Below are 44458 nucleotides of genomic sequence, written 5' to 3' on the forward strand. Positions count from 1 at the left end.
ATTCGAGCTCGGTCCCGGGGATCCTCTAGAGTCCCGAGCGAAGGGTGGGGGCGGTCATGCCGTACAGGATACGCGCCGCTTCTGTTCCCACGATCCGAGTTCACCACCCGTTCGCCCGCGGGGTCGTTGCCCGAGCACCGTCGGTCGCCGAGCGCGCGCCGCGCGTCGACACGTCCCCCTCCCGCGGCCCGCGTCGTCCGCCCCCCGTAGGCTCGACGCATGCCCGCGTCGACCCTCAACCGCGAGATCCTCCGGCTGGCGGTGCCGGCCCTGGGTGCGCTGGTCGCAGAGCCGTTGTTCCTGATCGTGGACGCCGCACTGGTCGGACACCTCGGCGTCGTGCCGCTGGCCGGCCTCGGCATCGCATCGGCCGTGCTCCAGACGATCGTCGGGCTCATGGTCTTCCTCGCCTACTCGACCACACCCGCGGTGGCTCGTCGCTTCGGCGCCGGCGATCATGCCGATGCCGTACGCGCCGGTGTCGACGGACTCTGGCTCGCTCTCGGTCTGGGCGTCGTGCTGGCGATCGCGGGATCATTGGCGACCCCGGCGCTCGTGGCGCTGTTCGGCGCGGCGCCCGACGTCTCCCACCAGGCGCTGATCTACCTGCAGCTGTCGATGTGGGGCCTTCCCGCGATGCTCATCGTGTTCGCGGCGACGGGACTGCTGCGCGGCATGCAGGACACCGTCACGCCGCTGTGGATCGCGGGCATCGGCTTCGCCCTGAACGCGGCACTGAACGCACTGTTCATCTACGGGTTCGGCTGGGGCATCGCCGGGTCGGCCGCCGGAACCGTCGCGGCACAGTGGGGCATGGTCGGCGCCTACGCGGTCGTGATCGGCCGACTGGCGCAGCGGCACTCGGCATCCCTGCGTCCGCAGCGCGACGGTCTGCGCGGATCGGCCGCGTCGGGTGGCTGGCTGTTCCTGCGCACCGTGTCGTTGCGCGCGGCGTTTCTCGCGACCGTGTTCGCCGCGACCGCGCTGGGTACCGATGAGCTGGCCGGGTGGCAGGTCGCGTTCACGATCTTCTCGACCGCCTCCTTCGCGCTCGATGCGTTGGCGATCGCCGCACAAGCGCTCATCGGTCGGGGCCTCGGGGCCGGCGATGAGTCGTTCGTCCGTCGTGTACTCGGCCGCACCGTCGCGTGGGGGGTGTGGTTCGGCGTGATCGTGGGCGCCGCGATCGCGGCGCTGTCGGGCGGGATCGGACTCGTGTTCACCGGGTCACCCGAGGTCGCCGCGCTCGTGCAGCCCGCGCTTCTCGTGCTCGCGGCCGCGCAGCCGGTGTGCGGCGTGGTCTTCGTGCTCGACGGCGTGCTGATGGGAGCCGGCGACGTGCGCTACCTCGCGGCGGCGGGCGGCCTCAACCTCGTCCCGTACCTGCCGGCCCTCGCGGTGCTGTGGCTGGTGCATCCCACCGGGGCCGTCGGCCTGATGTGGCTCGCCGTCTGCTTCTTCGGCGTGTACATGCTGGCGCGGCTCGCGACGCTCGCCTGGCGCGTGCGGCGGCCGCAGTGGGTCACCGCCGGGGCATGAGCGGCCTGCGTGCTGTCACGCCCAGCGACGGCACCACTCGTACATCACGACGGCGGCCGCCGCGCTCGCATTGATCGAGCGCGTCGACCCGTACTGGGTGATCTCGACGACGGCGGATGCCGCCGCGACCGCCTCGGCCGACAATCCCGGCCCCTCTTGACCGAACAGCAGCACACAGCGTTCGGGCAGTTGGGCGCGATCGACCGGCAGCGAGCCGTCGACGTTGTCGACTGCGATCACGGGGATCGCGGCATCCTCGGCCCATGCGGTGAATGCGGCGACGTCCTCGTGGTGCCGCACGTGCTGATAACGGTCGGTGACCATCGCGCCACGACGGTTCCACCGCCGCTTGCCGATGATGTGCACCTCGGCGGCGCCGAACGCATTGGCGCTGCGCACGATCGAGCCGATGTTCATGTCGTGCTGCCAATTCTCGATGGCGACGTGGAACGGATGCCGGTGCTCATCGAGATCGGCCACGATCGCCGCCATCGTCCAGTAGCGGTAGCGATCCACGACGTTGCGTCGATCGCCGGTCGCGAGCAGCTCCCGGTCGTAGCGCGGATCATCGGGCCACGCCGGCGGGCCGCCCGGCCACGGCCCGACCCCGACGGGGAGCTGCGGCTCGGCCGCCGCATCCTCGAGCTCGGGGTCGGTGCGCTCGGTCATCGCTCCAGGCTACCGACCCTGATCGTCCGGCCTGCCGGCCGCCCTGCGTAACTCCGCCTGAGGGTGCCGGAAAGCGCGTCGCGCAGGCACTTCCCGCTACTCAGGCGGAGTTACGCGCACGCCGCCCCACCCCCCTGCAATATTTCGGCATGCCGAAATCTCTGGTAATTTTTCGGCATGCCGAAAAATCTCTCGCCCATGCTGGAGACGCCCGGTCGCACGGTCCGAGCCGCGCACAACGATGCCGCGCCGTCGCGAGCACGCCGTGCGGCATGGCTGCTGGGACCGGCGCTGGTCGCCGGCGTCGCCTACCTCGATCCCGGCAATGTCGCGAGCAACATGACCGCGGGGGCGCGCTTCGGATACCTGCTCGTCTGGGTCGTCGTGCTCGGCAACGCGATGGCGTGGCTCATCCAGTACCTGTCCGCCAAGCTCGGCATCGTGACGGGACGGAGCCTCGCCGAGACCCTCGGCGACCGCCTGCGCCATCCCTGGGCGCGCCGCGCATACTGGCTGCAGGCCGAACTCGTCGCCGTCGCCACCGACGTCGCCGAGGTGATCGGCGGTGCCGTCGCGCTCTGGCTGCTCTTCGGCGTGCCCCTGCCCGTCGGCGGCCTCATCACCGGGGCCGTCTCGATCGCGCTGCTGCTCATCCAGCAGCGCCGCGGAGCCCGCAGCTTCGAGTTCGTCGTGATCGGTCTGCTCGTGGTGATCTCGATCGGCTTCACCTACGGAGTCTTCATCGCCCCGCCGGATGCCGCGGGCGTCGCCGCCGGCATGATCCCTCGATTCGAGGGATCGGAGTCGGTGCTGCTCGCGGCATCCATTCTGGGCGCGACGATCATGCCGCACGCGATCTATGCCCACAGCGCCCTCGCCCGAGACCGTTTCTCCGCGGTCGGCGCGCGCGCCGCCGACCGCGCCGTCGCGACACCACGCCTGCTGCGCGCGACCCGCTGGGACGTGACGATCGCCCTGATCGTCGCGGGCACGGTGAACCTCGCGATCCTGCTGCTCGCCGCCGCCAACCTCGCCGGCGTCGAAGGCACCGACAGCCTCGAGGGCGCGTACACCGCGCTGTCGGCGGGCCTCGGTGGCGCCGTCGCGACGATGTTCGCGATCGGCCTGCTCGCGAGCGGTCTGGCGAGCACCGCCGTCGGCGCCTATGCCGGCGCGGAGATCATGCACGGCCTGCTGCGCGTGCGCGTGCCGCTGATCGCGCGGCGCCTCGTCACGCTGGTGCCGGCCATCGTGATCCTCGCGCTCGGGGCCGACCCGACCTGGGCGCTGATCCTCAGCCAGGTGGTGCTGAGCTTCGGCATCCCGTTCGCGCTCGTGCCGCTCGTCGCCCTCACTGCCCGCCTCGACGTGCTGGGGGTGCACCGCAACCGCTGGTGGACGACCCTTGCGGGTGTCGTCGCCTCGGTGTTCCTCATCGCTCTGAACGCACTGCTGCTGTGGCTCGTGCTGACGGGCCGATAGTCACGGCCGGTAGCCTGAGAGCGTGGCTGCGAACTCCGTCGCGATCGACGACTACCTGAAGACGATCTACCACCACACCGAGTGGCAGCCCGCGCCCATCACCTCGTCGCAGCTGGCGGCCGAGCTGAAGCTCGCCCCGTCGACGGTCACGGAGATGGTGCAGAAGCTCGTCGCACAGGGTCTCGTCGACCACCGTCCGTACGGGCCGGTCGCGCTCACCGAGCAGGGCCGGCTGCGCGCGGCATCCATCATCCGTCGCCATCGCCTGATCGAGACGTGGCTGGTGCAGGAGTTCGGCTACGCGTGGGACGAGGTGCACGACGAGGCCGAGGTGCTCGAGCATACGATCAGCGACCGCCTGCTCGCCGGCATCGCGGAGCGGCTCGGGCATCCTCGCTTCGACCCGCACGGCGACGCGATCCCGGATGCCGAGGGCAACGTCCACCGCCTGCCGTTCGTGCTGCTGTCGGCCGCCGAGCTCGGGCACGCGGGTGAGGTGCTGCGGGTCAGCGACCGTGACCCCGAGCTCCTGCGCGCGCTGGAGGGAGCGGGCATCGATGTGGGGCACCGCCTCGTGGTCGCGGGAGCCGACGTGGTCCGCGTCGACGACGGCGCGACCGTGACGCTGCCCGCCGGCGCGGCCGGTGCAGTCTGGCTGACCGCCTGACCCGGGTTGCCCCCCGCCGCCCCGGCGAGGCTGCCCCCTGCGCGAGGATGCCCCCCGCCGCGGGGATGTCCCAAAAGCCGTCCCCTCCGGGGCCTCCACACCGCACAATCTGGGACACGCCCCGCTATAAGTGGGACACGGTCGGGGGCGATGGGGGGCATCGCGACCGTGGCGCGGAGGGGCTGGCCGACAGCTTCAGCGCCGCCAGAGGCGCCGCGGACGGCTGGCCTTGAGGTAGGGCCAGGTGATGCCGGTCGCGTGCTCGCAGTAGTCCCAGAGTCGGGTCGCGATGTCTTCGCGCCGGGCCAGCTTGCTGGCTTGACCGAGCGCGGGCGGGCCGGCGACCAGTCGCGACGGCCCCCAGAACTGGCCACCGATCGCCTCCAGATCGACGAGCGCCCGGACGAGCGGCCACGCCCCGCGCTCCTTGGACTGCGTGATCGGAGCCTGCAGGTTGTCGACGAAGCGCGTCATCCGCGTGGGCTCGTTGATGCCCAGGATGCCGCGGGTGCGTCCGCTGATCGCGTACCCGGGATGGGCGACGAGGCTGGCGATCGGCACGTTCGCGGCCCGCAGGCGCCGATCGGCCTCGAAGCCGAGAGCGGTCGTCGCGACCTTCGACTGCACGTAGGCCCGCCACGGCGAGTAGTTCGTCGCCAGTTCCGGGTCGACGGGGTCGTAGTTGCCCATCGCGGTCGACATCGACCCGACCCACACCATGCGACCTCGACCGGCGGCGAGCGGTAGCAGCAGCTCGCCGGCGAGCGCGTAGTGGCCGAGGGCGTTCGTCGCGAAGACCACCTCGTGCCCGTCGGCGGTGGTCTCGCGGTGGCGCGGCGGGTGCACGACGCCGGCGTTCAGCAGAAGCCCGTGCAGCCCCGCGCGACCGCGCACCGTCGCGGCGGCGGCGCGTACGGAGCCCAGGTTGCTCGTGTCGAGCAGGAGGGTCGTGATCTCGGCATCCGGCACCTGACGGCGCACGGCGACGCGTGCGGTGGCCAGCTTGTTCGGGTTGCGCCCGGTCATGATCACGTGGGCGCCCGCCTCGGCGAGCTGCAACGACGCGAAGAAGCCGAGCCCAGCCGTCGACCCGGTGACGAGGTAGCGTCTGCCGGAGAGGTCGGGGAGCGTCGTCGGGTCCCAGTCGTCGCGTGCCACGCGTCGAGACTACGGCCGGATCGCCCCGCTAGGCTGGCCCCATGCGGACACGCGCCGATATCGAATGCTGGCTCACCGACATGGACGGCGTCCTCGTCCACGAGAACAAGCCGATCCCCGGGGCCGCCGAGCTTCTCGAGCAGTGGCGCGACGCGGGCACGCCGTTCCTCGTGCTGACGAACAACCCGTTCTACACACCACGTGATCTGAGCGCGCGGCTGCGCATCTCGGGGCTGGAGGTCCCCGAGGATCGCATCTGGACCTCCGCGCTGGCGACGGCCGAGTTCCTGCGCTCGCAGCACCCCGGCGGCACGGCATTCGTCATCGGCGAAGCGGGCCTGACGACCGCGCTCCACGAGGCGGGGTACGTCCAGACCGAGACGCAGCCCGATTACGTCGTGATCGGCGAGACGCGCAACTACTCGTTCGACCGCATCACCCAGGCGATCCGCTTCATCAACAACGGCGCACGCTTCATCGTCACCAACCCCGACGCCACCGGCCCGACCCCCAGCGGCATCGTGCCGGCGACCGGCTCGTTCGCCGCGCTGATCACCCACGCGACGGGCAAGGCCCCCTATGTGGTCGGCAAGCCGAACCCGATGATGTTCCGCTCCGCGATGAACCGGATCGGGGCCCACTCGGAGAACACCGGCATGATCGGCGACCGCATGGACACCGACGTCGTCGCCGGCATCGAAGCGGGCCTGCACACGATTCTCGTCCGCACCGGCATCTCCGACGACGCCGAGATCGAGCGCTATCCGTTCCGCCCCGACGAGATCGTCGACTCGGTGGCTGATCTGCTGGCCGATGAGCCGGCGGAGTCCGAGATGCCCGAGGGGCTGTGACGGAGCGCAGCTCCGGTCGGCGGGTCACCCTCACCGAGGTCGCAGAGAGGGCGGGTGTGTCGCGCTCGGCGGCCTCGTTCGCGCTGAACGGCCGCCTCGACCAGCGCCTGTCCGTCGAGACGATGGCCCGCGTCCGTCGGGCAGCCGATGAGCTCGGCTACCGCGCGAACGTCACCGCGAAGACCCTGCGCACCGGCCGCTCGGGCACGGTCGCCCTGGTATCGGACTTCGTCAGCTCGACCTCCTTCGCCAACTCGATGGTGCGCGGCGCGCTGGAGCGCCTGCGCGAGGCAGGGCTGCTGCTGTTCACCGTCGACACGCAGGGCGATGCCGAGATGGAGCGCCGCTTCCTCGACGATCTCGTCGCGCGCGACATCGACGGCATCCTGTACGCGTCGATGTTCACGCGGCGCGTGACGCCTCCGGCGTCCGCGCGGCACACCGCGCTGGTGCTCATGAACTGCGAAGCCGACGATGCGGCGATCAGCTCGGTCGTCCCCGACGAGCGCGCCGCGGGCGCGACGGCGGCCCGGCTGCTGCAGGAGGCCGGCCACGATCGCGACATCTGGTTCGTCGGCACGCTCGCGCCCGGCCGCACCGGCGGCAGCGCGTGGCACGAGTGGGGTCCGGTCGCGCTCCCCCGCCGACTGGAGGGCATCCGCGCTCAGCTCGCCGCCGCGGGCACGCAGCTCGCCGGCGAGGTCGCCGTGGACGACGACTGGACGGTGCACGACGGGCGGGATGCCGCGGAGCGTCTGCTCGCGTCAGGAGCGCGCCCGCGCGCGGTGATCTGCGTCAACGACGCGGTCGGGGTGGGCGTGTTCCAGGCCCTTCGACGAGCCGGACTGCGGGTACCGGACGACGTGTCCCTCGTCTCCTTCGACGGCGGTGTTCTCGCCGAGGCGACCGATCCGCAACTGTTCTCTCTGCGCCTTCCGCAGGCCGAGATCGGCCGGCGCGCCGCCGACCTCCTGCTCTCCCCCGATGAGGGCATTCGGCACGAGCTCGTCGAGATGCCGGTGAGCGGCGGCGGCACGATCGCGACGCCGCGCGCCTGACATCATCCGCGTCTGCTGAGTTTCCTCCGGCCGATTGTGCGATATCCACGCTTGCCCCGTTTGCTATATCGGTATAGCTTGAGTCTCGACGGCGGTGAAGCCCGCCGGGACCACCCACTGCCGCCCGCCTTCGTCACCCGCACGTACAAAGGAGTATGACCATGAGCGCACTCTCGGCTCGCCCCGCCCCGAACCCCTGGTGGGTGGGCTTCGTCTGCGGAATGGCGACCTTCGTCGACGCCGCCGCGACCACCGGCATCGGTGTCGCGCTCGTCCTCTTCCAGTCGTTCGTCCCCGGAACTCCGGGCCTCACGCCCGACCAGGTCGGCCTGCTGACGGGCGTGCTGACCGCGGGCGTCGCGATCGGCTCGCTCGTCGGAGGACGCCTGGCCGACCGATTCGGCCGTCGCCGTATCTTCCTGGTGACGATGAGCCTCATCGTGCTCGGATCGCTCACGCCGTTCTTCGGCGTCTCCTTCGGCCTTCTCCTGCCCGGCATCGCGCTGATCGGACTGGGCGTCGGCGCCGACCTCCCCGCGGCTCTCGCATCGATCTCCGAAGCGGCCACCGACCGCAACCGCGGCAAGATCCTCGTGTTCTCGAATCTGCTCGGCGGCTTCGGCATCCTGCTCGCGGTGCTCATCGGCATCAACTTCGGTCAGCTCGGCGAGGTCGGCGGACGCATCATGTTCGCGGCCTTCGGCGGCGTCGGTCTCGTCGTGCTGGCACTGCGCCTCACGATCCCCGAGTCGGCGGACTGGATCGCCGCCCGCGACGAGCGCCGCAACGGCGTGCAGACCGTCCGCGCCGAGCGCGGCCGTCTCCGCGACTTCGGGCGCCCGCAGTACCGCCGGCCGTTCGTGACCCTGCTCGTCTACTACACGCTCGCCTCGATCGCGATCAGCGTCGCCGGCAGCTTCGGCACCTTCGTGGCGGTCAACGTCGCCGGCATCCCGGTGAACGAATACCAGGGATGGACGCTGCTGGCGATGCCCGCCGCCATCCTCGGCGCCGTCTGGTTCATGGCCGTCGCCGACACGCGGTTCCGCATGAGCTACTACGTCATCGGGGCGATCGCCGTGGTCGTCGCGAACCTGGTGCCGGTGGTGTTCGGCTTCACCCTGCCCGCCCTGATCGTCTCGGTCGTCGTGACGACCTTCGCCGGCGCGTTCTGCTTCGAGACGATCATGAAGGTGTGGACGCAGGAGTCCTTCCCCACCATGCTGCGCTCCACGGCGCAGGGAACGGTCTACGCCGTCGCCCGCTTCGCGACCGCGGCGTTCAACGTCGTCACCCCCGCCCTGCTGCTTCTCAACCCGAGCGCCGTCTACGTCGCCGTCTCGGTGGTGGCCGCCGCAGGCTTCCTGATCGGGTGGATCGGGTTCCGGCGCGGTGTGACCAATGCGTTCGACGTCGAGGCGGACGTGGTCTCGGCATCCGAGGCGAACGCGTCTGCCGCGACACTGGCCCGCTGAACCGGCTTCCCCGACGAAAGAACACCCATGCGACTCGTCCCCTTCGAGACCACCGTCCGCTCGCTCACACTGCGGGGCACGCACTACCTTCCGGATGCCGCGACGGGCGCCGAGCCGGCACCGCGGCCGACCGTCGTGCTGCTGCACGGCTTCGGCGGATCGCGAGTGGAGACCACCGGCGTCTTCGTCGGGCTGGCGCGCGCGCTGGTCGCGGCCGGGTTCGGCCTGATCGCGTTCGATCGCGCGGGGCACGGCGAGAGCGACGGCGAGTTCTTCGACACGACGGCGTCGGGCGATATCGCCGACACGCTCGCCGTGCTCGGCGCCGTGCGAGAGAGTCCCGACGTAGATGCCGAGAACCTCCACCTCGTCGGCATGAGCCTCGGCTCCGTGATCGCCGCGGTCGTCGCGGCGGAGGCGGGAGCGGGCGGCATCCGCTCGCTGACGATGTGGTCGACGGCCGCCGTGTTCGTCGACGACATCCGCTCGGGACAGATCCAGGGGCGCTCGCTCGCCGCGCTCGACGGGCCGGACGGGTTCTTCGACTTCCTCGGGATGCGACTGGGCCCGGCGATGCGCGCCGACGCTCTCACGTTCGATCCGTATGCGCGAGCCGCGGCCTACGACGGCCCGGCCCTGCTGCTGCACGGCACGGCCGACTTCGTCCCGGTGCGCTACGCCCAGCGTTACGCCGAGGCGGACGTCTTCGGCGAGCGCGCCGAGGTCGTCGTCGTGGACGGCGCCGACCACGGCTGGGCGCAACTGCCTCAGCGTGACGAACTGATCGCACGCACCGTCTCCTTCATCCAGTCCCACTCCGAGAGGACCGCTTCGTGACCACCCCCCTGACCCCGTCCCGGATCGGCATCGGCGAGGTCGTGCGCCTCGGAGACGCCGAGGTGCTGCTCGAAGGGCACCTCGACGTCGATGACAGTCGCGGCATCCGCCCCCTGCGCCTGCCCCGCCGCACGTGGGCGCACTTCCCGCCGAACGGCGAGATCCTTCGCGCGATCACGGCCAACGCGAGCGGCGTGCGCGTGCGGTTCACGACGGCAGCGACCACGCTGAGCCTGACGATGCGGTGCACCCAGCTGCACTTCGCCGAGCTCGCCGGCCCGGTCAACGACGTGGTCGTGGAGGTCGAGGGCGAGCCGGTGCACGTCGTGCGCGCCCCCGTCACCGACATCCGTCGACTCTCGTGGATCGGGGATGCCGCGACCGACGAGCCCGCGAGCGAACCCGCGACGCTGGAGATCGCGCTCGGCGGCGCGGGCGGCCCAGGCCCGCGCACGGTGACCGTCTGGCTGCCGCAGGGGATGATCGTCGACCTCCTCGATCTTCGCGCCGACGCCCCCGTGGTCGCAGCGGAGCCCTCCCCGGCACCCGTCTGGATCCACCACGGCAGCTCGATCAGCCACTGCGTCGAGACGCCCTCGCCGACCGGGGTGTGGCCGGTGATCGCGGCGCGCACGAGCGATCTGTCGCTCATCAACCTCGGCTTCGGCGGGCAGTGCATGCTCGATCCGTTCGTCGCCGACACGATCGCCGCCACGCCCGCCGACGTCATCACGCTCAAGGTGGGCATCAACATCGTGGGCGCGCGCTCGTTCGATCAGCGCACGTTCACGCCCGCGGTGCACGGCTTCCTCGACCGGGTGCGCGCCGGTCATCCCGACACCCCGATCGTGCTGGCGTCGTCGATCCTGTGGCCGGGCAGTGAGGACACGCCGGGCCCCTCCGACGTGGAGTTCTTCGACGACGGGCATGTCCGTTGCTACGCCGCCGGGGACGCCGACGACGTCGCCCGCGGTGCGCTGACCATGACCGAGTCGCGGCGACAGCTTGCCGAGGTGGTGCGGGTGCGCGCGGCATCCGGTGAGCGGATCGCGTACCTCGACGGGCTGAGCCTGTACGGCGCCGACGACCAGGAGCGGTACACGCTGCCCGACAGCCTGCATCCCGACACGGAGCTGTATGCCGAGATCGCCGCGCGCTTCTCCGCCGCCGTGTTCGGTGCCGACGGGCTCGTGCCGCGCGCCGGGCTAGGCTGAGACTGCCCGACTCCGCGCGGGCGGAGGAGACATCGTGAACGCGACCGAGCAGACGCTGCTGTTCGCCTCGACCGGCGTGGTGCTGGTCGGGACGCTGGTGGTGTTCGTCGTGCAGTTCATCCGCGGTCGCGGGCGCGACGGCGGCGACGGGAGCAACCAGTGATCGCCATCGTCTTCGTCGTGACCGCGATGGCGCTGCTGATCGTCGCACTCGTGCTCTTCGTGCGGGGCCGCCGCGATGCGCCGCAGGGAACCCCGCTGCCCAACGGCCGCGGCATCCTCCTGCTCACCCTCGCCGGCCTCGTGCTCGCGCTGGCGTCGCAGCTGCCCGTCTTCCACTGATCGACTCTCTGAACAGCCTAGGAGTTGCAAGCGATCCGCTTGCACCGGGAGCTCACGAACACGGGGCTACAGCCCGTAAAGGAACCGCTGAAGGTAGCCACACTCGCCCCACAGCAGTTCCATTCTCCCATCCGGCCGAGATCGCTTGCACGGCCGCCGTGCTCGTGAGTTCTAGCACCGGACGCGACAATCCAGTCACAGGAATCCGAAGATCTCCGACCTCTGGCCACGCACGCCCAACTATGGTCGCAACGCTCCATACGAATAGCCAAAAGGGCGGAGATTTGATTGAGCTCGCAAAAATGGCGGGCTAGCGTCAAATCGGTCTCTCTCGAATCGGAAGGAGAAATACCCATGAAGATGCTAAGAGATCAGCGAAGAGCATCGCTCTGGCCGCTCTCGTTCTCTGCCGTCGCGTTGACGATTGCGGGGTTACTGACGCCGGCCTCTGCCACCGCGGCAGATACCGATTTCGATCCCGGCAGAATTGTCGCCGAGGCAGGCTTGCTGGCCTCGAAGCCATCCGAGGCAGGCCAACTGCGACAAGCAACTTCATCTCAGATTGCCGATCCGACAAACCCCACCACCGGGGGTGCCTTCGCATCTGTGCGCGAGGTGGAGGTCAAGGCACTGTCAAGTTCGGCGAGAACATCCCGCGACGGGTTCACCAGCTTGGTCGATGAGTCCGGGGAGTTCGGTTACGTAGAGGGGCGCAACTCTGCGGGTTTGAACGCCGCGTTCGCGGTGATTCGCTCAGCACAAGCGCCCTCAAGCTACCAGTTCTCCGTCGTCGGCGAGGAAGGTCTCTCGCTCGAGCTAAACACTGACGGAACCATCCTCGTAAAGGACTCTGCTGGCAATGTTGTCAACTACCTGCAAAGAGCATGGGCCACAGATTCCACAGGAAAGCAGTTGCCGACAAGTTACACCGTCAGCGGGAATGTCATCACTCAGAACATTGATATCAGCAATGCATCGTTCCCGGTGATCGCAGACCCGTCCTACGGTTGCGGAGTCGGGTGGTGCTCGATTTACTTCAACAGAAGTGAGACCCACGATTGGGCTACGGGCGGCGTGCTCGCGCTGGGCGGCGCGGCAGCAGCATGCGGGTTGGGTGGCCCCGTCGCCATCGCTGCCTGCGGCGTGGCCGCGGGAGCAATCGGCGCGACGGCTGTCATTGCCGACAATCACGGTCAGTGCGTAGGATTCTTGTTCACACCTGCGGGCTACAACCCGTTCGTCCACAGTGACGAACACTGCACGTGATCGATGGGACGACCCACCATGAACAACAATTCGAACCCACCCGTTTTCTGGACAAGCTTCGCGATCATGATGATTGTTGTGGTCGGCGGAGGAATCGTCTTTGCGATGTCGACGCAACAATACGTCATTGCGTTCGTGTTGCAACTCCTCTTCGCTACCGCTTGGGTGTCCTTCTTCTATCGTTACCGTCCACGACGAGCGGGTCGACACAACAACGCTTGACATAATGGGGTTCCGATAGCATTTGCGCTTCGGAACCCCATTCCGATTCGCTTGACGGGCCAAAGGGACCTGTGCCCGCCAACCTTCTGGTGCCGTCGCGCGGCAGTTGCACGCCGGCACGACACACAATCAGTTCGCGCATCTGGCGGCGCTGATCGGATTGCCGGATCTCAGGTGATGGCGCGCGTGTCGTCACTGATCGTTTGCGCGGGTAGCCAGAGGGTCATCCGCAGCTCTTCGTCGGGCAGGTGAAGCACCTCGTAGCGCCAGGCCACGACCTCGCCCGCGGCCGTGCGCACGTGCGTGATCGCGGCACGCCGTTGTTGCACGAGATGCTCGGCCCACCAGCCGGAGAACAGCGGACTCGCCGCACTCAACTCCGCGACCAGCGCCTGCAGCGCAGGATCGTGGAGGTCGTCGGCGTTGGCGGCGCGAAGGTGAGCAACCGCGCCGCGGGCGAGGTCCTCCCACTCGACGAAGGTCTCGCGCGCCCGGGCGTCCGTCATCAGGTAACGGCACGTGTTCCGCTCACCCGGTTGCCGCTCGGCGAACCCTCGGTACAGGGCGAGGCCCTCGGCGTTGGCGGCCACCATGTTGCTCACCGATCGAGCACATACGCCGGGCGCGGAGACACACCGCGTCGACCAGCGCCGTCATCCGCGCGGCCAGCTCCAGATCGCCGGTGTGCTCGTCGCGCGGCGGAGCCGACATCGCGTCGCGCAAGCGGAAGACGTGGCGCCTCTCGTCGTCCGACAGGTGCAACTGGCGCGCCAGCGCGTGGATCACCGCATCGCTCGGGCGCAGCTCCCGCCCCTGTTCCAGTCAGACGTAGTAGTCGACGCTGATGCCGGCCGCAGCGGCCACCTCTTCGCGGCGCAGCCGCGAGATGCGTCGCCGCCCCACATCGGCTTTCGGAGAGGGATCGAGTGCGGCATCCGTGCGTCGTGCGCGGAGGAAATCGCCGAGTTCGCTGGACATGTCGCTTCTTCCTCGGCGTGTGGGCGGCTGGGCGGGTGCACGACTCCTAGGAGAAGTGCGCTCTCTGGCCCGCCGGTCGCGTCCGCGAAAGTGGGTCGTGGCAACTCTCGCGTGAAAGGTCATCTTATGGCGACGTATACCCATGGTCACGATGAGTCGGTGCTGCGCTCGCACCGCTCCCGCACGGCAGAGACCTCGGCCGCCTACCTTCTGCCGCTCCTCACCCCGACCGACCGTCTTCTCGACGTGGGAGCCGGGCCGGGCACCATCACGGTCGACCTCGCCGAGCGAGTCGCCCAGGTCACTGCGACCGAGGTCGGCGAAGCGGAGCTCGACCTCACTCGCGCCACCGCCGTACAGCACGGGGCGCAGAACATCGACTTTCGCACCGCCGACGTGCACGCGCTCCCCTTCGCGGACGACACGTTCGACGTGACCCACGCGCATCAGGTTCTGCAGCATGTGGGCGATCCCGTCCAGGCGTTGCGCGAGATTGCGAGGGTCACCAAGCCCGGCGGCATCGTCGCGGTGCGCGACAGCGACTACGCCGGCTTCTGCTGGTGGTCGCAACTGCCGGCGCTCGACCACTGGCTCAGCGTCTATTACGCGGCCGCCCTCGCCAAGGGAGGAGAACCGGATGCCGGGCGGCGCCTGCTGTCGTGGGCCCACGCGGCGGGCCTCCGCGACGTGCGGGCCACCTCGAGCACCTGGTGCTACGCAACCGCCGCGGACCGCGCCTGGTGGGGCGGGACGTGGGCCGACCGCATCCTGAACTCCGCCATCGCTCCGCAGCTCACCCGGTCGGGCATCGCCACGACGGCAGAACTCCACGAGATCAGCGACGCATGGCGGGAGTGGGCCGCGGACGACGACGGCTGGATCTCGCTGCTGCACGGCGAGATCATCTCCCGCGTGCCGCCTGCCGCGGGCTGAGGAAGGCAGAGAGCCTCTGATCAAGCAATCAGCCTTCTCCCGGCCGCCGCCGCGCCCCTCTCTGCTCGCGTTTGCCCTGCGCGAAGGCGCCAATCACCGCCTGCGACTAGACCGGTACCCCGGACCAATCCCTCACACAGAACGGCATCCCGACAGTCAGGGCCTCGGAGCCTGTGGAGGCTCGTCGTGCCTCGACCGCGTTCCCGTCCCTGGGTGACGGTCCTCCTCCACCGCTATCCCAGCGGCGAAGCGTTGAGAGCTGCGGCGTCGGACGCCCACAGTTCAGAAGCGCGGTCCCCTCACTCTTCGAAATCCGCACCTCCGTCAGCTGCCCAACGTGACCGATCCGCTTCTAGCTGTTGTGCAAGCTTGCCGCGGTGCGCGGTCTTCTCTGCGGCAGAGTGATAGCTGAAAGATCTGCCGATAATGTCAAGGATGAGGTCTCTCAGGGATAGGCGATCAGCTTGACGGACGCGATCACGAACGTAGTCGGCGATCATCAGAGTAAGAAGAAAGTTCCGGATCACCCAAATATTCCCCCGCTTTTCGAGGAGATCGCGAAGTTGATCTATCCAGCCCGGTTCTTTAACCGCAACCAGCATGAACGCACTCGCAACGGTCAGATCCAGTCGCGCTTCTGATTTTGCGGCTTTTACGACCCGCGCCAGAGGAACTAATAGACGCCGCGATGCGAGGGACTCATTGACGCCGCCGTATGCGAGAGCCGCAGGGAAGATCCTCGCGATCTCTGCGATCGAATCCTCAATGCCTATCTGCACCTCAGCCGGGTCACCCTTTTGAGATTCGAGTCTAAGCTGCATGACGCTAGAGGCTACGTCGCGAACGAATCCGACGAACTCCGGATCCTTTTCGAGGGTGCTCATCAGAAGACCCCAGTGTTGAAGTACATTCTGCAGAACCTCGCGCTTCTTTTCGCCATCTTCGATCTGATCGGAGTCCCGTAAAACTACCGAAACGAGCTCGAGGATCCTCATCAACCGCAAGCCAAGCGGGAGCTCCTCATGCTGGGTCGTGGGGAAAGGAGTCTCATCAACATCTTCCGTAATCTCCAGAAGATCCAGAGAGCGCTCGCGCAGCCGCCTCCGGGCTGGATCAGCCAGGCGGTCTTCGGCCGCTGCTGCGACGTCTGGCTGAGGACGCTGCTGAATTTCAGCATAAACACCTCCCACTTCCGTCGACCATTCATCATCAGCGAGGAGAGCATCAAGCCGGGACAGAAGATCGACGTCGTGTCGGTTCAGGGCAGAATAGTCGGCGAGGATCGCCGAGTAATACAAGGGGTCGCTGAGTAAATGCTCAAGAAAGTCCGCATCCTGCACGGCACGCTTGGCCGCGAAGAGGTGGAGGAAGCTTGAGCGAGCGAAAACGATACGGCCATCGGTCCGCCGGAGAATGCGCCGATCTACGAGGCTTTGGAGGATTTCTGCGGCGGACTCTTTCCACGATAGACGGGCCAGAGATTCCTCGAAGACGCGAGTGGCGTCTGACTCGGAAACGCCGCCCGTGTTCTCCAAAACGAAGTGCCTTGCAAAGAGCGACAGGAGCGCCTCGCGCGAACTCTGATCCATGCCCAGGCGTGCATCCTCGTGTGGGTCGCCTCGGCCAAGCAACGCACCCATGTAGTCGTCGAGGACTGTCGTCTGGGAGGCATTCGCTGTGAGTGACGTGCCCCTGACTACTACAGAAATCAGCAACCCGACGGTCAACGGCGTCCGCGAGAGACTTTCATTGGTGAGCACATTGACGACGCGCTCAGCTACCGCCTTGTAGCGCAGCGGAGCCGCCACCTTCGCATACGCTTCGACGTCGCGGCTACTAAGTCGCCCGAGGTACCGAAGCGTTGGCGCCAACCCGACCGCCTTTAGACGTTCAACCACATCATCTTCGGAGCCCAGCGCGCACGTCAGTATTCTCACGACCGCCCCGCTCGAAGCGATGTCACTGATAGCACGGTCGCTAACCTTCGTGACATAGGGGCTGAAATCATGAACGGTCAGCACATGCGACGGCAATTCGTCATTTTCTCCGGTGACCCATCCATGGGCTCGAGCGTTATTCCGGACGAGACGGGTTAGGGGACTCGGCCCGGCGCCGACCTGCCGAAATGACACGCTAATAGGTGCCGCTCCGCCAAGGTGCGTAGCGGCTTGATATGCGACCCAGTTCGCCGCTGTACTCAAGCCCGATCCTTCATCGCCAACCAGGAGCACGACGTCAGAAGTGTGTGCGTCGTTGAACGGATCAGACCGTTCAATTCTGGTCTCGGTCCTATCCCGTCGTGAGCGAATGTACTCGGCGTGCGGAACGGGCAACAGAATGGGCGGCAGTACAACATCGGCCACCGACAGCTGGTCGGCCTGTTCAAGCGGCTCAGCAAGGATGGAGTCCGCAACCATACTGTCGGCAAGCTCCATACAAGCGGCGCCGGCCAAGTCCCGAACGATTCCGGCGGCGGAGACGGGTGCGGCTAGGCTGAGCCCGCCGAGCGACAAGAGAAAACTAGCTAGATCCTCATGCCGCTCCCCATATGAAACTGGAATGATGTGATCACCAGCGTGCCTCTGTCGGAGGTTTTCAAGCTCGCTTTCTCGGCACAATCTGAAATGGTTAACCCCGCTCACACCGAAGGTGCGGCTATGGAGCTCGATCAGTCGGGAGAAGTTCGGGTCGGAGAGCCCAGCTCCGTAACCCACGTAGACCATCGACTTGAGAAAGGAGACCGAGCGCTGGAGCATCTGCGCCGCTTCCGCCGCGAGGAGGCGATCGTAGTCAGCCGCGGAGAGAATCACCGATTCTGGGGCCGTCCAGACACCGTGGAGGTGACCAATATCACGCGAAGCCCCCGACATAATCTCCTGCATATCAGCCGTGTCCTGCCAAGTAGCAGCCCTGCGGTCATCCGTCGCAAGCAACGTGTCGTAGTTGGTCGTGAGTATTGGGAACGGAAGCGACCTCAACGCATCGCCGACTGAGGCGTGCGCCACCGGAAGCTGGCCAATGTCCTCCGACAGCCACTTCATAAAGCCAGCGACGCCCACGCCGTCGAACTCTTGTCGAATCCGATCCGCTGCTTGAAGCACCGTCGCTAGATCGTCGTCGTCGAACCCAAATGCGAGGTTTCGACGGAGATTGTCCACTAGTGCGGGACTCGAAAAGCCATCTAGGCGCTCGACACCGGATTCGAGCAGCCCCCGCCAGGTCGCGGTGCTGGTTCCGCTGATCGCGGCGCTAACCCCAGTGCCAGCGACCAGTACTATGTTTCCGCTGTTGGCCGCGTTGGCAAGTCTCTGATCCACTGATCCCTCGTTTGATTGCGGTTCGCAATCCACGGAGGATCGCAGTGAGCCACATTCTCACGACTCTTTGCTACCGTTTGCAACCCACAACTGCGGCGAGGAGGACCTGGAAGGCGGGGCTCACGTCCGAACCCCCTCCTAGGCCAACTTGTTTACTGGGCCTGCAGTCCCAGGTCGTCGAGGTCGATGATCGAGCGCCACTCATAGCCGGCGGCCTCGACCGCGGCCTGCGCGCCGGTCTTGCGGTCGACGACCGTGACGACCGCCACGATCTCGGCACCGGCAGCCGCGACGACCTCGACGGCCTTCAGGGGCGAGCCGCCCGTCGTGGAGGTGTCCTCGACGATGACGACACGCTTGCCGGTCACCTCGGCGCCCTCGATCTGGCGACCGCGGCCGTGGTCCTTCGGCTCCTTGCGCACGACGAACGCATCCACGGGCGTGCCGGTGGCGACCGACGCGTGCATGACGGCGTTCGCGATCGGGTCCGCGCCCAGGGTGAGGCCGCCCACGGCATCCACGTTCAGGTCCCGCACCGCATCGAGCACGAGGCGCCCGATCGCGGGAGCCGCGCGGTGGTCGAGCGTGAGCTTGCGCATGTCGACGTAGTACGTCGCCTTCTTGCCGCTGGAGAGCGTGAAGTCGCCGTGGAAGACGGCTTCGGCGGCGATGAGGTCGACGAGGGCGCGACGCTCGGACTCGAGCTCGGGCGTGGAGGCGGCGGTCATGCTGAAGAGTCTACGGAAGCGAAGAACCGGGATTATTTCCGCAGCATCTCTGCCCGCGGCATCCACCCCGCACCCTAGAGTCGGGAACGTCACCCGGCGCGGTGCCCGGGCGATCCCGGGCGCTGCGGCCGACCGGATCGAAGGAGCACCATGGCCCGTATCGGCATCGTCCGCGAGCGCCCCGGCGAGACCCGCGTCGCCGCCTCCCCCACCACCGTCGGCAAGATCCGCGCGCTCGGCTACGACGTGAGCGTCGAGGCCGGCGCCGGCGCCGCATCGTCGTTCCCGGATGCCGCGTACACCGCCGCCGGCGCCGCCATCGCCACCCGCGACGAGGCCTGGGGCGCCGATGTCGTCCTGTCGGTCGCGGCCCCCACGGATGCCGAGATCGCGCTGCTGCAGCCGGGGGCGACGCTCGTCGGCATCCTGAGCCCCGCGCTCAGCCCCGACCTGCTCGCCGCCCTCGCCGCCCGCGGTGTCACGGCCCTCGCCATGGACGCCGTGCCCCGCATCTCGCGCGCGCAGTCGATGGACGTGCTCAGCTCGATGGCCAACATCGCCGGCTACCGCGCGGTCGTCGAGGCCGCGAACGAGTTCGGCCGCTTCTTCACCGGACAGGTCACCGCCGCCGGCAAGGTGCCGCCCGCGAAGGTGCTGGTCGCCGGTGCCGGCGTCGCCGGTCTGGCCGCGATCGGCGCCGCCTCAAGCCTCGGCGCGATCGTGCGCGCCACCGATCCCCGCCCCGAGGTCGCCGACCAGGTCGCGTCGATCGGCGGCACCTACCTCGAGGTCGTCGTGCCCGACGAGCAGAAGGAGGTCTCGGCCGACGGCTACGCCAAGGCCACCAGTGCCGCCTACGACGCCGCGGCCGCCAAGCTCTACAGCGACCAGGCCGCCGACGTCGACATCGTGATCACGACGGCGCTCATCCCGGGCCGCGCCGCCCCGCGCCTGCTCACGGCCGCCGACGTCGCCGCGATGAAGCCCGGCAGCGTCATCGTCGACATGGCCGCGGGCCAGGGCGGAAACGTCGAGGGCTCGGGGCGGGCCAGCGCATCGTCACCGACGGTGGCGTCATCATCCTCGGCTACACCGATCTCGCCGGCCGCCTCCCTCAGCAGGCGTCGCAGCTCTACGGAACCAACCTGGTGAACCTCCTCGCTCTCCTCACCCCGGGCAAAGACGGGCAGCTCGCGATCGACGACACCGACGTCGTGCAGCGCGCCGTCACCGTCACGCGTGACGGCGCCGTCACCTGGCCGCCGCCTCCCGTGCAGGTCTCTGCCGCGCTGACGAAGCCCGGGACGGATGCCGCGGCATCCACTCCCGCGCCGGCCGCCAAGAAGGGGCTCTCGGCGGGAGCGAAGACCGGCCTGATCGTCGCCGGCGTCGCCGCACTGTTCCTCGTGTGCGCCGTCGCGCCCGCACCCCTGCCGCAGCACATCCTCGTGCTCACGCTGTCGGTCGTGATCGGGTTCTACGTCATCGGCAAGGTCGCCCACGCCCTGCACACTCCACTGATGAGCGTGACCAACGCGATCAGCGGCATCATCGTCGTCGGCGCCATGAGCCAGATCGTCGTGCCGAACCCCGTCGTGCAGGTGCTCGCGGCGATCGCGGTGCTCCTGGCATCCATCAACATCTTCGGAGGCTTCGCGGTGACCCGTCGCATGCTCGCCATGTTCCAGAAGGGTGACCAGAAGTGACCATCGTCGCCACCTCCGAGACGGCCGGGGCCCTCGCGCTCGCCCAGTCCGTCTCGACGGCCGCCTACATCGTCGCGGCCCTGCTGTTCATCCTCGCCCTCGCCGGCCTCAGCAAACAGGAGACTGCCCGCCGCGGCGTCGTCTACGGCATCGTCGGCATGACGATCGCCCTCCTCGCCACCCTCGTGCTCGTCGTCGCGAACGGCACCCTCGCGTCGGAGGGTGCGACCGCCGCGCTCGGCATCGGCCTCCTCGTCGCCGCGGTCCTGGTCGGCGGCGCCATCGGGCTGTGGCGGGCGCGCGTGGTCGAGATGACCGGCATGCCCGAGCTCATCGCCCTGCTGCACTCCTTCGTCGGCCTCGCGGCCGTGCTCGTCGGCTGGAACGGCAGCCTCTACGCCGAAGGGTTGCCGGAGGAACTGGTCGGCATCCACCACGCCGAGGTGTTCATCGGCGTCTTCATCGGCGCCGTGACCTTCACGGGGTCGATCGTCGCCTTCCTCAAGCTCTCGGGCCGGATGTCGTCGAAGCCGCTCATGCTGCCCGGCAAGAACGCCCTCAACATCGGCGCCCTGGCACTGTTCGTCGTTCTGACCGTCTGGTATGTCGCGACCCCGTCGATCTGGCTGCTCGTCGCCGTGACCGTGCTGGCCCTCGCGCTCGGCTGGCACCTGGTCGCCTCGATCGGCGGCGGCGACATGCCGGTCGTCGTCTCGATGCTCAACAGCTACTCCGGCTGGGCCGCGGCCGCGGCGGGCTTCCTCCTCAACAACGACCTCCTGATCGTCACCGGCGCCCTCGTCGGCTCGTCCGGTGCGTACCTGTCGTACATCATGTGCAAGGCCATGAACCGGTCGTTCCTCTCGGTGATCGCAGGCGGCTTCGGCATCGAGGCGCCCCGAAGTGCCGACGCCGAAGAGGGCGAACACTACGAGACGGATGCCGCGGCTGTCGCCGAGCTCCTCCGTGACGCGCGGTCGGTCATCATCACCCCCGGCTACGGCATGGCCGTCGCCCAGGCGCAATACCCAGTCGCCGACCTCACGAAGCGGCTGCGCGAGCGCGGCGTCGAGGTGCGCTTCGGCATCCATCCCGTCGCCGGACGCCTGCCGGGCCACATGAACGTGCTGCTGGCCGAGGCCAAGGTGCCCTACGACATCGTGCTGGAGCTCGACGAGATCAACGACGACTTCGCCGACACGGATGTGGTGCTCGTCATCGGGGCGAACGACACGGTCAACCCCGCCGCCGCAGAGGACCCGGGCTCGCCCATCGCGGGCATGCCCGTGCTGCACGTGTGGGAGGCCCGCAGCGTCGTGGTGTTCAAGCGGTCGATGGCCTCGGGTTACGCCGGGGTCCAGAACCCCCTGTTCTTCCGCGACAACACGCAGATGCTGTTCGGTGATGCCAAGCAGCGGGTGGAGGACATCCTGCGGGCGCTCTGACCCGCACCCGCGTGCACAACTCCGCCTGAACGGCGCCCATCCCGGCTGCGAAGGCACCGAGGCCACGCTGAGCAGGAGTTGTGCACGCGGGCGCCCCGTGACGGCCACGTCGGCGGGGGCCAATACGCTGGATGCCATGCGCATCGCCACCTGGAACGTCAACTCGATCCGCGCCCGCGTCGTCCGCACCGTCGACTTCGCCGTCCGCGAGGGCATCGATGTGCTCGCGATGCAGGAGATCAAGTGCAAGCCCGAGCAGTTCCCGTACGAAGCGTTCGAAGACGCGGGCTACACCGTCGAGGCGCACGGGCTCAACCAGTGGAACGGGGTCGCGATCGCCAGCCGTGAGCCGATCGAGAACCTGCAGGTCGGGTTCCCGGGCATGCCCGGCTTCGCGAAGGGTCACGACGGCCCCGGCGCTCCACTCGAGGCCCGCGCGCTCGGCGCCACGATCGGCGGCGTCGAGGTGTGGAGCCTCTACGTGCCCAACGGGCGCGGCCTCGAGGACCCGCACTACCGCTACAAGCTCGACTGGCTGGAGGCCCTCCGCGGCTACACCGCCGACACGCTCGCCGCCGACCCCGACCGGGCGCTGGCGCTCACCGGCGACTTCAACATCGCCCCGACGGATGCCGACAACGGCGACCCCACCGTCATCGAAGGCGTGACCACCCACGTCTCCCCGCCCGAGCGCGCCGCCTTCCAGGCGCTCCTGGATGCCGGCTTGGCCGACACCGTCCGCCCCCTCGTTCCCACGGGGTACACCTACTGGGACTACAAGCAGCTGCGCTTCCCCCGCAACGAGGGCCTGCGCATCGACTTCATCCTCGGCTCGCACGCGTTCGCCGACGCGGTGACCGCGGCATCCATCCACCGTGACGAGCGCAAGGGCGAGATCCCCAGCGACCACGTCCCCGTCGTCGTCGACCTCGACCTCGACGGCTCGGACGACGACGACCGCCCCATGATCTGGTGACCGGGCGAACTCAGGTCATGTCGCCCGTGACGACGTCACCGTCGGGGGCGTAGCGCAGCAGAAGCGTGCCGGTCGGTCCCGACACGGCGGGTGCGATCAGCCGCAGCCGTGCCGGTGCCGCGCCGTCCGGAAACACCTTCTTGCCCTGACCGAGCACCACCGGGTGCACCCACAGCTTCAGCTCGTCGTACAGACGGGTGCGAAGCAGCGTATGCGAGAAGTCGACGCTGCCGATCACGTGCACCTCGGCGTGGCGATCGCGCAGCGCATCCACGGCCGCCGCGACCTCGGCGTCCGAGCCGGTCAGCACGCTGGTGCCCGCCCATTCCGGGTCGACACCGGCCCGGGTCGCCACATACTTCGGGATGGCATCGAAGTGCCGACCGATGAACCCCTCCGGCCCGTCGGTGTGATGCGGCCAGTACCCGGCGAAGATGTCGTAGGTGCGTCGGCCGAGCAGCAGCGCGTCCATCCGGCGGATGCCGCTGCCGACGTCCTCGCCGATGACGGCGTCCTCGAACGGCGCCTGCCAGCCGCCGAACGGGAACCCGCCGCTGGTGTCTTCGTCGGGGCCGCCCGGTGCCTGGGCGACGCCGTCGAGCGTCGTGAACAGGTCGATGACGATCCGCCCGCGCATCACGACGCCTCCGCCGGAGGGCCCTGCTCGGCGGCGACGGGGTCCATGTAGAGGAAGCCGAGGCTGTTGCCATCGGGGTCGTCCAGGTCACGGCTGTACATGAAGCCGTAGTCCTGAGCGGGGTGCGGCTCGGTGCCACCGGCAGCCAGGCCCGCCTCCACGATCGCGTCGACGTCGGCGCGTGAATCTCGGGAGAACGAGAGCGAGGCCTGCGCCCACTCCCTGGGCTCTCCGACGGGCTTCTCGGTGAACGTGGCGAAGAACTCCCGCCGCAGCACCATGAAGAAGATGTCGTCCGACCAGACGACGCACGCGGCGTTCTCGTCGGTGAAGTTGGGGTTGATGGCGCAGCCGAGCGCCCGGTAGAAGGCGACGCTGCGCTCGAGGTCGTTCGTCGGAATGTTCACGAAGATGCTCGTCATACCCAGAGCATGCACCCCCGGCACGATGAGGTCGAGACCCTCTCCCTCTCAGGGGGGATGCCGCGGCATCCGGCTGCCCCTAGCGTGGAAGGATGAGCTCCGCCGCCCTCGTCCGCACGACCACGCCCGCGCAGCGTCGCAACGATGTGTGGCTCGCGCTCGCACTGTTGATCAGTGCCGTGATCAGCGCGTGGCTGGGCACGGTGGCAGGCTTCTACGGCGAGAACACCCCCGCCTTCGGCTGGGCGCTCGTGTACGTCGCCGCCCTCACTCTCCCTCTGGCCCTGCGCCGGCGCTTTCCCGAAGCGACGCTCATCGTCGTCGCGCTCGCATTCTTCGTCGGTGTCTCGGTACGCATCCCGGAGATCTACGTCGGCAACGTGGCCCTGTTCATCGCCATGTACACCGTCGGGGCGTGGGTGAGCGACCGCCGGCGCGCAACCGTCGTGCGGCTCGCGGTGATCGCGGGCATGTTCATCTGGCTTCTCGTGGTGACCTTCCAGAGCGCGATCGATCCGGACGGCGACGGGCCCTCCCGGGCGGGCCTGTTCTCCCCGTTCGCCGCGTACATGATCATCCAGTTCCTCGTGAACGCGGCCTACTTCGGCGGCGCGTACTTCTTCGGAGAGCGCGCCTGGGCCGACGCCCGTGCGCGCGCGGTGCTCGAAGAGCGCACCGCCGAACTCGAACGCGAACGCGAGATCACCGCCGCCCAGGCGGTCGCCCTGGATCGCGTCCGTATCGCCCGTGAACTGCACGACGTCGTCGCCCACCATGTCTCCGCCATGGGTGTGCAGGCAGGGGCCGCGCGCACGGTGCTGGACCACGACGCGGCGGCGGCGCGCGAGGCACTGGTCACCGTCGAGTCGTCCGCCCGCGACGCGCTCACCGAGCTGCGCCAGCTGCTCGAGACCCTCCGCACCCCCGACGCCGACACCCCCGCCGCCTCGACGGTGCGCCTGCAGTCGATCCCCGACCTCGTCGCACACGCGAACGACAACGGCATGCCCACGACGTTCGCGGTGGTCGGTGACCCGATCGATCTGCCCGAGCTCGTGCAGGTGAACCTGTACCGCATCGCCCAGGAGGCGCTCACCAACGCGCGGCGTCACGGAGGTCCGGATGCCGCGGCCGATGTCCGGCTGCGATTCGACGACGACCACGTCGAGCTGGAGGTCGCCAACCGCGGCCGCGCCCAGGTGGCCGGGCGCACGGGACTCGGCATCGTCGGCATGCGCGAGCGTGCAGCCGCATCGGGCGGCACCCTCGAGGCGGGTCCGCGCACCCGCGGCGGCTTCGTCGTTCGGGCGCGGGTACCCGCCAGACTCGGCACGACGAGAATCGCGCCCCCGACACCGGTCAGCGCGGGGCCGCGATGAGCGCGCCGGTGCGGGTGCTGCTCGTCGACGACCACGCCGTGATGCGGGCGGGGTTCCGCATGATCCTGGAGGCCCAGAGCGACATCGTGGTCGTCGGGGAAGCCGGGACGGGCGCTGAGGCCGTGGCCGCCGCATCCTCGCTGCACCCTGACGTGATCTGCATGGACGTGCAGATGCCGGACATGGACGGACTCGAGGCGACCCGACGGATCGTGGCCGACCCGTCGATCGACGCGGTCGTGGTCGTGGTGACCACTTTCGACCGTGACGACTATCTCTTCCAAGCCCTGCACGCGGGCGCGAGCGGCTTCCTGCTCAAGAACGCCGGTCCGGAAGAACTCGTCACGGCGGTGCGCGTCGCTGCCGCGGGCGATGCCCTGCTGGCGCCGGCCGTGACCCGCCGCGTCATCGAGCGCTTTGCGGCATCCGCCCGCGACACCGACACCGGGGTCGCCGCCGCGCCGTCATCGGCGCAGCCGCCGGCATCATCGGCGCCGGAGCGGACAGCTCCGCCCGTCGAGCTCACCGAGCGCGAGCGCGAGGTGCTGCGTCTGCTCGCCGAGGCCTACAGCAACGCCGAGATCGCCGCCGCCCTGTTCATCGGCGAGGCGACCGTCAAGACGCACGTGTCGAACGTGCTGCAGAAGCTCGGAGCGCGAGACCGCGTGGCCGCCGTGGTCTACGCACACCGGCACGGCATGGTCTGAGCCGACACGGTCGACGCACACCGCCCGCGAGGCGCGGTCGGTGGTGAGGCCTCGTCAGCGAGCGGCGACCGGGATGGAGCCGGTGGTGGCCGTCGTCGCGGCGCGCGCCAGGCGCTCGCGCAGCGAGACCAGGGTCGCGTCGGGACGCCACAGCACCACGAGGCTCCAGCCGAACATGCCGACCAGCAGCACGTTGCGGGCGAGCAGCACACCGGCCGCGAACGGATGCGCGTCGATGAGCGGGAGGTAGAGCACCGGGAACACGAGCGTCGTCAGGAAGCACGTGACCGCGAGCCAAACGGCGATCGACGTCCAGGCCTTGCGGTCGATCAGCAGACCGGCGGCGACGACGGGCGCGAGCCACAGCATGTACTGGGGCGAGCCGACCTTGTTGAACACGATGAGCGCCGACGTCAGCGCGAACGCGCCGCGAAGGATGAGGTGCTGCTCCCCGATACGGGAGAGGGCACCCTCCTGAAGCGCGCGACGACGCGCACGCCACAGCAGCACGAGGATCACCATGAAGGCGATCGGCATGGCGTAGCCGACCAGCACGCCCGCGGCGGTGGCGCCGGGACCGGCGACCTCACGCGTCGCGAGCACGTAGTTCTGGTGGATCTGAGCACCGGGAAGACCCAGCACCGTCGCCCACACCCACGGCGTCGCGACGGGAGCCTCGAGCTGCAGCGCACGGTCGCCTTGGATGGTCGCGAAGCTGAACAGGTTCGACGCACCGCCGAAGGCGACCACGACACCGGCGATCGCCGCGCTCAGGGCCAGTCCACCGGCGATGATGCGCATACGCAACGACGAGACCGCAACAGCGGCGGCGGCCAGAGCAGCCGGGGCGACCTTGATCCAGGTCGCGGCGGCGATCAGCACGCCGGCGATGAACGGCCGACGAACGAGCCAGACGAGACCGGCGATGGCCAGCGGCGCGGCGAAGCCCTCGAGACGCAGCATCGACACGGGCGCGAGCAAGACCTGGATCGCAAGCCAGTACCAGGCGGCGACGTAGCCCTTGCGGTTGCGCAGATTGTCGGTGAGCGCGAGGACGGCGAAGAAGTTCGCTCCCACCATCATCAGAAGCCAGACGAGCTGGTAGTTCCAGGGGCCGGCGACGATCGCGGCCATGATCGGCGCCAGAGCGCCGGCCGGGTAGACCCACGGCATGTCGATCACGGGCCAGTGCCCGTGGGCCGCCTGCTCCGCCCACAGACGGTACAGCGGCAGGTCGCCCTCGGTTCCGCCGAAGATCATCACCTTCAGCAGGGCGAGGAAGAACAGGGCGTGCACGACGGCGAAGCCGATGAGCAGGCCTCGACGGGTGAACGCGAAGTGCAGGGCGCGGGGCCACCACTCGCGGGCACGGTCGGATACACGGGCGCCGAGGGCGCGGGTCACCTCAGGAGCGCTCGTCACTCGACAGAGTTTAGGAGAAGCCGCCTGAGCAAATGGTGGACGCCGTGTTACCCGTTCCTGGGAGTTCGCCGAGTGCGCCGCGGTTCTGCGCCGTGATTACTCCGCCCGACCGCTCCCCCGCACGGGGGAGATGGTCATCCGGCGGATGCCGCCGCGCACCGGATCACGCTGCGGATTCCCGCCCCAGGGGGGAGGTCTGCGGCATCCGCCCTTCCTAACGTGGAGTCATCGGCACGCAGAGGAGGAGAACATGCTCGAACTGAACGGCATCACCAAGAGCTACGGCGTAAAGCGAGTGCTCGACGACGTGAGCTTCCGGGTTCCGTCGGGACGTCTGACCGGATTCGTGGGCGGCAACGGCGCGGGCAAGACGACGACCATGCGCATCGTGCTCGGCGTGCTCGGCCGCGACAGCGGCGAGGTCACCCTCGACGACGCGCCCGTCACCGCGTCCGACCGACGCCTGTTCGGCTACATGCCCGAGGAGCGCGGGCTGTACCCGAAGATGCGGGTTCTGGAGCACATCGTCTACCTCGCCCGTCTGCACGGGTTCGACAAGGCCGAGGCCACCGCGCGCGCCGAGGCGCTGCTCGTGGAGCTCGGTCTCGGCGAACGCCTCCGCGACAACGTCGAGACCCTCTCGCTCGGCAATCAGCAGCGCGCTCAGATCGCCGCCGCTCTCGTGCACGACCCGCAGGTGCTCATCCTCGACGAGCCCTTCTCGGGTCTGGACCCCCTCGCGGTGGACGTCGTCGCGGGCGTGCTGCAGGCGCGTGCGGCTCAGGGCGCGGCCGTCCTGTTCTCGTCGCACCAGCTCGACGTCGTCGAACGGCTCTGCGACGACCTGGTCATCATCGCGGACGGCACGATCCGCGCGGCGGGCACGCGCGACGCCCTCCGCGCCGAGCACGCCCAGCACCGTTACGAGCTGATCTCCGGGGGCGATCTCGGCTGGCTCCGCGACGAGCCCGGAGTCGATGTGCTCTCCTTCGACGGCGGCTATGCACTCTTCGACGTCGACGGGGATGCCGCCGCGCAGCGCGTGCTGCAGCGCGCGGTCTCCTCCGGCGATGTCGCGAGCTTCTCCCCCCAGCAGCCCTCTCTCGCCCAGATCTTCAAGGAGGTCATCCAGTGAACGTCAGCGCTCCGTCCTTCGCCCAGAGCACGTGGCTCGTCGCCGAACGCGAGGTGGGATCCAAGCTGCGCAGCAAGGCCTATCTCATCTCCACCGGCATCCTCTTCGTGCTCGCGCTCGTCGGTGTGCTGTGGGGAGGCTTCTCGGCACAGTCCGACAGCCGCACCCCCGTCGCCGTCACCGCCGACACCGCGGCTTCGGTCGCCGAGAACCCGCTCGTGAAGTCGACCGAGGTTGCCGACGCCGATGCGGCGCGAGCTCTGGTGCAGGACGGCACGGTCGACGCCGCACTGATCCCGGGCGGCGCCGCGCCGTTCGAGTACACCGTCGTCGCGAAGGACACAGCTCCCTCGTCGCTCCTCCAGGCGCTGAGCCTCACCCCCCAGGTGGAGCTGCTCGACCCGTCGGGTGTGAACCCGGGACTGCGGTACCTGGTCGCGCTCGGATTCGGGCTCATTTTCTTCATGGCGGCGCTGACCTTCGGCTCGACGATCGCGCAGTCGGTCGTGGAGGAGAAGCAGACGCGCGTCGTCGAACTGCTCATCTCGGCCGTACCCGTGCGGGCGCTGCTCGCCGGCAAGGTCATCGGCAACACGATCCTCGCGATGGGCCAGATCATCGGCCTCGCGGCGATCGCGATCATCGGCTTCACGGCGACCGGCCAAAGCAGTCTGCTCGCCGGGCTCGGCGCCCCCATCGCCTGGTTCGCCGTCTTCTTCCTCTTCGGATTCATCCTGCTCGCCGCGCTGTTCGCCGCGGCTGCGGCGATGGTGTCGCGGATGGAGGACATCGGCTCGACGACGACACCGCTGACCATGCTGGTGATGGCGCCGTACTTCCTCGTCATCTTCTTCAACGACAATCCGCTGGTGATGACGATCATGTCCTACGTGCCGTTCTCGGCCCCCGTCGGCATGCCCGTGCGCATCTTCCTCGGGGACGCGCAGTGGTGGGAGCCGCTGCTGTCGCTCGGGGTCATGCTGGTCACCTGCGCGGCGGCCATCTGGGTGGGCGCGAAGATCTATCAGAACTCGCTGCTGCGCATGGGGGCGCGCGTCAAGCTCTCCGAGGCGCTCGCCGGATGACGAGGACGCACCCCGAGACGGGTCAGTGATCGGCGGATGCCGGTGCCTTCGCGGGCGGCGCGAGCACCGGCATCCGTCGATTGACGAACTGAGGAACCGCGATGCCGTGCAGCAGGATGCTGCCGACGACGGTGAACACCATGATCGCGAGGACGTCGTAGGCCTCCGCGTCGGGCAGCTTGTTGAAGGCGAGCAGCCCGAAGACGATCGTCGCGGTGCCGCGTGGGCCGACGACCCCGATGAGGGTGCGCGACCCCCAGGGCACGGGCGATCCCAGCATCGACAGGTACACCGGCACGATACGGAACAACGTCAACGCCAGGACGACGAGCACGAGCAGGCGCCAGTCCACGCCGTTGATGATGACGACGGTGGTCATCGCTCCCAGGACGAACCACACGATGTTGGCGGCGAGGGTGCCGGCTTCTTCGACGAGAAGGATCTCGGGGTGCGGGATCGTGCGCTCGTCGGTGCGCTTGGTCCGTGCGATGCGATAGACGATGCCGGCGACGAACGCCGCGACGAAGCCGTTCGCCGCGACGCTGCTGAGTGTCGCGACGCCGAAGGCGATGAGGGGAACGAGAAGCATGACGTAGCGGATGCCGGGGGCGTCGGCCCAGCCGCGGCGCGAGGCCCATCGCACGCACACGCCGAAGACACCGCCGATGACCGCGCCGACGACAATCGCGATCGCGGTGGCGGGAACGGCCCCGAAGAAGGCCTCGAAGAACTCCCCCAACCGCTCTTCGAGCTGCGATTCGTTCTCGGGTGACAGGGTGTCGGAGTTGACGGCCGCCAGGATCGTCGGCCAGGCGATCGCCGCGGCCAGCGCCATGGCGAACACCGGCGAGACCAACCCGTCGTTGTAGCCGCTTTCGACATTCAAGATCTGGCGCACCCGGGCGGGGATGCGCGGCGAGCGCAGCAGCGTCGCCGCCGGCGCGAAGTCGGTCGGCATGATGACGCACGCGACGACGATGAGGATGAAGACGCTGAGATGGGGCAGCAGGAACAGTCCGCTCACCACGACCGCCAAGATCGACAGCGGCAGGGCGACGAGCACGAGGCGCGCGATCGTTCGCCCTTCGCCGCCGAAGACGCCCCCGCTCACCTCGCACGCATCGACGAACAGCAGCACGGCGAGGATCAGCTCCACGACGTGCTCGGCGGCGTCACTGCCCACCGCATCGGAGAAGCCGGTGACGTCGATGAGCACGAGCACTGCTCCGGCGAGAGCGAGCACGGCCGGACCGGCCACGCCGGTGCGTTCGAAACGATGAGCGACGACCGACCACAGACCGATCACCACGAAGCCCAGCAGGAAGATCAGCGGCACCGTTCACCTCTCCTCGGCTGTCTCGGGCGCACGGCCCCCGGTTTCCGGGATCAGTCTGCCAGTCGATGCCTCCGCCGCGTGTCAGCGCTCCACGAGCACGCCGTCGGCATCCGCCCAGACATGGGCCCCGGGACGGAACACGACGCCGGCGATCTCCACCGGCACGTCGAGCTCGCCGACGCCCGCCTTGGCGCTCTTGCGGGGGTTCGAGCCGAGGGCCTTGACACCGAGATCGAGCGCGGCGATCGCAACCCGGTCGCGGATCGCGCCGTGCACGATGAGGCCGGCCCAACCGTTCGCGACCGCGGATGCCGCGATCAGGTCGCCCACGAGCGCCGATTCCAGCGAGCCGCCGCCGTCGATCACGAGCACGGCGCCCTCGCCCGGGGTCGCGAGCGTCGCCTTGACGAGCGCGTTGTCACGGTGGCACCGGATCGTGCGGACCGGGCCGTCGAACGCCGCCCGTCCGCCGAAGTCGTGCAGCTGCAGGGCGAGCGAGTCCAGTGCGTCCCCGCGCTCGTCGTACAGGTCGGCCGTCGCGATGGTGGTCATGACGCCACGCTAACGAGACGCAGGGGCGCCGGGCGCCGTCATGAGCGCGGAAGTTCCGGCATCCTTCCGCCGCCAGCAAACTCATAGGTCCTGACGGGAACAAGACGTCGGTTCCATACGGTTGCATCGACCGGGCCGATGGCGTCCCACCGACAAACCGTCCTTCATCCTTCTTCAGGAGACGACCATGAGCACCATCGCCGCACACCCCGCCGACACCGACGCGCCGATTCTCGACGTCCTCGCCGAGCGCTGGAGCACCCGCATCTTCGACCCCGCGACGCCGATCGACGAGGATGCGCTCGCCAGCGCGCTCGAGGCGGCCCGCTGGGCACCTTCCGCCAACAACACGCAGCCGTGGCGCTTCGTGGTCGCCCGCCGCGGCTCGGCCGCGCACGCGCAGATCGTGGACGCCCTGATGGGCTTCAACCAGTCGTGGGCTGCAGACGCCGCCGCTCTCGTCGTCTTCGCATCGGCCGCCGCGCTCGACGGCAAGCCGCTGCCGTGGGCCGCGTACGACACCGGCCAGGCGGCCGCCCACTTCACGGTCCAGGCGCACGCCTCGGGCCTGCACACCCACCAGATGGGCGGCTTCGACCGTGACGCTATCGCCGCGGCGTTCGGCTTCGGCGACGACCTCGTGGCCGTGACCGTGATGGCCGTCGGCGCCCTCGGCGACATCGACGCCGCTCCCGAGGCGCTGCGCGAGCGCGAGCTCGCCCCGCGCGCGCGTCGCCCCATCGCGGAGTCGCTCATCGTCAACGACTGACGCGCGGCGCCTCCCCCGACACCCCGCCCCGCCCCGCGAGAAACCACTCCCCGCACGAGAAACCCGTGCAGGAGTGGTTTTTCGCGTGCGGAGTGGTTTTTCGCAGGTCGTCAGTCGTCGAGCAGCTCGGCCTCGATCACGTCGTCATCGTCGGATGCCGCGGCATCCCCGCTCTCGTCGGGCGCCGCTCCCGCGCTGGTGAGCACGAGACTCGAGCCGTCGGCGGCGACGTCGACGCGCACGAGGTCGCCGTCTCGGACACCGCCCGAGAGCAGCGCCATCGCGAGCCGGTCCTGGATCTCGGACTGGATGAGGCGACGCAGCGGACGGGCCCCGAAGATCGGGTCGTACCCGCGTTCGGCGAGCCACGCCCGCGCGTCGGGGGTGACCGCCAGAGTAAGCCGACGATCGCGCAGCCGTCGCTGCAGAGCATCGACCGAGAGCTCAACGATCTGAGCCAGGTCGTCCTGGCTGAGCGCCTGGAACATCACGATGTCATCGAGCCGGTTGAGGAACTCGGGGCGGAACGCCGTGCGCACGAGCGCCATCACCTGATCGCGCTTCTGCGTGAGCGTCAGCGTCGGGTCGATGAGGATCGGCGAGCCGAGGTTCGACGTCAGGATCAGGATCGTGTTGGTGAAGTCGACCGTGCGCCCCTGACCGTCGGTGAGCCGGCCGTCGTCGAGCACCTGCAGGAGGATGTCGAACACCTCGGGGTGGGCCTTCTCGACCTCGTCGAGCAGCACCACCGAGTAGGGACGGCGGCGCACGCCCTCGGTGAGCTGACCGCCCTGCTCATACCCGATGTAGCCCGGAGGGGCGCCGACCAGACGCGCGACGGAGTGCTTCTCGCCGTACTCGCTCATGTCGATGCGCACCATCGCGCGCTCGTCGTCGAAGAGGAACTCGGCGAGCGCCTTGGCCAGTTCGGTCTTGCCGACACCCGTGGGTCCGAGGAAGAGGAACGAGCCCGTCGGCCGGTTCGGGTCGCTGATGCCGGCGCGCGAGCGGCGCACCGCATCGGACACCGCCTTCACGGCGTCCTTCTGGCCGATCAGGCGCTTGCCGAGCTCGGCCTCGAGGTGCACGAGCTTCTCGCTCTCGCCCTGCAGCAGGCGTCCGACGGGGATGCCGGTCCACGCGGCGATGACGGCGGCGATATCGGCATCCGTCACCTGGTCACCCACCATCCGCTCGCCGCCCTCGGCGGCCTCCGCGTTCTCGGCCTGCGCGACCTGTCGCTCCAGCGCCGGAATCTCGGCGTAGTACAGCCGCGAGGCCTTCTCGAGATTGCCCTCGCGCTGGGCGCGCTCCGCCTCGACGCGCGCCTGGTCCAGGCGCGTCTTGAGGTCACCGACCGCGTTCAGCGAAGCGCGCTCGCGCTCCCATCGCGCCTGCAGCTCGTCGAGGCGGGCCTGTTCGACCTTGAGGGTTTCGCGAAGCGTCGCCAGGCGCTCCTTCGACGCGGCATCCTTCTCGCGCTTGAGGGCCAGCTCTTCGAGCTTGAGGCGGTCGACGTGGCGGCGCAGCTCATCGATCTCGAGCGGTGCGGAGTCGATCTCCATGCGCAGGCGCGACGCGGCCTCGTCGATCAGGTCGATGGCCTTGTCGGGCAACTGACGCGAGGGGATGTAGCGATTCGACAGGGATGCCGCGGCCACCAGCGCGCCGTCGGCGATGGCGACCTTGTGGTGTGCCTCGTAGCGCTCCTTGAGGCCGCGCAGGATCGCGACGGTGTCCTCGACGCTGGGCTCACCGACGTACACCTGCTGGAAGCGACGCTCCAGCGCCGCATCCTTCTCGATGAACTCGCGATACTCGTCGAGCGTCGTCGCGCCGATGAGGCGGAGCTCGCCGCGCGCGAGCATCGGCTTGAGCATGTTGGAGGCGGCGACCGATCCCTCGCCACCTCCGGCGCCCATGAGCACGTGCAGCTCGTCGATGAAGGTGATGATGCGACCCTCGGACTCGGTGATCTCTTTGAGCACACTCTTGAGCCGCTCCTCGAACTGTCCGCGGTACATGGCACCGGCGACGAGCGCGGAGATGTCGAGCGAGACGAGCTCCTTGTCCTTGAGCGACTCGGCCACGTCGCCGGCGACGATGCGCTGGGCGAGGCCCTCGACCACCGCCGTCTTGCCGACGCCGGGCTCGCCGATGAGGACGGGATTGTTCTTCGTGCGACGGGTGAGCACCTGGCTGACCCGCCGGATCTCACTGTCGCGTCCGATCACCGGATCGAGCTTGCCCTGCCGGGCGCGGTCGGTGAGATTGATCCCGAACTGTTCGAGCGCGCTCTGCTGCTCCTCCTGCCCGGGCTGGGGCTGTGCGTTCATCACTTCTCCTTGAAATCTGCGAGGCTCAAACTTGAGCCATCTGGACTCAACTTTATCAAAACGTGATGCGGGCGGCAAGGGGCCGCGCGATGGGCAGTCCTCCCCATCGCGACGACGCCGGGGCTCACCTAAAGTGACGACGTGGCCGATCTCGTCGTCAATACGGAGAACCTCCGAAACCTCGCGAACCAGCTCGCGACCGTCCACGGCACCCTCACCGCCGCGGACGGCGATGCGCGCGACCTGGCGGGGATGATCCCGCACGCCGGGCTCGCCTCCGCCGTGGATGAGTTCACCTCGGGGTGGGACCGGCGGCGCAAAGACCTCGCGGATCGCGTGGACCAGCTCCAGAAGCGCGCGGATGGCGCCGCCGACGCGTTCGAAGGCGTCGACGGCCAGCTGGCCGACAAGCTCACGGACGGGAGCAACGGATGAGCATGGCACCGATCGGCGGCGATGTCGCCGGCATCCGCGGGCACGCCTCGCGATACAGTTCCACGGCCCGCGCGGTGTCGGAAGCGGTCGAGATGCTGCAAGCGGTGATCGACGCGTCGCAGCAGGAGACGAGCGACGCGGTCGATGCGCTGGCTGGGACGATCGGCGACACGAAGACCTACCTCTCCCGCATCCGCGAGCGGTACGAAGTGGCCGGCTCCGCGCTGTCCGACTTCGCGAACGAACTCGAGCAGGCGCAGCAGCAGGCGGCCGGGGCCATCGCCGCGCACGACGACGCCCAGCGTCGGCACATGTACGCGCAGCGCAACCTCTCGGAGGCTCGCGAGGCCACGCAGCAGACCGTCGACCCGAACGAGCTCGCGGAGGCGACGGATGCCGCGCGTCGCTACTCCTCGATGAGCACGACGGCCGCGAGTGATCTATCGCAGGCACAGGCCGCTTACGATGCCGCGCTCCAGCGCGTGCAGCGGGCCGGCGACGCCGCGGCATCCACGATCTCGCAGACGGTGTCCAGCGATTCGCTCAACGACTCGTGGTGGGACAACGTCCTGGACTGGGTGAACCAGAACGCGGAGTGGCTGAAGGTCGTNCAGGACATTCTGACGGTCGTCACCGCCATCGTCGGCGTGCTGTCGATCTTCTTCCCCGTGCTCGCACCCATCGCCCTGGGGCTCGCCGTCCTGTCGATGGGGCTGAGCTTCCTCCTCGCATCATCGGGCGACGGATCGTGGTTCGACTTCGCGCTGGACGCCATCGGCGTGCTGACCTTCGGCGTCGGCAGCGCCGCGCTGGCCGGCATCAAACTCGGCACCGTCGCCCTGCGCGGCGGCCGCGCGGCCACACTCGCGGTGCGCAGCCCCGGGATGGTGTGGGGCAACGGCGCGCGCCAGGTCATCGGCAATCTGCTCGATCGGGGCCTGGTGGGATCGATCCGCCAGCCGCTGCGGATGGTGGCCGAGGAGAGCGCGAGCGTCCTGTCGGCACGGCCGAACTTCGCACAGGTCGTCACGCACTGGGGCGACGACGCCATCAAGGGCATCCGCGAGTCGGACAGCATCATCATCTCCGAGTTCGACCAGATCGCGTCGCAGGCGCGGCTCGGCGCCGGCGGCGCCATCGACAACCTCGTGACGAGCGGCGTCGACAGCCTGAAGGGAGTCGTCGGGACGATGGGCAAGATCGGCTCGTCGCTCGACTCCTACAACCTGGTCGGAATCGGGATCAACCGCAGCGACCAGCTGGTCAACTGGGTTCAGGACCAGACCGGGGTCCAGACACCGCTGGGTACCCTCACGACCGGCCTCAACGAGGTGTACGGATTCGTTCCGGGGCTGTTCGAGGCGCCGATGGGAGCGGACTGGCGCTCCGCCTCCACCCCGTGACGCTCGAACGCCGCGTGGCATGGGAGGCCCGCTTCGGGGACGGCCTCTTCCTCGCCACCATCCTCTGGATCGTCTTCGGTGCACTCCCGACGATCGGCTTGCTGGTCGGACAGCTCGTGACCGGTTCGTTCGTGAGCAAGGGCACCGTGCCCGACAGCTTTCCCGCCTTCATGCCACCGTGGTGGGCGGCCTACCCCATGACCCTGCTGCTCGTGGTGTTGGCCCTGGGGTCGCTGCCACTGCCCCTGCGGGGTCCGCGGGCAACCACGCGGAGCACACTTCTGACGGTGCTCGTGCTGACCTTCAGCACGACGCTCTACATCGCCGCAGCCGCCGGGGCGGCGGAAGCCCACGAGGGTCGCGTCAACTTCTTCGGGGTCGACAACCTCGTGTTCATCCAGTTCTTCCTGATCCTCGTCACCGTCGCACGCATGCTGCTGAGCGGACTGCGCCTGCTGCCGCGAACGTGGCGGGAGTACAGAGACGACGACGGTACGGTGGTGCCGCCGAAAGAGATCGTGCGTCGCGCCCCGCGCCGCCCGTGGGACTGGAATCGCAACCGGATGCAGCGCCGTCCGCCGGGGCAGTGAAGGACACCATGAACGAGATCGCGCCCCCGCGCTACCGGCTCGTGCTGCCGCCGGGCTTCCTGCTCATCCCCGTCGCCCACTCCACGGATGACGAGATCACCGCCCTCGTCCGTCGGCATTATCGCGACCTGCCTCGCGACAGCTACGGCCCGCAGATCGACCGGACCGCCGCTCAGCTGGTCGCCGCTGCGCGCAGCGCCCGCGAGGCCGGCGTACTCGACCTCATCGTGCCGATGGGCGTGCCGTGGCGCGCGCCGGTGTCGCTGGCGATCGCGATCAGCACCGGCACGGCACCCGCCGTCGACGACCCGGAGCCCTCGGCATCCGAGATCAGCGAGACCGTGACGACATCCGCAGGCGAGGCCGTTCGAGCGACCGAGAGGTTCGCCGTGCCCACAAGAGCCGACGAGATGGCACCGTTGATGAGAGTGCGCTTCCGATGGCCGATTCCCGATAGCGACCGGCAGCTGGTCGCGATCTGCACGATCAGCGGCACGGTCGACCCCGAACTCGCGCCGATCGTCGACGCCCTCGCGGAGCTCGGCGATCTGCTGCTGCAGACGCTTCGCTGGGACTGAGAGGAACCTCATGGCCATCGACATGGACTACGACCTGGACCGCTGGGTCTACGTGCCGAACCTCTTCCCCTGGGAGTCGTTCGGCGACGAGGAGCAGTGGGCGGATGCCGTCGCACGCGCCTTCGGCGGCGAAGGCCGCACGGCCGCACCCGCAGAGCTGGTCGACTGGCTGCGGGCCTACCTGGTCGGCGCCATGCGCAGCAACCGATCGGGAACGATCCGCTTCGTGCATCTACCGAACATCACCGCACCGCACGCCATCGTCGACGTCTACGACATGCCGCGTCGCGACGACGTCGCACTGATCGACCTCACGCATGAGAAGCAGGGACCTGCAGTGCGCGAGCCCGAGGTCGTCCCGTTCGACTCCGAGCATCTCGGCGCGGGGATCAAATCCACGCGATGGGTGCGCACCGAGGCCGACGCGATCGTCCGAGCCACCAACTGGGTCTGGCGCACCGGCGAGCGCGACATCGTGGTGATGACCGCCAGCTCCGACCTCCCTCTCGCCGAGGCTCTCGACCCGGTGGTCGACGAACTGGCCCGTACGATCCGCCTGGCCTGAGGCCGCGATCAGGAGGCCATCGCCTCCAGATCTGCAGGCACCGGCGTCGTGCACGTGAAGCGCGCGCGGTAGGCGGTGGGCGTCAGCCCCAGAGTGCGCCCGAAGTTCTGCCGCAGCACGGCCGCCGACCCGAAGCCGCACGCCGACGCGATGGCGTCCAGGCCCAGGTCGGTCTGCTCGAGCAGACGCTGTGCGTGGATGATCCGCTGGCGTCCCAGCCAGGCCGCCGGCGTCGTGCCGTAGTCGGCTTTGAATCGACGCGCGAAGGTGCGCGGTGACATGTGAGCACGGGCGGCGAGCTGATCCACCGACAGATCGAGGGTGAGGTTCTCGAGCATCCACTCGGTGACCGGCGTGAGCGAGAGCGACGTGGATTCGGGCAGCGGCTTCGCGATGAACTGCGCCTGGCCCCCGTCGCGCTGGGGAGGGACGACCATGCGGCGCGCGATCGTGTTGGTCATCTCGGCGCCGAGCTCGAGGCGCAGCAGGTGAAGGCATGCGTCCAGCCCCGCTGCCGTGCCGGCGCTGGTGATGATGCGCCCGTCCTGGACGTACAGAACGTTGGGGTCGACGTCGATGCGCGGATACATCTCGGCCATCGTGTCGGCGTAGCGCCAATGGGTCGTCGCACGCCGTCCATCCAGCACCCCGGCAGCCGCCACCACGAACGAGCCGCTGCAGACCGTGAGCACCCAGGCGCCTCGCTCGACGGCGCGGCGCACCACGGCGGACACGCGTTCGTCCACGTGTGCCCACTGGTCGCGCGGGATCGGGGTGATGACGACGAGATCGGCCTCGTCGGCGAACGACAGATCGTCGTCGACGTTGATCGAGAAGCGCAGGTTGCTCGGCACCGCGCCCGGGTCGGGCGCGACGACGCGGAAGTCGAAGTTCGGGATGCCGTCGTCCGACCGATCGAGCCCGAACGCCTCGCAGGCCAGACCGAACTCGAAGGGAGCGAAACCGGGCTGGACGACGCAGGCGATGGTCTTCATGGCAGGAATCCTACCCCTTTGAGCAGTTCTGCCACTCGTGACTCTCCGGCTACGGGCATAGCTTTTCTGCCATGCTCATCTTCTTCCTCGTTCTCGCACTCGTCATCGTCGTATCGGTCGGCGCGACCGTTCGCGCCCTCATCACCGACGACTACCGGCCGGTGCGCACCGACCGGTCGCGCCTGCCGTGAGGACGCCGCCTACCCGGCGGGCGCCGGGCCCGTGGACTCGCGAACCAGCAGCGCCGTGCTCAACCGCCGCTGATGCACGTCGATCGTCGTTTCGTCTGACGCGGCGATAGCCTCCACGAGATACTCCGCCGCCAACCGGCCCTTCGAGACGATCGGCTGGCGCACTGTCGTGAGAGTCGGTCGCGTCCATCCCGCTTCGATGAGGTCGTCGAATCCCGAGACGGACAGGTCGCGCGGAACGTCCACCCCCGCCTCTCGCGCACCGTCGAGCACGCCCACGGCCAGGATGTCGCTGAACGCCACGATGGCCGTCGGACGACGAGATGCCTCCCATGCGCGACGGAATGCGGACGCGCCGCCGGCACGCGTGTTGGGCGCTTCGACGATGTCGATCCCGTCGTCCAACAAGTCGATACCGACCTTCGCCAACGCGCGGACCGCCCCGTCCAGACGCTGTCGGACGGCGCCCCGCCACGCCGCGCGGCCCCCATCGGCCTCCGTCTCGAAGGCGACGAAGGTGAATCGGCGATGTCCGAGACCGACGAGGAAGTCGACGACTTCCTCCATCGCCGCACCATCGTCGATGTCGACGCGGGAGACACCATCGTGATCCTCACTGTCGACAAGCACGAAAGGCACTCCCCGCTGTTGCAGCGCCGTCACTTCGCCCCGATCGAACTCCAGACCGCAAACGATGAAGCCATCCACGGCCGCGTAGGGGATGGCTTTGAGCATCGATCCGCGCAGGGGCGGAGCCAGCAGCAGAGTGAAGCCCTCGCGCTGACACACCTGCCCGATCCCCTGCATGAAGAGCGTGTAGTAGGGGTTTTCCAGAACGCGGTCGAGTTGCTGCGGCAGCAGCAGACCGAGGCTGTCGGTACGGCGCCGACGCAGCATCCGGGCGGCCGGGTCCTGGGAGTACCCGAGCTCGGACGCCGCGGCGAGAATGTTCTCGAGCGTCGTCGCAGAGAGCTTCCGCGGGTCGTTGTAGGCCAAAGAGACGGCCGACTTCGAGACCTTGGCGCGGTCCGCGACGTCCTGCATCGTCGGTCGCCGGTTCATGCGCCGGCCCCGCCGAATGGGCGGCGTGCCATCAGCGCGCCACCGGCGCGAATGCGCCAGTTCCGGGCCGAGGCGTCTCCGTCGACGTCGACGACCGTCCAGTCCTGATCTCCGCGCAGCTCGGCGTGCGCCGCCGGGTCGACGTCGATGCCCTGCCCCCGATGCACGATCGCCACCACCTGCTCATCCTCCCAGAGACGCGACACGAGGACGGTGTCGGCATCCAGCGCCGACACCTGCTGCGTTCCGCGACGCAGCGCCGGCCACTGCGCTCGCCGTCGCGCAAGCGCACGGACACCCTCGTACAGGGCCGTCGACCAGCGCTTGCGATCCCACACCATGCCCGCCCGGCATCCCGGATCGTTCTGCCCGCGCATGCCGACCTCGTCGCCGTAATAGAGCATGGGCGCTCCCTCGGCGGCGAACAACAGCGTGAACGCAGCGAGAGCCGACTGCTCGTCGTCGCCGTGTCGCGTCAGCAGGCGTTCCGTGTCGTGGCTGCCGAGCAGGTTGAGCATTCCGCGATGGAATCCCTCCGGGATGCGAGCACGCAGGCGATTCATCCCCTCCGCGAACGCGAAGCCGTCGATCGTACGATCCGCGGTGAAACCGAGCACCAGGTCGCGCAGGGTGTAGTTCATGGTCCCGTCGGCGAGGTCACCCGTGAGCCACTGCTCGGGCTCGCGCCACTCCTCCGCGACGATGTAGAGGTCATCGTCGCGGTCCTTCACGATCCGGTGGAATTCGCGCCAGAAGCTCTGGTTGATGAAGTACGGGACATCGAGCCTCCACCCGTCGATTCCCTGGTCGATCCAGTAGCGCGCCACATCGCCGTGGTGCGCGCGCACCTCGGGGTTGTAGGTGTTCCACTTGGGGAGGTACCAGCAGCCGGAGCACGTGCGGTAGTTGGGGTTGCCCTCTTCGACGTTCACCGGAAAGCCTTCGACGGAGAACCAGTTCACGTAAGGGGAGGCCGCCTCACGTTCGACGACGTCACGGAATGCCCAGTGCCCATCGCCGCAATGGTTGAGCACGGCATCGAGCACGACGCGGATGCCGCGCGCGTGAGCATCGTCGATGAGTGATCGGAACGCATCGAGGTCGCCGAGACGATGGTCGATACGAAAGTAGTCGACCGCGTCGTAGCGATGGTTGGTACCTGCCTCGAAGATCGGCGTGAGGTAGATCGCGTTCGCTCCCACTGCGGCGATGTGATCCAGGCGTGCGCGGATGCCGGCAAGATCTCCGCCGAAGAAGTTGTCGCGCGTCGGCTCGGCATCCCAGGCCACCACGTCCGGCGGGTTCAGCGAAGGATCCGCATTGGCGAAGCGGTCGGGGAAGATCTGGTAGAAGACGGCATCGGCGAGCCAGTCGGGAGCGGTCATGGTCAGTCCTTGAGTCCTGTGGTGGAGATGCCGCGCACGAGCGCGCGCTGGAAGACGAGGAACACCACGATGGCGGGGATGGTCGCCGTGAGCGTGCCCGCCATGAGGTAGTTCCAGCTCGTGCCGTAGCGACCGACGAACGACGAGAGCCCGATCTGGATCGTGCGGAAGTCATCGGTGTTGGTGACGAGCAGCGGCCAAAGGAAGTCGTTCCACGCGAAGAGGAAACTGAAGATCGCGAGGGTGGCGAACGCGGGCCTCGACAGTGGCACGATGATGCGGAAGAAGGTGCCGATCCGGCTGCAGCCATCGATGCGCGCGGCATCCTCGAGCTCGGTCGGAATCGTCGAGAAGTACTGGCGCAGCAGCACGATGCCGAACACGTCGGCCAGGCGCGGCACGATCAATCCGGCGTACGAGTCGATCCATCCAAGATCGGCCACGATGGCGTACGCGGGGATCACGGTCACGAACGTCGGGATCAGCAGCATCGCGAGCAGGACCACGAAGAGCGTATTGCGTAGCGGGAAACGCAGGCGCGCGAACGCGTAGGCCGCGAGCGCGTCGAGGACGAGGTGTCCGAGCACGATGCCCACGGTCATGATGATGCTGTTGAGGTAGTACTGGGCGAACGGCGCAGCCTGCCAGGCTCTGACGTAGTTCTCCCAGTGCCACGACGTCGGCAGGATCGATGTGTTGGTGTAGGTCTCCGCACGACTGAGGAGCGACGTCGTGAACATCCACAGGAACGGGACGACCACGACCACGGCCCCCAGAATCAGGACGATGTGGCGCGCCGCGCGTGCACCGAGCGATTGCCTCATCGCGTGTCCTTCCCCGAGCCGCTGACCCGCCACTGCACGAGGGTCACTCCGAGCACGAGCAGCAGCGTCACGAACGCGATAGCCGTGCCGTAGCCGAAGTCCCCGAGCCGGAACGCCGTCCGGTACATGAACATCCCCAGCACATCCGTGCCGCCGCGCGGGCCACCTTCGGTGAGGACGTAGACCAGGTCGAACGCTTGGAAGCTGGTGATGAGCGCCTGGACCACCACGAAGAACGTCATGGGCGACAGCAGCGGAATCGTCAGGAACCGCAGCCGCTGTCGTGCCGACGCACCGTCCAGCTGAGCGGCCTCGTAGATGCCGTGCGGGAGGGCTTGCATCGCCGTCAGGTACAACACCGCGTTGAACCCGATGTTCTTCCAGACCGTCAACAGGGTGAGTGCCCCCAACGCGAGCCAGCGGTCCTGCAGCCAGTCCGGCCCGTCGATGCCGATCTGAGCAAGGAGCGCATTGACGAAGCCCGACGGGTCGAGCATGTAGCGCCAGACGATGGCGGCCGCGACCGATGACGTGACCGCGGGGAGGAAGTAGATCCCCCGGTAGAGACCGCGCCCGCGCAAGGGCGCGTCGAGCAGCAGGGCCACCGCGAGCCCCGTGACGACGCTCAGGACGCAGACACCCGTCGCGTAGAGGACGGTGACGAAGAGGCTGTTCCAGAACTCGGGATCCTGCGACAGCCGGAGGTAGTTGCCGACACCGATGAACTCCTTCGTGGGGTCGAAGCCGTTCCAGGCCGTGAGACTGATGTACCCGGCCGAAACGATCGGGTAGAGGACGAAGATCGCCAACACGACGAGGGCGGGCGCGAGAAACAGCGCCGCCGTGAACACCTGCTCGCGGTCGTAGCGATGTCTGACGCGGGGGTGGGACCCGCCCGACGTCGCAGACGTCGGGCGGGTCCCTCGGGTTGTGATCGTCACCGCAGCGCTCAGCCCTTTGCGATGACGGCGTTGACGGCTTTCTCTGCCGCTGCCAACGCGTCGGACACCGTCGCCTCGCCCGCGAGCGCCTTCTCGATCTGCTGCGCGAACGCGAGCGAGATCTGGGGGTAGAGGGGCGTGTTGGGCCGGGCGTGAGCGACAGCCATCTGCTCGACGAACGGTCGCAGCAGGGGCTGAGTCTTATCCACCCAGCCGAGGTAATCCGAGCCGGTGGCTACCGAGTTCAGCACGGGGAGCATGCCGGTCTTCTCGCTCCAATCGGTGACCTGCGCGGGCTGGAGGAACCATCCCAGGAAGTCGGCCGCCGCCTTCGTCTTGGCGTCGGAGTTCTGGAAGACCATCGCCTGCTCGCCGCCGAGATTGGTCGCCGGGGCACCATCCTTCGGATACGGCACCTGCGCGGCGCCGAACTCGAACGGTGGGTCGGCGGCCCAGATGCCGACCATCCACGAGCCCTCCTGCGCGGACCCACCCTGCCCCTTCTCGAACTCGCCCCACCGGGCGTAGGGGCTGGCGCCGGAGGAGATCAGATCGACCCAGTACTGCAGGGCCTTCGCACCCTCTGGGGTGTTGAAGGCCGCCGCCGAGTTGTCGGCAGTGAGGAACTCGCCGCCCGCCTGCCACAGGTTGACCTGGAAGTTCCAGGTCAGACCCTCGCCGTTGTCGCCGGCCTGCGTATACAGGTCGTACCCGGGCATGCCGGTGGCGTCGAGGATCTTCTTCGCATCAGCCTTGAGCTCATCCCACGTGGTCGGGGGCTTGTCCGGATCGAGGCCCGCCTTCTGGAAGAGGGTCTGGACTCTAGAGGATCCCCGGGACCGAGCT

Annotated in this window: 41 protein-coding genes and 1 pseudogene; 24 read left to right on the forward strand and 18 right to left on the reverse strand. The window is 68.5% G+C overall.

Annotated elements, in window-relative coordinates:
- Positions 1-219: 219 nt before the first annotated feature.
- The gene (locus I5I_RS12880) at positions 220-1539 is read left to right on the forward strand and encodes an MATE family efflux transporter (RefSeq protein ID WP_036320387.1); all 1320 of its coding nucleotides are present in this window, start codon (positions 220-222) and stop codon (positions 1537-1539) included.
- Positions 1540-1554: 15 nt separating this feature from the next.
- Here I5I_RS12880 and I5I_RS12885 read toward each other — a convergent pair whose 3' ends face one another.
- Positions 1555-2208 (reverse strand): TrmH family RNA methyltransferase, encoded by a 654-nt coding sequence (locus I5I_RS12885; RefSeq protein ID WP_036320389.1) that lies wholly within the window; start codon positions 2206-2208, stop codon positions 1555-1557.
- Positions 2209-2406: 198 nt separating this feature from the next.
- On the opposite strand from I5I_RS12885, the gene I5I_RS12890 reads away from it, so the two are divergent.
- Positions 2407-3690, forward strand: coding sequence for an Nramp family divalent metal transporter (locus tag I5I_RS12890; RefSeq protein ID WP_036320391.1), 1284 nt, complete (start codon positions 2407-2409; stop codon positions 3688-3690).
- 22 nt (positions 3691-3712) lie between these two features.
- Positions 3713-4357 carry a metal-dependent transcriptional regulator gene (locus I5I_RS12895; RefSeq protein ID WP_036320393.1) on the forward strand — a complete coding sequence of 215 codons (645 nt, stop codon included), beginning with the start codon at positions 3713-3715 and terminating at the stop codon, positions 4355-4357.
- Positions 4358-4552: 195 nt separating this feature from the next.
- Here the strand turns inward: I5I_RS12895 and I5I_RS12900 are convergent, their stop codons facing one another.
- Entirely contained in the window at positions 4553-5515 is a 963-nt protein-coding gene (locus I5I_RS12900; RefSeq protein WP_036320395.1) for an SDR family NAD(P)-dependent oxidoreductase, read from the reverse strand.
- Positions 5516-5556: 41 nt separating this feature from the next.
- On the opposite strand from I5I_RS12900, the gene I5I_RS12905 reads away from it, so the two are divergent.
- The 8 genes from I5I_RS12905 (at position 5557) to I5I_RS16930 (ending at position 12558) form a co-directional block, all read left to right on the forward strand.
- A complete protein-coding gene (locus I5I_RS12905) occupies positions 5557-6366 on the forward strand; it encodes an HAD-IIA family hydrolase (RefSeq protein ID WP_036320397.1) in 810 nt (269 codons plus the stop codon).
- The gene (locus tag I5I_RS12910; protein ID WP_036320399.1) at positions 6363-7424 is read left to right on the forward strand and encodes a LacI family DNA-binding transcriptional regulator; all 1062 of its coding nucleotides are present in this window, start codon (positions 6363-6365) and stop codon (positions 7422-7424) included. The genes I5I_RS12905 and I5I_RS12910 overlap by 4 nt, the downstream gene beginning before the upstream one ends.
- Before the next feature lie 161 nt (positions 7425-7585).
- Positions 7586-8899, forward strand: coding sequence for an MFS transporter (locus tag I5I_RS12915; RefSeq protein WP_036320473.1), 1314 nt, complete (start codon positions 7586-7588; stop codon positions 8897-8899).
- Positions 8900-8926: 27 nt separating this feature from the next.
- The gene (locus I5I_RS12920) at positions 8927-9736 is read left to right on the forward strand and encodes an alpha/beta hydrolase family protein (RefSeq protein WP_036320401.1); all 810 of its coding nucleotides are present in this window, start codon (positions 8927-8929) and stop codon (positions 9734-9736) included.
- Complete coding sequence (locus tag I5I_RS12925; protein WP_051039624.1) at positions 9733-10950, forward strand: GDSL-type esterase/lipase family protein; 1218 nt, start codon at positions 9733-9735, stop codon at positions 10948-10950. The genes I5I_RS12920 and I5I_RS12925 overlap by 4 nt, the downstream gene beginning before the upstream one ends.
- Positions 10951-10984: 34 nt before the next feature.
- Positions 10985-11113 carry a hypothetical protein gene (locus tag I5I_RS17815; protein ID WP_269454347.1) on the forward strand — a complete coding sequence of 43 codons (129 nt, stop codon included), beginning with the start codon at positions 10985-10987 and terminating at the stop codon, positions 11111-11113.
- The gene (locus tag I5I_RS12930; RefSeq protein ID WP_036320403.1) at positions 11110-11292 is read left to right on the forward strand and encodes a hypothetical protein; all 183 of its coding nucleotides are present in this window, start codon (positions 11110-11112) and stop codon (positions 11290-11292) included. Before I5I_RS17815 ends, I5I_RS12930 begins: the two co-directional genes overlap by 4 nt.
- A gap of 354 nt (positions 11293-11646) precedes the next feature.
- Entirely contained in the window at positions 11647-12558 is a 912-nt protein-coding gene (locus tag I5I_RS16930) for a hypothetical protein (protein WP_148285559.1), read from the forward strand.
- Positions 12559-12950: 392 nt separating this feature from the next.
- Here I5I_RS16930 and I5I_RS12935 read toward each other — a convergent pair whose 3' ends face one another.
- Together I5I_RS12935 and I5I_RS16935 are read right to left on the reverse strand one after the other, a co-directional pair.
- On the reverse strand, positions 12951-13373 hold the full coding sequence (locus I5I_RS12935; RefSeq protein ID WP_051039625.1) for an MmyB family transcriptional regulator: 423 nt from the start codon (positions 13371-13373) through the stop codon (positions 12951-12953).
- Between the two features lie 229 nt (positions 13374-13602).
- Positions 13603-13758, reverse strand: coding sequence for a helix-turn-helix domain-containing protein (locus tag I5I_RS16935; protein ID WP_148285561.1), 156 nt, complete (start codon positions 13756-13758; stop codon positions 13603-13605).
- A gap of 126 nt (positions 13759-13884) precedes the next feature.
- Here I5I_RS16935 and I5I_RS12945 point away from each other — a divergent pair, with 126 nt between their 5' ends.
- A complete protein-coding gene (locus tag I5I_RS12945) occupies positions 13885-14691 on the forward strand; it encodes a class I SAM-dependent methyltransferase (protein ID WP_036320405.1) in 807 nt (268 codons plus the stop codon).
- A gap of 299 nt (positions 14692-14990) precedes the next feature.
- On the opposite strand, the gene I5I_RS12950 is transcribed toward I5I_RS12945, so the two are convergent.
- Together I5I_RS12950 and pyrE are read right to left on the reverse strand one after the other, a co-directional pair.
- Positions 14991-18008, reverse strand: a complete 3018-nt coding sequence (locus I5I_RS12950; RefSeq protein ID WP_148285562.1) for an SIR2 family protein — start codon at positions 18006-18008, stop codon at positions 14991-14993.
- A 152-nt stretch (positions 18009-18160) separates the two neighbouring features.
- Positions 18161-18736 (reverse strand): orotate phosphoribosyltransferase, encoded by a 576-nt coding sequence (pyrE, locus tag I5I_RS12955; protein ID WP_036320410.1) that lies wholly within the window; start codon positions 18734-18736, stop codon positions 18161-18163.
- 150 nt (positions 18737-18886) lie between these two features.
- Between pyrE and I5I_RS12960 the strand changes: the two are divergent.
- The 3 genes and pseudogenes from I5I_RS12960 to I5I_RS12970 all read left to right on the forward strand — a co-directional run bounded on the left by I5I_RS12960 (position 18887) and on the right by I5I_RS12970 (position 22863).
- A pseudogene (locus I5I_RS12960) lies at positions 18887-20442 on the forward strand (Re/Si-specific NAD(P)(+) transhydrogenase subunit alpha).
- Between the two features lie 2 nt (positions 20443-20444).
- Positions 20445-21887 carry a Re/Si-specific NAD(P)(+) transhydrogenase subunit beta gene (pntB, locus tag I5I_RS12965; RefSeq protein WP_036320482.1) on the forward strand — a complete coding sequence of 481 codons (1443 nt, stop codon included), beginning with the start codon at positions 20445-20447 and terminating at the stop codon, positions 21885-21887.
- A gap of 136 nt (positions 21888-22023) precedes the next feature.
- Positions 22024-22863: an exodeoxyribonuclease III gene (locus I5I_RS12970; protein WP_036320413.1), complete on the forward strand. Its 840-nt coding sequence runs from the start codon at positions 22024-22026 to the stop codon at positions 22861-22863.
- A 10-nt stretch (positions 22864-22873) separates the two neighbouring features.
- On the opposite strand, the gene I5I_RS12975 is transcribed toward I5I_RS12970, so the two are convergent.
- Positions 22874-23500 carry a dihydrofolate reductase family protein gene (locus tag I5I_RS12975; protein WP_036320415.1) on the reverse strand — a complete coding sequence of 209 codons (627 nt, stop codon included), beginning with the start codon at positions 23498-23500 and terminating at the stop codon, positions 22874-22876.
- A complete protein-coding gene (locus I5I_RS12980; protein WP_036320418.1) occupies positions 23500-23922 on the reverse strand; it encodes a VOC family protein in 423 nt (140 codons plus the stop codon). The genes I5I_RS12975 and I5I_RS12980 overlap by 1 nt, the downstream gene beginning before the upstream one ends.
- A 92-nt stretch (positions 23923-24014) precedes the next feature.
- Here I5I_RS12980 and I5I_RS12985 point away from each other — a divergent pair, with 92 nt between their 5' ends.
- Both I5I_RS12985 and I5I_RS12990 read left to right on the forward strand, forming a co-directional pair.
- A complete protein-coding gene (locus I5I_RS12985) occupies positions 24015-25301 on the forward strand; it encodes a sensor histidine kinase (protein ID WP_036320420.1) in 1287 nt (428 codons plus the stop codon).
- Positions 25298-26008: a response regulator gene (locus I5I_RS12990; RefSeq protein WP_036320423.1), complete on the forward strand. Its 711-nt coding sequence runs from the start codon at positions 25298-25300 to the stop codon at positions 26006-26008. Before I5I_RS12985 ends, I5I_RS12990 begins: the two co-directional genes overlap by 4 nt.
- Before the next feature lie 54 nt (positions 26009-26062).
- Here I5I_RS12990 and I5I_RS12995 read toward each other — a convergent pair whose 3' ends face one another.
- A complete protein-coding gene (locus tag I5I_RS12995) occupies positions 26063-27430 on the reverse strand; it encodes a hypothetical protein (protein ID WP_239498485.1) in 1368 nt (455 codons plus the stop codon).
- 250 nt (positions 27431-27680) lie between these two features.
- On the opposite strand from I5I_RS12995, the gene I5I_RS13000 reads away from it, so the two are divergent.
- Together I5I_RS13000 and I5I_RS13005 are read left to right on the forward strand one after the other, a co-directional pair.
- On the forward strand, positions 27681-28565 hold the full coding sequence (locus I5I_RS13000; RefSeq protein WP_036320432.1) for an ABC transporter ATP-binding protein: 885 nt from the start codon (positions 27681-27683) through the stop codon (positions 28563-28565).
- Positions 28562-29650, forward strand: coding sequence for an ABC transporter permease (locus I5I_RS13005; RefSeq protein ID WP_036320434.1), 1089 nt, complete (start codon positions 28562-28564; stop codon positions 29648-29650). The genes I5I_RS13000 and I5I_RS13005 overlap by 4 nt, the downstream gene beginning before the upstream one ends.
- A gap of 22 nt (positions 29651-29672) precedes the next feature.
- On the opposite strand, the gene I5I_RS13010 is transcribed toward I5I_RS13005, so the two are convergent.
- Positions 29673-30986 (reverse strand): cation:proton antiporter domain-containing protein, encoded by a 1314-nt coding sequence (locus I5I_RS13010; protein ID WP_036320437.1) that lies wholly within the window; start codon positions 30984-30986, stop codon positions 29673-29675.
- Between the two features lie 81 nt (positions 30987-31067).
- On the reverse strand, positions 31068-31538 hold the full coding sequence (gene rraA, locus I5I_RS13015; protein ID WP_036320440.1) for a ribonuclease E activity regulator RraA: 471 nt from the start codon (positions 31536-31538) through the stop codon (positions 31068-31070).
- A gap of 187 nt (positions 31539-31725) precedes the next feature.
- On the opposite strand from rraA, the gene I5I_RS13020 reads away from it, so the two are divergent.
- Positions 31726-32307 carry a nitroreductase family protein gene (locus tag I5I_RS13020; RefSeq protein WP_036320443.1) on the forward strand — a complete coding sequence of 194 codons (582 nt, stop codon included), beginning with the start codon at positions 31726-31728 and terminating at the stop codon, positions 32305-32307.
- Positions 32308-32417: 110 nt separating this feature from the next.
- Here the strand turns inward: I5I_RS13020 and I5I_RS13025 are convergent, their stop codons facing one another.
- On the reverse strand, positions 32418-34643 hold the full coding sequence (locus tag I5I_RS13025) for an ATP-dependent Clp protease ATP-binding subunit (RefSeq protein ID WP_083868028.1): 2226 nt from the start codon (positions 34641-34643) through the stop codon (positions 32418-32420).
- 141 nt (positions 34644-34784) lie between these two features.
- Between I5I_RS13025 and I5I_RS13030 the strand changes: the two genes are divergently transcribed.
- From I5I_RS13030 to I5I_RS13050, 4 genes are all read left to right on the forward strand, one after another.
- Positions 34785-35078, forward strand: a complete 294-nt coding sequence (locus tag I5I_RS13030) for a type VII secretion target (RefSeq protein ID WP_036320446.1) — start codon at positions 34785-34787, stop codon at positions 35076-35078.
- A gap of 1399 nt (positions 35079-36477) precedes the next feature.
- Positions 36478-37071, forward strand: a complete 594-nt coding sequence (locus tag I5I_RS13040; protein WP_036320452.1) for a hypothetical protein — start codon at positions 36478-36480, stop codon at positions 37069-37071.
- Positions 37072-37079: 8 nt separating this feature from the next.
- On the forward strand, positions 37080-37649 hold the full coding sequence (locus I5I_RS13045) for a hypothetical protein (protein ID WP_036320456.1): 570 nt from the start codon (positions 37080-37082) through the stop codon (positions 37647-37649).
- A 10-nt stretch (positions 37650-37659) separates the two neighbouring features.
- Positions 37660-38214 carry a hypothetical protein gene (locus tag I5I_RS13050; protein ID WP_036320459.1) on the forward strand — a complete coding sequence of 185 codons (555 nt, stop codon included), beginning with the start codon at positions 37660-37662 and terminating at the stop codon, positions 38212-38214.
- Positions 38215-38222: 8 nt separating this feature from the next.
- On the opposite strand, the gene I5I_RS13055 is transcribed toward I5I_RS13050, so the two are convergent.
- The 6 genes from I5I_RS13055 to I5I_RS13080 form a co-directional block, all read right to left on the reverse strand.
- Positions 38223-39209 (reverse strand): GlxA family transcriptional regulator, encoded by a 987-nt coding sequence (locus tag I5I_RS13055; RefSeq protein ID WP_036320462.1) that lies wholly within the window; start codon positions 39207-39209, stop codon positions 38223-38225.
- Positions 39210-39409: 200 nt separating this feature from the next.
- A complete protein-coding gene (locus I5I_RS13060) occupies positions 39410-40462 on the reverse strand; it encodes a LacI family DNA-binding transcriptional regulator (protein ID WP_036320465.1) in 1053 nt (350 codons plus the stop codon).
- Positions 40459-41847 carry a glycoside hydrolase family 13 protein gene (locus I5I_RS13065; protein ID WP_036320468.1) on the reverse strand — a complete coding sequence of 463 codons (1389 nt, stop codon included), beginning with the start codon at positions 41845-41847 and terminating at the stop codon, positions 40459-40461. The genes I5I_RS13060 and I5I_RS13065 overlap by 4 nt, the downstream gene beginning before the upstream one ends.
- Positions 41848-41849: 2 nt before the next feature.
- Positions 41850-42671 (reverse strand): carbohydrate ABC transporter permease, encoded by an 822-nt coding sequence (locus I5I_RS13070; protein ID WP_036320471.1) that lies wholly within the window; start codon positions 42669-42671, stop codon positions 41850-41852.
- Complete coding sequence (locus I5I_RS13075) at positions 42668-43522, reverse strand: carbohydrate ABC transporter permease (RefSeq protein WP_183043581.1); 855 nt, start codon at positions 43520-43522, stop codon at positions 42668-42670. Before I5I_RS13075 ends, I5I_RS13070 begins: the two co-directional genes overlap by 4 nt.
- A 98-nt stretch (positions 43523-43620) precedes the next feature.
- Positions 43621-44458 (reverse strand): extracellular solute-binding protein (locus tag I5I_RS13080; RefSeq protein WP_036320489.1); only part of this gene is annotated, 838 nt, incomplete at its 5' end.

The sequence above is a fragment of the Microbacterium sp. B24 genome, assembly GCF_000333415.1.
Classification (GTDB): domain Bacteria; phylum Actinomycetota; class Actinomycetes; order Actinomycetales; family Microbacteriaceae; genus Microbacterium.

Coding starts and splice junctions, on each gene's coding strand:
- I5I_RS12935 (WP_051039625.1), bottom strand. CDS start 13,373: ATGGTGGCCGCCAACGCCGAGGGCCTCGCCCTGTACCGAGGGTTCGCC.
- I5I_RS12920 (WP_036320401.1), top strand. CDS start 8,927: ATGCGACTCGTCCCCTTCGAGACCACCGTCCGCTCGCTCACACTGCGG.
- I5I_RS12945 (WP_036320405.1), top strand. CDS start 13,885: ATGGCGACGTATACCCATGGTCACGATGAGTCGGTGCTGCGCTCGCAC.
- I5I_RS12905 (WP_036320397.1), top strand. CDS start 5,557: ATGCGGACACGCGCCGATATCGAATGCTGGCTCACCGACATGGACGGC.
- I5I_RS13050 (WP_036320459.1), top strand. CDS start 37,660: ATGGCCATCGACATGGACTACGACCTGGACCGCTGGGTCTACGTGCCG.
- rraA (WP_036320440.1), bottom strand. CDS start 31,538: ATGACCACCATCGCGACGGCCGACCTGTACGACGAGCGCGGGGACGCA.
- I5I_RS12985 (WP_036320420.1), top strand. CDS start 24,015: ATGAGCTCCGCCGCCCTCGTCCGCACGACCACGCCCGCGCAGCGTCGC.
- I5I_RS12915 (WP_036320473.1), top strand. CDS start 7,586: ATGAGCGCACTCTCGGCTCGCCCCGCCCCGAACCCCTGGTGGGTGGGC.
- I5I_RS13000 (WP_036320432.1), top strand. CDS start 27,681: ATGCTCGAACTGAACGGCATCACCAAGAGCTACGGCGTAAAGCGAGTG.
- pyrE (WP_036320410.1), bottom strand. CDS start 18,736: ATGACCGCCGCCTCCACGCCCGAGCTCGAGTCCGAGCGTCGCGCCCTC.
- I5I_RS12990 (WP_036320423.1), top strand. CDS start 25,298: ATGAGCGCGCCGGTGCGGGTGCTGCTCGTCGACGACCACGCCGTGATG.
- I5I_RS12980 (WP_036320418.1), bottom strand. CDS start 23,922: ATGACGAGCATCTTCGTGAACATTCCGACGAACGACCTCGAGCGCAGC.
- I5I_RS12890 (WP_036320391.1), top strand. CDS start 2,407: ATGCTGGAGACGCCCGGTCGCACGGTCCGAGCCGCGCACAACGATGCC.
- I5I_RS12975 (WP_036320415.1), bottom strand. CDS start 23,500: ATGCGCGGGCGGATCGTCATCGACCTGTTCACGACGCTCGACGGCGTC.
- I5I_RS13055 (WP_036320462.1), bottom strand. CDS start 39,209: ATGAAGACCATCGCCTGCGTCGTCCAGCCCGGTTTCGCTCCCTTCGAG.
- I5I_RS12885 (WP_036320389.1), bottom strand. CDS start 2,208: ATGACCGAGCGCACCGACCCCGAGCTCGAGGATGCGGCGGCCGAGCCG.
- I5I_RS13045 (WP_036320456.1), top strand. CDS start 37,080: ATGAACGAGATCGCGCCCCCGCGCTACCGGCTCGTGCTGCCGCCGGGC.
- I5I_RS16935 (WP_148285561.1), bottom strand. CDS start 13,758: ATGTCCAGCGAACTCGGCGATTTCCTCCGCGCACGACGCACGGATGCC.
- I5I_RS13065 (WP_036320468.1), bottom strand. CDS start 41,847: ATGACCGCTCCCGACTGGCTCGCCGATGCCGTCTTCTACCAGATCTTC.
- I5I_RS13020 (WP_036320443.1), top strand. CDS start 31,726: ATGAGCACCATCGCCGCACACCCCGCCGACACCGACGCGCCGATTCTC.
- I5I_RS12970 (WP_036320413.1), top strand. CDS start 22,024: ATGCGCATCGCCACCTGGAACGTCAACTCGATCCGCGCCCGCGTCGTC.
- I5I_RS13070 (WP_036320471.1), bottom strand. CDS start 42,671: ATGAGGCAATCGCTCGGTGCACGCGCGGCGCGCCACATCGTCCTGATT.
- I5I_RS13025 (WP_083868028.1), bottom strand. CDS start 34,643: ATGAACGCACAGCCCCAGCCCGGGCAGGAGGAGCAGCAGAGCGCGCTC.
- I5I_RS16930 (WP_148285559.1), top strand. CDS start 11,647: ATGAAGATGCTAAGAGATCAGCGAAGAGCATCGCTCTGGCCGCTCTCG.
- I5I_RS13060 (WP_036320465.1), bottom strand. CDS start 40,462: ATGAACCGGCGACCGACGATGCAGGACGTCGCGGACCGCGCCAAGGTC.
- I5I_RS12880 (WP_036320387.1), top strand. CDS start 220: ATGCCCGCGTCGACCCTCAACCGCGAGATCCTCCGGCTGGCGGTGCCG.